Annotated in this window: 54 protein-coding genes and 2 tRNA genes (1 of these 56 running past the window's edge); 15 read left to right on the top strand and 41 right to left on the bottom strand. The window is 52.0% G+C overall.

Features of this window, described 5'->3' with window-relative positions; translation table 11 throughout:
* Window positions 1-275: 275 nt before the first annotated feature.
* From CSR02_RS07810 to spt, 4 genes are all read left to right on the top strand, one after another.
* The gene (locus tag CSR02_RS07810; protein WP_042787473.1) at window positions 276-1,406 is read left to right on the top strand and encodes a hypothetical protein; all 1,131 of its coding nucleotides are present in this window, start codon (window positions 276-278) and stop codon (window positions 1,404-1,406) included.
* Entirely contained in the window at window positions 1,406-3,172 is a 1,767-nt protein-coding gene (locus tag CSR02_RS07815) for a fatty acyl-AMP ligase (RefSeq protein ID WP_099541174.1), read from the top strand. Before CSR02_RS07810 ends, CSR02_RS07815 begins: the two co-directional genes overlap by 1 nt.
* A gap of 133 nt (window positions 3,173-3,305) precedes the next feature.
* A complete protein-coding gene (locus CSR02_RS07820; protein ID WP_003625320.1) occupies window positions 3,306-3,557 on the top strand; it encodes an acyl carrier protein in 252 nt (83 codons plus the stop codon).
* Window positions 3,558-3,563: 6 nt separating this feature from the next.
* Entirely contained in the window at window positions 3,564-4,778 is a 1,215-nt protein-coding gene (gene spt / locus CSR02_RS07825) for a serine palmitoyltransferase (protein WP_099541175.1), read from the top strand.
* Between the two features lie 7 nt (window positions 4,779-4,785).
* Here spt and CSR02_RS07830 read toward each other — a convergent pair whose 3' ends face one another.
* Window positions 4,786-5,739 carry a hypothetical protein gene (locus tag CSR02_RS07830; protein WP_099541176.1) on the bottom strand — a complete coding sequence of 318 codons (954 nt, stop codon included), beginning with the start codon at window positions 5,737-5,739 and terminating at the stop codon, window positions 4,786-4,788.
* A gap of 24 nt (window positions 5,740-5,763) precedes the next feature.
* Entirely contained in the window at window positions 5,764-6,744 is a 981-nt protein-coding gene (locus tag CSR02_RS07835; protein ID WP_099541177.1) for a diacylglycerol/lipid kinase family protein, read from the bottom strand.
* Between the two features lie 95 nt (window positions 6,745-6,839).
* Here CSR02_RS07835 and CSR02_RS07840 point away from each other — a divergent pair, with 95 nt between their 5' ends.
* Genes CSR02_RS07840 through CSR02_RS07860 form a run of 5 tightly spaced genes read left to right on the top strand, consistent with a single transcriptional unit; the run spans window position 6,840 to window position 11,653 of the window.
* Window positions 6,840-7,781: a metallophosphoesterase family protein gene (locus tag CSR02_RS07840; protein ID WP_183172617.1), complete on the top strand. Its 942-nt coding sequence runs from the start codon at window positions 6,840-6,842 to the stop codon at window positions 7,779-7,781.
* Entirely contained in the window at window positions 7,778-8,977 is a 1,200-nt protein-coding gene (locus tag CSR02_RS07845; RefSeq protein ID WP_099541179.1) for an LptF/LptG family permease, read from the top strand. Before CSR02_RS07840 ends, CSR02_RS07845 begins: the two co-directional genes overlap by 4 nt.
* Window positions 8,974-10,068: an LptF/LptG family permease gene (locus tag CSR02_RS07850; RefSeq protein WP_042787479.1), complete on the top strand. Its 1,095-nt coding sequence runs from the start codon at window positions 8,974-8,976 to the stop codon at window positions 10,066-10,068. Before CSR02_RS07845 ends, CSR02_RS07850 begins: the two co-directional genes overlap by 4 nt.
* Window positions 10,065-10,850, top strand: a complete 786-nt coding sequence (locus CSR02_RS07855) for a sterol desaturase family protein (RefSeq protein ID WP_042787480.1) — start codon at window positions 10,065-10,067, stop codon at window positions 10,848-10,850. Before CSR02_RS07850 ends, CSR02_RS07855 begins: the two co-directional genes overlap by 4 nt.
* Window positions 10,847-11,653 (top strand): nucleotidyltransferase family protein, encoded by an 807-nt coding sequence (locus CSR02_RS07860; RefSeq protein WP_099541180.1) that lies wholly within the window; start codon window positions 10,847-10,849, stop codon window positions 11,651-11,653. Before CSR02_RS07855 ends, CSR02_RS07860 begins: the two co-directional genes overlap by 4 nt.
* Window positions 11,654-11,667: 14 nt before the next feature.
* Here CSR02_RS07860 and CSR02_RS07865 read toward each other — a convergent pair whose 3' ends face one another.
* The gene (locus CSR02_RS07865) at window positions 11,668-12,366 is read right to left on the bottom strand and encodes an HAD hydrolase-like protein (RefSeq protein WP_099541181.1); all 699 of its coding nucleotides are present in this window, start codon (window positions 12,364-12,366) and stop codon (window positions 11,668-11,670) included.
* Window positions 12,367-12,448: 82 nt separating this feature from the next.
* Between CSR02_RS07865 and glmU the strand changes: the two genes are divergently transcribed.
* Both glmU and glmS read left to right on the top strand, forming a co-directional pair.
* Window positions 12,449-13,825 carry a bifunctional UDP-N-acetylglucosamine diphosphorylase/glucosamine-1-phosphate N-acetyltransferase GlmU gene (glmU, locus tag CSR02_RS07870; protein ID WP_099541182.1) on the top strand — a complete coding sequence of 459 codons (1,377 nt, stop codon included), beginning with the start codon at window positions 12,449-12,451 and terminating at the stop codon, window positions 13,823-13,825.
* The gene (gene glmS / locus CSR02_RS07875; protein ID WP_042787484.1) at window positions 13,825-15,648 is read left to right on the top strand and encodes a glutamine--fructose-6-phosphate transaminase (isomerizing); all 1,824 of its coding nucleotides are present in this window, start codon (window positions 13,825-13,827) and stop codon (window positions 15,646-15,648) included. Before glmU ends, glmS begins: the two co-directional genes overlap by 1 nt.
* Window positions 15,649-15,698: 50 nt before the next feature.
* Here the strand turns inward: glmS and CSR02_RS07880 are convergent, their stop codons facing one another.
* Both CSR02_RS07880 and CSR02_RS07885 read right to left on the bottom strand, forming a co-directional pair.
* The gene (locus CSR02_RS07880) at window positions 15,699-16,532 is read right to left on the bottom strand and encodes a DUF3108 domain-containing protein (protein ID WP_099541183.1); all 834 of its coding nucleotides are present in this window, start codon (window positions 16,530-16,532) and stop codon (window positions 15,699-15,701) included.
* Between the two features lie 22 nt (window positions 16,533-16,554).
* The gene (locus tag CSR02_RS07885; RefSeq protein ID WP_099541184.1) at window positions 16,555-17,352 is read right to left on the bottom strand and encodes an IclR family transcriptional regulator; all 798 of its coding nucleotides are present in this window, start codon (window positions 17,350-17,352) and stop codon (window positions 16,555-16,557) included.
* 280 nt (window positions 17,353-17,632) lie between these two features.
* Between CSR02_RS07885 and CSR02_RS07890 the strand changes: the two genes are divergently transcribed.
* Window positions 17,633-18,115: a glutathione peroxidase gene (locus tag CSR02_RS07890; RefSeq protein WP_099541185.1), complete on the top strand. Its 483-nt coding sequence runs from the start codon at window positions 17,633-17,635 to the stop codon at window positions 18,113-18,115.
* On the opposite strand, the gene CSR02_RS07895 is transcribed toward CSR02_RS07890, so the two are convergent.
* The 27 genes from CSR02_RS07895 to CSR02_RS08025 all read right to left on the bottom strand — a co-directional run bounded on the left by CSR02_RS07895 (window position 18,110) and on the right by CSR02_RS08025 (window position 46,538).
* Window positions 18,110-18,841: an ABC transporter ATP-binding protein gene (locus CSR02_RS07895; RefSeq protein ID WP_099541186.1), complete on the bottom strand. Its 732-nt coding sequence runs from the start codon at window positions 18,839-18,841 to the stop codon at window positions 18,110-18,112. The genes CSR02_RS07890 and CSR02_RS07895 overlap by 6 nt on opposite strands.
* Window positions 18,834-20,081 (bottom strand): lipoprotein-releasing ABC transporter permease subunit, encoded by a 1,248-nt coding sequence (locus tag CSR02_RS07900; RefSeq protein WP_042787488.1) that lies wholly within the window; start codon window positions 20,079-20,081, stop codon window positions 18,834-18,836. Before CSR02_RS07900 ends, CSR02_RS07895 begins: the two co-directional genes overlap by 8 nt.
* A gap of 5 nt (window positions 20,082-20,086) precedes the next feature.
* The gene (gene proS / locus CSR02_RS07905) at window positions 20,087-21,403 is read right to left on the bottom strand and encodes a proline--tRNA ligase (protein ID WP_003630515.1); all 1,317 of its coding nucleotides are present in this window, start codon (window positions 21,401-21,403) and stop codon (window positions 20,087-20,089) included.
* Window positions 21,404-21,549: 146 nt separating this feature from the next.
* Window positions 21,550-23,193 (bottom strand): ribonuclease J, encoded by a 1,644-nt coding sequence (locus tag CSR02_RS07910; RefSeq protein WP_042787490.1) that lies wholly within the window; start codon window positions 23,191-23,193, stop codon window positions 21,550-21,552.
* A gap of 9 nt (window positions 23,194-23,202) precedes the next feature.
* Window positions 23,203-24,012, bottom strand: a complete 810-nt coding sequence (locus CSR02_RS07915; RefSeq protein WP_099541187.1) for a type III pantothenate kinase — start codon at window positions 24,010-24,012, stop codon at window positions 23,203-23,205.
* Between the two features lie 4 nt (window positions 24,013-24,016).
* Window positions 24,017-24,760, bottom strand: a complete 744-nt coding sequence (locus CSR02_RS07920; RefSeq protein ID WP_099541188.1) for a biotin--[acetyl-CoA-carboxylase] ligase — start codon at window positions 24,758-24,760, stop codon at window positions 24,017-24,019.
* On the bottom strand, window positions 24,757-26,199 hold the full coding sequence (gene nuoN / locus CSR02_RS07925) for an NADH-quinone oxidoreductase subunit NuoN (protein WP_099541189.1): 1,443 nt from the start codon (window positions 26,197-26,199) through the stop codon (window positions 24,757-24,759). The genes CSR02_RS07920 and nuoN overlap by 4 nt, the downstream gene beginning before the upstream one ends.
* Before the next feature lie 72 nt (window positions 26,200-26,271).
* A complete protein-coding gene (nuoL, locus tag CSR02_RS07930; RefSeq protein ID WP_099541190.1) occupies window positions 26,272-28,212 on the bottom strand; it encodes an NADH-quinone oxidoreductase subunit L in 1,941 nt (646 codons plus the stop codon).
* Between the two features lie 6 nt (window positions 28,213-28,218).
* The gene (nuoK, locus tag CSR02_RS07935; protein WP_006116568.1) at window positions 28,219-28,542 is read right to left on the bottom strand and encodes an NADH-quinone oxidoreductase subunit NuoK; all 324 of its coding nucleotides are present in this window, start codon (window positions 28,540-28,542) and stop codon (window positions 28,219-28,221) included.
* Complete coding sequence (locus CSR02_RS07940; RefSeq protein ID WP_095045856.1) at window positions 28,539-29,270, bottom strand: NADH-quinone oxidoreductase subunit J; 732 nt, start codon at window positions 29,268-29,270, stop codon at window positions 28,539-28,541. The genes nuoK and CSR02_RS07940 overlap by 4 nt, the downstream gene beginning before the upstream one ends.
* 18 nt (window positions 29,271-29,288) lie before the next feature.
* Window positions 29,289-29,777 (bottom strand): NADH-quinone oxidoreductase subunit NuoI, encoded by a 489-nt coding sequence (gene nuoI, locus CSR02_RS07945; RefSeq protein WP_019088402.1) that lies wholly within the window; start codon window positions 29,775-29,777, stop codon window positions 29,289-29,291.
* Window positions 29,777-30,805, bottom strand: coding sequence for an NADH-quinone oxidoreductase subunit NuoH (nuoH, locus tag CSR02_RS07950; protein ID WP_042787498.1), 1,029 nt, complete (start codon window positions 30,803-30,805; stop codon window positions 29,777-29,779). Before nuoH ends, nuoI begins: the two co-directional genes overlap by 1 nt.
* A gap of 5 nt (window positions 30,806-30,810) precedes the next feature.
* Complete coding sequence (gene nuoG, locus CSR02_RS07955; protein WP_099541191.1) at window positions 30,811-32,889, bottom strand: NADH-quinone oxidoreductase subunit NuoG; 2,079 nt, start codon at window positions 32,887-32,889, stop codon at window positions 30,811-30,813.
* Between the two features lie 5 nt (window positions 32,890-32,894).
* Complete coding sequence (gene nuoF / locus CSR02_RS07960; RefSeq protein ID WP_099541192.1) at window positions 32,895-34,223, bottom strand: NADH-quinone oxidoreductase subunit NuoF; 1,329 nt, start codon at window positions 34,221-34,223, stop codon at window positions 32,895-32,897.
* Between the two features lie 11 nt (window positions 34,224-34,234).
* Window positions 34,235-34,876 carry a complex I 24 kDa subunit family protein gene (locus tag CSR02_RS07965; protein ID WP_099541193.1) on the bottom strand — a complete coding sequence of 214 codons (642 nt, stop codon included), beginning with the start codon at window positions 34,874-34,876 and terminating at the stop codon, window positions 34,235-34,237.
* A complete protein-coding gene (locus tag CSR02_RS07970; RefSeq protein ID WP_099541194.1) occupies window positions 34,873-36,153 on the bottom strand; it encodes an NADH-quinone oxidoreductase subunit D in 1,281 nt (426 codons plus the stop codon). The genes CSR02_RS07965 and CSR02_RS07970 overlap by 4 nt, the downstream gene beginning before the upstream one ends.
* Entirely contained in the window at window positions 36,153-36,812 is a 660-nt protein-coding gene (locus tag CSR02_RS07975) for an NADH-quinone oxidoreductase subunit C (protein ID WP_099541195.1), read from the bottom strand. Before CSR02_RS07975 ends, CSR02_RS07970 begins: the two co-directional genes overlap by 1 nt.
* Window positions 36,805-37,365 (bottom strand): NuoB/complex I 20 kDa subunit family protein, encoded by a 561-nt coding sequence (locus CSR02_RS07980; protein WP_006116559.1) that lies wholly within the window; start codon window positions 37,363-37,365, stop codon window positions 36,805-36,807. Before CSR02_RS07980 ends, CSR02_RS07975 begins: the two co-directional genes overlap by 8 nt.
* Window positions 37,366-37,383: 18 nt before the next feature.
* Window positions 37,384-37,749, bottom strand: coding sequence for an NADH-quinone oxidoreductase subunit A (gene ndhC, locus CSR02_RS07985; RefSeq protein ID WP_042787504.1), 366 nt, complete (start codon window positions 37,747-37,749; stop codon window positions 37,384-37,386).
* Window positions 37,750-37,981: 232 nt separating this feature from the next.
* Window positions 37,982-38,056 (bottom strand) — tRNA-Val (locus CSR02_RS07990).
* Window positions 38,057-38,142: 86 nt separating this feature from the next.
* Window positions 38,143-38,430 (bottom strand): HU family DNA-binding protein, encoded by a 288-nt coding sequence (locus tag CSR02_RS07995; protein WP_003624117.1) that lies wholly within the window; start codon window positions 38,428-38,430, stop codon window positions 38,143-38,145.
* 143 nt (window positions 38,431-38,573) lie between these two features.
* Complete coding sequence (gene lon / locus CSR02_RS08000) at window positions 38,574-41,096, bottom strand: endopeptidase La (protein WP_099541196.1); 2,523 nt, start codon at window positions 41,094-41,096, stop codon at window positions 38,574-38,576.
* 198 nt (window positions 41,097-41,294) lie between these two features.
* Window positions 41,295-42,560 carry an ATP-dependent Clp protease ATP-binding subunit ClpX gene (gene clpX / locus CSR02_RS08005; RefSeq protein WP_042787506.1) on the bottom strand — a complete coding sequence of 422 codons (1,266 nt, stop codon included), beginning with the start codon at window positions 42,558-42,560 and terminating at the stop codon, window positions 41,295-41,297.
* A gap of 120 nt (window positions 42,561-42,680) precedes the next feature.
* A complete protein-coding gene (locus CSR02_RS08010) occupies window positions 42,681-43,343 on the bottom strand; it encodes an ATP-dependent Clp protease proteolytic subunit (protein ID WP_019088390.1) in 663 nt (220 codons plus the stop codon).
* A 174-nt stretch (window positions 43,344-43,517) separates the two neighbouring features.
* A complete protein-coding gene (tig, locus tag CSR02_RS08015; protein WP_099541197.1) occupies window positions 43,518-44,852 on the bottom strand; it encodes a trigger factor in 1,335 nt (444 codons plus the stop codon).
* Window positions 44,853-44,940: 88 nt separating this feature from the next.
* A tRNA-Leu gene (locus tag CSR02_RS08020) sits at window positions 44,941-45,025 on the bottom strand.
* A gap of 37 nt (window positions 45,026-45,062) precedes the next feature.
* Complete coding sequence (locus tag CSR02_RS08025) at window positions 45,063-46,538, bottom strand: NAD(P)H-hydrate dehydratase (protein WP_099541198.1); 1,476 nt, start codon at window positions 46,536-46,538, stop codon at window positions 45,063-45,065.
* Between the two features lie 160 nt (window positions 46,539-46,698).
* Between CSR02_RS08025 and CSR02_RS08030 the strand changes: the two genes are divergently transcribed.
* The 3 genes from CSR02_RS08030 to CSR02_RS08040 all read left to right on the top strand — a co-directional run bounded on the left by CSR02_RS08030 (window position 46,699) and on the right by CSR02_RS08040 (window position 50,554).
* Window positions 46,699-47,154: a hypothetical protein gene (locus tag CSR02_RS08030; RefSeq protein WP_099541199.1), complete on the top strand. Its 456-nt coding sequence runs from the start codon at window positions 46,699-46,701 to the stop codon at window positions 47,152-47,154.
* A 182-nt stretch (window positions 47,155-47,336) separates the two neighbouring features.
* Window positions 47,337-49,247, top strand: coding sequence for a DEAD/DEAH box helicase (locus CSR02_RS08035; protein ID WP_099541227.1), 1,911 nt, complete (start codon window positions 47,337-47,339; stop codon window positions 49,245-49,247).
* 8 nt (window positions 49,248-49,255) lie between these two features.
* On the top strand, window positions 49,256-50,554 hold the full coding sequence (locus CSR02_RS08040) for a class I SAM-dependent RNA methyltransferase (RefSeq protein ID WP_099541229.1): 1,299 nt from the start codon (window positions 49,256-49,258) through the stop codon (window positions 50,552-50,554).
* Here CSR02_RS08040 and CSR02_RS08045 read toward each other — a convergent pair.
* From CSR02_RS08045 to CSR02_RS08085, 9 genes are all read right to left on the bottom strand, one after another.
* A complete protein-coding gene (locus tag CSR02_RS08045) occupies window positions 50,508-50,876 on the bottom strand; it encodes a HesB/IscA family protein (RefSeq protein ID WP_042787511.1) in 369 nt (122 codons plus the stop codon). The two genes, CSR02_RS08040 and CSR02_RS08045, sit on opposite strands and share 47 nt — an antisense overlap.
* A gap of 25 nt (window positions 50,877-50,901) precedes the next feature.
* Entirely contained in the window at window positions 50,902-51,390 is a 489-nt protein-coding gene (locus tag CSR02_RS08050; RefSeq protein ID WP_099541200.1) for an SUF system Fe-S cluster assembly protein, read from the bottom strand.
* The gene (gene sufU / locus CSR02_RS08055) at window positions 51,377-51,829 is read right to left on the bottom strand and encodes a Fe-S cluster assembly sulfur transfer protein SufU (protein WP_099541201.1); all 453 of its coding nucleotides are present in this window, start codon (window positions 51,827-51,829) and stop codon (window positions 51,377-51,379) included. Before sufU ends, CSR02_RS08050 begins: the two co-directional genes overlap by 14 nt.
* Window positions 51,826-53,073: an aminotransferase class V-fold PLP-dependent enzyme gene (locus CSR02_RS08060; protein ID WP_099541202.1), complete on the bottom strand. Its 1,248-nt coding sequence runs from the start codon at window positions 53,071-53,073 to the stop codon at window positions 51,826-51,828. Before CSR02_RS08060 ends, sufU begins: the two co-directional genes overlap by 4 nt.
* The gene (gene sufD / locus CSR02_RS08065) at window positions 53,073-54,335 is read right to left on the bottom strand and encodes a Fe-S cluster assembly protein SufD (protein ID WP_183172610.1); all 1,263 of its coding nucleotides are present in this window, start codon (window positions 54,333-54,335) and stop codon (window positions 53,073-53,075) included. The genes CSR02_RS08060 and sufD overlap by 1 nt, the downstream gene beginning before the upstream one ends.
* A 17-nt stretch (window positions 54,336-54,352) precedes the next feature.
* On the bottom strand, window positions 54,353-55,123 hold the full coding sequence (gene sufC, locus CSR02_RS08070) for a Fe-S cluster assembly ATPase SufC (RefSeq protein WP_042787515.1): 771 nt from the start codon (window positions 55,121-55,123) through the stop codon (window positions 54,353-54,355).
* Window positions 55,124-55,136: 13 nt separating this feature from the next.
* Window positions 55,137-56,627, bottom strand: a complete 1,491-nt coding sequence (gene sufB, locus CSR02_RS08075; RefSeq protein WP_003624092.1) for a Fe-S cluster assembly protein SufB — start codon at window positions 56,625-56,627, stop codon at window positions 55,137-55,139.
* Between the two features lie 3 nt (window positions 56,628-56,630).
* On the bottom strand, window positions 56,631-57,095 hold the full coding sequence (locus CSR02_RS08080) for an SUF system Fe-S cluster assembly regulator (RefSeq protein WP_042787517.1): 465 nt from the start codon (window positions 57,093-57,095) through the stop codon (window positions 56,631-56,633).
* A gap of 123 nt (window positions 57,096-57,218) precedes the next feature.
* On the bottom strand, window positions 57,219-57,671 hold the end of the coding sequence (locus tag CSR02_RS08085; protein ID WP_095045857.1) for a DUF445 domain-containing protein. It continues 912 nt past the right edge of the window; 453 of the gene's 1,365 nt are visible here — the last part of the coding sequence; its start codon lies off the right edge, out of view; the stop codon is at window positions 57,219-57,221.

A 57,671-nucleotide genomic window follows, 5' to 3' on the forward strand; every position in this document is an offset into this window, starting at 1 on the left:
CTTCTACACCCCACCCACTCATAACGTCAACACCCAATTTCAGAAAAAATACATACTTGCGAATTTTTTATCCTAAATGTGCTTACCGCCAGCTCACGAAAAATCCGGTAACCTCATATTTTCTACTCTGAGGCAGGGCTTGACTATCTGGGACACTAAACGATTTGTGCACAAGACAGTAACTTGCTGAGGCGGGACTGCCTTATGGGCAAACACATCAAGACGCTCATGCTGTGACAAAGGTTCCTATGTTAAACAAGGATGACATTTAACAGATGCGCATTCTCTTTCCCTACATCGCACAGCCGCACCAAACCTTGCATTCTTTGCCGATTGCAATGGAAATTGCGAGCCGTCACCCTGAAGCTGAAGTGCATCTTGCCTGCACCACACAAACGCATCTGGACTATGTGCGCTCACTGGCCGCGTATTATCCAGAATCGAAGGTGCAATTCAGTCTTCTTCACCTCCCTCAGTTCCTAAGACGTCAAACCGAACGCTATGGCCAGACCGCTTTTTTTCGTTTGGCGAGCCTATTTTTTAACAAGAATTATTTCTCTTCGTTTCAGGGGATTGTCGTTCCAGAACGCACTTCACTGTATCTGCGCAAGCTGGGTGTAAATAAGCCACGCCTTATATGGACGCGTCATGGTGCGGGAGATCGTGCCATTGGTTTTGCGCGCGATGTGAAGAAATTCGATTACGTGCTGATGGCTGGGCATAAGATAGAAGAACGGCTTCTGGCTCAAGGCGCTATCCGCCCCGGTTGTTACCATACGGGTGTTTACGCCAAATTCGATATGGTGCACCGGATGCGCCATCGGACATTACGTCTATTTAATAATAATCGTCCCACTATTCTTTATAATCCGCATTTCAATACACGCCTCTCATCCTGGCCTAAAATGGGCCTGAATGTGCTGACACATTTTGCCAACCAGGATCGTTACAACCTTATCTTTGCGCCCCATTACCGGCTGTTTGACAACAAAAAAGCCGAAGCTTTGCAGTTGGAGCGTGCCTTTGGCCATTATCCACACATGCTGGTAGATACCGGCAGCGCCCGCAGCATTGATATGACGTACACCTCCACTGCAGACATGTATCTGGGGGATGTTAGTTCGCAAGTTGCAGAATTTCTGGTAAAGCCGCGCGCTTGTATGTTTCTGAATGCGCACAATGTTGATTGGGAGGGTGATGAAAATTACCGCTTCTGGTCTTTAGGACCTGTGCTGGATACTATTGACACTCTGGGAGAAGACATTGAACAAGCCTTTTCGTCGCACAATACTTTCGTAAACCTGCAAAAAGATTATATACGCGACACGTTCGACCTTATTGGGAACGAACCGACTGCGCCGGTAGGGGCCGACGCAATTGTTGATTTTCTTCGAATGGCCAGCTGATGAATAGTATGAACCCTGCTTCTGCAATCTCTTTAGACGAAACCCTCCAACCGGTTTCTACCGCATCTGGCCAACCGCGCCGGTACGGAGATTTTGCAACTTTTCCTGAAGCGTTGGACTACGCCGCCCAAGGCGAAGCCGGGTTTAATGTTTATTCCGGCAAAGGTGTGCTTTTAGAAGCCCTACCTTATAAAGTATTGCGTCAGCAGGCTATTGATACCGCTTTGCGCCTTTTGGGTATGGGCCTGCAACCAGGAGACCGTGTTGCCATTGTTGCGGAAAGCGATGGTGACTTTGCCCGTATCTTTTTTGGCTGTCAGTATGCTGGCCTCGTTGCGGTTCCCCTCCCCTTACCTGTCGCGTTTGGCGGAAAAGATGCCTATCTGAAAACGCTGAGAGGCATGATTACAAGCGCACAGGCCAGTGCCGTGATCATTCCCCAGATTATTGAAGGCTGGACGGACGAAATTGTCACTGGGTTAGGCCTTGTTTTTGCTGGACCGCCAGCAGAACTGATGGCGCGCCCTGTACCTGATATGTCTCTGCCGGACATTAAGCCGGAAGACCTTTCCTACCTTCAGTTTTCTTCTGGCAGCACGCGTTTCCCCATGGGAGTGTGCGTCAGCCACAGTTCTGGCATGGCCAATGTATCTTCCATTGCCCGCAACGGATTGCAAGTTAGGGAAACGGGAGACCGCTGTGTTTCGTGGTTGCCCCTTTACCATGACATGGGTCTAGTTGGATTCTTTCTAACGCCTATGACCTGTCAGCTGAGCGTGGATCTGCTGCCTACGCGTGAATTCGCACGCCGCCCGCATGTATGGCTGGATTTAATCAGCCGCAATCGGGGCACAATCGCCTATAGCCCCTCGTTTGGATATGAACTCTGCGCGCGACGCCCTGCCTCGGAAGGGCTGGATCTTTCCTGCTGGCGTGTTGCTGGTATTGGTGGAGATATGATCCGCGCGCATATTCTGGATGAATTTGCGGCCCGTTTTGCCCCTGTCGGTTTTAGTCCAAAGGCGTTTGTCGCCAGCTATGGCATGGCAGAAGCTACTCTTGCCATTAGCTTTGCTCCGCTGGACACAGGCATAGAAACTGACACGGTTGATCTGCCTGCATTGGAAAGCACAGGAATTGCACGTCCGCCAGCCAGTCCGGAAACACCAAGCCGCACATTTGTTATCTGCGGAAAAGTTTTGCCCGGACATGAACTGGAAGTTCGGAATACTTACGGACGCGTTCTGAGCGATAGAGAAGTAGGCACCATTTACGTGCGCGGCCCCAGCTTGATGAGCGGCTACTTCCGCATGCCAGAAGAAAGCAGCAAAACGCTGGACCAAGATAACTGGCTGAATACCGGTGATCTTGGTTATATGCTGAATGGACAGATTGTTGTAACAGGCCGCGCCAAAGATCTGATTATCATTAATGGCCGCAATATCTGGCCGCAGGATCTGGAATGGTCTGCTGAAACGCATATCCCCGCCTTACGGAGCAGAGATGTGGCTGTTTTCTCGCTTGAAAAAGGTGATCACGAGGAAATCGTGGCCCTTATTCAGTGCCGCGCTTCTGCCGCAGAAACACGGGAAAAACTGAAAACCGAAGCCGCCAGCCTATTTCGTCGCCTTCATGGTGTAGAGGTTTCTGTTGTACTGGTGCCCCCACATGCGTTGCCTCAGACATCTTCTGGCAAACTGACCCGGGCCAAAGCACGCACAATGTATTTAAGCGGCGCCTTTGAGCAGCAGTCCGAAGTGGCCTGACCAGCCTACGGGATTTTATCGGCCCCTTATGTGGAGAAAGGCTGGTCAAACTGGCTTTTTTCACCCATAAGGCGGCACTGCTGGCAAAAAGCTCGGCATAAAACAAACGCCCTTAAGGGATGAAGGATCCGACATGAGCGAAACCGTTGAAAGCGTTTCCGCGCTGATCATCCAGAAGCTCCTCGCCAACCCCAAGGTTCCGCGTGACATTGATGGCAATTGCAAGATCATGGAAGATCTTGCATTTGATTCTTTGGCCGTCATGAATTTCGTTATGGAAGTTGAAGACAGCTTGGATGTATCTATCCCGCTCGACAAACTGGCTGATATCCGAACGATTAATGACCTTGCCGCTTGCATTGTCGCTCTGAAAAACAAAGGGTGAGCGTGGATGACATCACTATTTTCCAAATTTGAAGGTACGGCAGGCGCGCTGGGTTCCGTTGTGGCCGTAGGCGGTCGCAACCCTTTTGCTGTTGTTATTGAAAAACCTGTCTCTTCAACTGTTGGAATTATTGAAGGTCGGGAAACGCTTCTTTTTGGCACCAATAACTATTTGGGGCTTAGTCAATCCAAAAATGCCATTCAAGCAGCCCAGCAGGCTGCCGCGGCATGTGGCGTAGGCACAACGGGCTCACGCATTGCAAATGGCACACAATCCCTGCATCGACAGCTTGAAAAAGATATTGCCGCGTTTTTTGGTCGGCGTGATGCCATGGTTTTTTCCACGGGATATCAGGCTAACCTCGGCATTATTTCCACGCTGGCAGGTAAGGATGACCACCTGTTTCTGGATGCTGATAGCCACGCCAGTATCTATGATGGCAGCCGCCTGAGTGCAGCAGAAGTTATTCGCTTCCGCCATAATGATCCAGACAACCTTTATAAACGCCTTAAACGCATGGATGGCACGCCAGGCGCCAAATTAATTGTGGTTGAAGGCATTTATTCCATGACGGGTAATGTTGCCCCGATTGCAGAATTTGTTGCCGTTAAAAAAGAAACAGGCGCCTACCTGCTGGTAGATGAAGCCCATTCTTTTGGCGTGTTGGGTCAAAATGGGCGTGGTGCCGCTGAGGCTGATGGCGTGGAAGCTGATGTGGACTTTGTTGTCGGCACATTTTCCAAAAGCTTGGGCACAGTTGGTGGTTACTGCGTATCTGACCATCCTGAGCTGGAGTTTGTGCGCTTAAACTGCCGGCCCTATATGTTTACGGCATCGCTACCGCCGGAAGTTATTGCTGCCACAACGGCTGCCTTGAAAGATATGCAGGCACATCCTGAACTGCGTACGCAGCTTATGGCAAACGCGCAGCAACTACATGCAGGTTTTGTAGATATCGGGCTAAATGCCAGCAAACAGGCAACCCCAGTTATTGCCGTTACATTGGAAACAGCTGAAGAGGCTATTCCCATGTGGAACAGGCTTTTGGAACTTGGTGTTTATGTAAATCTCAGCCTTCCTCCGGCTACACCAGATTCTCGGCCGTTGCTCCGTTGTTCCGTAATGGCCACCCATACGCCCGAACAAATTGCGCAGGCTATTGCCATATTCAGGCAGGCTGCGGCAGAAGTGGGCGTAACCATCACACCCTCCGCTGCTTAAAAAAAAGTTATTTGCGCTTGAACGCCCCTTGCTGCCACAGCCGCCACACAATTGGCGGTGCTGCCAGTAAGGGGTGTTTTTCTGCAAAAGGAGAAAGTGGCACTTCTATGCCGCTATGGCGTTGAACTTTCCACACGGCATAACGTGCGCCGCCCGTAAAAGTATAAGCAGCTTTCAGCAAACGCATAATATTCAATGGTCTTCCACAAGCTGCCCGCAATGACCACTTCCGCATAGCGCGCAACTTTTGTGCATGTGAGATCTGAGGCGTGACAATCTGATCTTGCGAGCGATATGGAATATTCAGCATTTGCCAGCATGGTAGTAAAAGCTGCGCGTAACGCTGCGTATAGGCATCTACAATGCTTTGACCGCGACCTGCTTTTTCAACACGCAGTTCAACACGATAAGTATGGCGATATAACGCATTCCAGTAATCCAGAATGGCACCTGAATCTGGGCCAAGTTGTACAGCCCACCATGCGGCGGTCAATACAGCCCGCATGACACAAACATGTAATGCTGCGTAGGCTTCTTTATCCCGCGACCATATCAGCCGAACAGGTTGTGAAAAACGTGCCCAGACTGTGGTATCCAATGTTTGTGGCCGCGTAAGGGAACGAAACTGCGCAAGAGACAGAATGGCAACCTTAGCCCGCAGATGGTGCTTCCCTACCTTATATTCGTGGTATTCCACATTAGGTGGCAAAAGAGCATTTGCCAGACAGGCAAGCCTGCTTCTAGGCCAATCTGCCTGTTTTTCTACAATAATGTAAAAGTCCAGCAGAGTATCATCCTGAATCCCTCCCCGCAGGCCCGATCCATAAAACAACACGCCCAACGGTTGTGCATTTCCTAGCAGATAACGCACAAATTCCGTGACCAGAGGAGAAACCGGTGTATGTAATTCTTGCTCTATACGGGCAAAAATTTCTTTGCACTCTGGTTGAATACTCTTCATGTGCAGATTTTCCACCAGAATACTTTACATATGTACAAAAGAAACCACGGGGCCGGCAGATACAGTCAGGCAGCCATCTTCTCCCGGTGGAATCACCTCACCATCCAGAACAAAAGATTGATCTGTGTGCAGCACCAGCTTTGTGGCTGAGCCACTGTTATAGGCTGTATTCTGCTGCAACCATTGGGGGGCGTTGCCGCGCAACAAATTCCAGACAGCGCGCCCTAAATGCGGGGGAAAAGCCGCAACATCCAAATATTTGATGCCACGATCCACCTCCGATAAATTATGCCAGAAGGGCCAGACACCATGCGGCAACCTATGCAAGGCAGTGCATAAAAACAGAAAATGATTCTGTTCTGGCAATACCTCACCATCCCTCTCTATTGTAACTTTTGTGCCTTCCAGCCAAGCCCGCCTGTGTTTGGGGCTTAACAACTGCCACACAGTTACAAATAACGTCGCCATAACTGCGGCATCGTGAGAATAGTTCTTCAGGATTTTCGGGTCATGGGCAATTTCTATTCCGCGTCCAAAAGCCCCCAGACCACCAAAAAAACCTAAAGAGGCCGTATCTTTCTGCCCATCACGCGTCACCACCAAAGGTTGCCTGCGTCGCTCATCAGAAAAAAGACGTCCGGCAGAAAGGCGCGCATGCAAAATCTGCAATGCCTCAACACCGCGTTTGCCAAACCCAACATCCGTTGCAATCAGGTTGGTATTGCCCGATGGCAGCACAACAATCCGAGGCCACTGTTCTGGCGGGCAAGAAGACGTATAAAGCGCACTGAGCACATGCCCAACAGTGCCATCTCCCCCATCTACAACCAGGCAGCCTATCCGTTGCTGTAAAAGCGCATAAACCTGCTGCCTTAATGCCGCATGTGTTCTGGGTGAACAGAACAAAGGCCCCAGCATTTTGCCAGCAAGCTCCAGATACTTTGGATCTGCCTTCAAATTCCGTCGGCTACGAGGATTGTAAATCAGGGCAAAACGATCGGACATTCACCACTCTTGCCATACACAAACAAAAACACCGGCACCTTTTGCCCCGGCTACGGGCGATGGTATAAAGGCTGTTATGGCTCTTGTCACATACCGTGCGGCCATATCCCGTCATCGGAGATGTGTTTTTCTTGTCCTGCGTTCATATCGCCCACCTGTCTGACCCACATCTGCCTCTTGTCGGCTTACCTTCTTTTAGGGAAATCCTCTTCAAGCGCATTTTTAGCCTGCTGTCATGGCAACTTCGCCGCAAACATCTGCATAAATTATCTGCATTACATGCCGTTATGCAGGATATCCGCTGTTTTCACCCAGATATGGTGGCTCTTACGGGAGATCTGACCAATCTGGGATTGCTCAAAGAATTCCAGCAAGCCCGCCAATGGCTTTTGCAGCAGAACTTGCCCCCCACGCTGCTGGTGCCGGGCAACCATGATGCTCTGATAAAAGAAAACAGTGACACAAAACAGAAACTCTGGGCGGAATGGCTGCGTCATACTCCCCAGGATACACCATCGCTCCTTGTAAAAGATCATGTCGCTCTTATCGGATTAAATACGGCTGTTCCCACCCTTCCCTTTTTGGCGTCCGGCAAAGCAGGACATTCTCAGCTTATGCTTTTGGCAACGCTTTTACGCCGTACCCGCGCTATGGGATTATGCCGGATTGTGTTACTTCATCACCCTCCGGCACAAGGGATTGTAAGCCGGCGCAAGGGGCTGGATGATGTTGCCCCGCTTCAGGGCGTATTGCGTGCAGAAGGTGCTGAACTGGTGCTTTATGGGCATTCTCATCGTGCACAGATTACTACCATTCCGGGCACGGATATTCTGGCAGTTAGCAGTACATCCGCTTCCCACATTGCAGATGATCCTGCAAAAAATGCAGGGTGGAATGCCATTTCGGTGCAGAAGCAACCAGATACCTGGCAGATTACCATCCAGCATCGCAGCTTAATGCCAGATGGAAACCTGCAAGACAGCCAGATGAGGCGTGTGTGCAATGCACATCGCCTTTTGCCCATAACCTCGCTATGACAGCCCACATGCCAAATGTGCCTTTTCTGCGCCGGGTCGTTGCTTCGCTTCGTCCCGGTACATTAGACCGCTATCTCATCGCTCAGGTTATGCCACCTTTTCTGGTAGCCCTGTCTGTTGTGATGATTGCCCTGATTCTTGAGCGCCTTTTGGTGCTGTTTAATCTGCTGGCGGCTGGCAATAATCATATTGGCATATTTATCGGCCTTCTGGCTGCGTTGCTGCCCCATTATCTTGGGCTTGCCATTCCGGCTGCACTTTGCGTAGCGGTATTTACCGTTATCCGCCGCATGAGCCAGAATGAGGAAATTGATGCCATAAACAGCAGTGGCCTCTCACTGTTGCGCATTACCCGGCCTTATATTCAGTTAGGCGTTGTGCTGGGTATTCTGTCCTTTCTGCTCTACGGATTCATCCAGCCCCACGCACGATATGATTTCCGCTCGACCTTTTATATCGCCAGCCATACGGGGTGGGCGCCACGTTTGCAGCCGCGGATGTTTGCCAGTCCTTCCTCTCAGTTGACGATTGTTGCAGACAAGGTTTCCCAAAGCGGATCTGATCTGGAAAATGTTTTTATACGTGATCTCTCTGAACAGCAGGAACGCGATATTACCGCCCGCAACGGCCATATCCGTATTGGAGGAGATGGGGAAACCGTTCAGATTGATCTGACAAACGGTGTGATTGTAACAGATAAAGGCGATGGGGTTCCTAGTCTGGTCACTTTTGACCATTCCACGCGCTATCTCACTCATGCCGCGCATATTTCCCCTTTCCGCACACGCGGAGAGGATGAGCGGGAGTTGACATCTCCTGAACTGGTTGGCCGTCTGATCCGGCATGATCCTTCCATTTCACGCCCGCATATGCGGTCTGAAGTGCATTTTCGCATGGCGCGCAGCCTTACCGTGCCCTTTATTCCACTACTGGCTGCTTCTCTGGCGCTCATGCGTAAACGCCAGCGCAACAATGCTGGCCTGCCGCTGGCCTTTATTATTATGGTTGGGTTTGACCATACCATCCAGTTTGGGCACAGCATGGTCGCCACTAAAAAGGCCTCGCTCCTGCTTATCTGGGGGCCTGCGTTGGTTTTTATTATAGGGTGTACACTCCTGCTGCTTTACAAATCCGGTGCTTTTCAGGTGTTTAAAGCCTGGCGTTCCCGCTCATCTGCCCAAAAAGCCCTGCCATGAGCCAATCTTCAAGCATGCCCCGCCATGTTCTGCTCCGCTATCTTTCCACGGCGTTGTTAACGCGTGTTATTTTTTGCTGCGCTGTTCTTGTCGGGCTTCTTGAAATTCTGGCCCTGCTTGAACAAACAACCCCCATTCTGCAGCGGCATTTGGGTGTGCGGGGTATTCTAAGCTTTGCAGCCATGCGGGCGCCATTTTTGCTTGCAGGGGCCCTGCCATTAAGCGTGCTGATTGGTGCGCTGCTTATGCTCACCCAGATGACGCTGGCCAGCGAGATTGCCATCCTGCGTGCATGCGGCCTTTCCACCTTTGGGCTGTATAAATACCTTGTCCCTGCCACATTGGTCATTGGTTTTGCCGGAGTTGTGCTGGATGATCAGGTCACCCCGCGTTCCGAGCAAGCCTTGGCTGCATGGTGGAACCGCACAGACCCACACCCCGAAAACGGACATGCCTTCTGGTTTCATGATGGCAACCGCATTGCCCATATCGGCTATACGTCTGATGGGGGCAACATGCTCACAAAAATAGACATCTACATTCGGGATGGTTCCGGGCGCCTACAGCAGATTCTCCATGCGCAGTCGGCAGATTACACCCATACGCGTGGCTGGCTTTTGCACAATATTGATAGCATTACCGTTGAAGGCGAAAAAACCACACGTCTGCCCTCTGTGCAGAGCATGAGCTGGGATACCAACCTGCACCCGTGGGAGTTTATTCGTCTCTCTGCCGAAAATCCGCCACTTTCTTCCACAACCATTTTGGGCATGTTGCGTGGGCGTCTGCCCTCCCATACCAGCCCCGGTTTTCTGGAGGCAGGTCTGCTTGAACGTTTTTTGCGCCCGGCCTCTTTGCTCGTTCTTTTGTTGATCGCGTTGCCCGCAATCTATATTCCTCCACGGACAGGAACACGCAGTTGGGTGCCGGTATGGTGCATGGGCAGCGGGCTGTTGTTTATTATTGTGCAAGGTATGCTACGCGCAATGGGAAATGCGGGGTTGCTGCCACCGGCAATTGCGACCATACCCGCACTGATTATTTTCACACTGGGAGCCATTACCGTGCTTCTGAGGAATGAAACACGATGAGCGGAACACTCAATAACGCATCGCTTAAAACCGGGCGTAGCTTTGATCTGGGGAAAATGAACCTCAGACAGCTTTGGGTGGCGTATCTTACCTACCCTACCATCCTGCTCTATTTTGCACTGGTTATTGCCTCTGCGGCATTGGCTGCGTATTTTTTTGCGGGTTGGTGGCCAACGCTGGTTTCTCTGGTTGCTGTTGTTATTGTTTATCCTGTTGTGTGGTATCTGCTGCACCGCTACGTGCTGCATGGCCGTATCCTGTATAAAATGAAATGGACGGCTGCTCTGTGGAAGCGCATTCATTTTGACCACCATCAGGACCCGCATCTGCTGGATGTTCTGTTTGGTGCCCCCATTACAACTCTGCCCACAATCGGGGCCGTAACCATACCTATTGGGTATCTTATTGGCGGCATTGGGGCTGCAGCCACGGCCTTTGGCACGGGTGTTGCCATTACCTGCATTTACGAATTTTTCCATTGCATCCAGCATCTTAATTATAAGCCGCGCGCCAGTTGGATTCAGCGCATGAAAGCCCGCCATGTGCTGCACCATTTCCATGATGAAGATGGAAATTTTGGCATCACCAGCTTTGTAGTGGATCGGATGTTTGGCTCATATTATGTAGATGCCAAGGCACGCCGCCGTAGCCCCACGGTTTTCAACCTTGGCTATGATGTCAAGGAAGCCCAGCAATATCCGTGGGTGATGGATCTGACAGGTTCCCCTCCGCGTGATCGCCCCGATGGTGCACGTGCAACGGAGAACAGGAAAGCAGCATGAGCGCTTTCCCCCAAGGCATTACAGCCCTTATTCTGGCAGGCTCTCGCCCCGGCAAGCCAGACCCTGTTGCATTGGCAGGTGGTGTCTCACACAAGGCGCTTTTGCCAATTGGGGGTGTACCTATGCTGTTAAGGGTGATTGATGCCCTGCAACATGTGCCTCAAGTCACCCGCATTGCGGTATGTATTGAAAATCCGCAAATTATTGCCTTTCTTATTCCTGCCGGAATAGACATTATTCCAGCACGCCCCGAAGGCCCAAGCGCCAGCGTGTTAGCTGGCCTTGCACGTTATGGCACGCCTTTGCTGGTCACCACCGCAGACAACGCTTTGCTTCAGCCAAACTGGGTGCAGGAACTGCTGAGCCAAAGCCACCCACAAGCTGATCTGGCTGTGGCTGTGGCAACAGAAACCACAATAAAGCGCGATGTGCCTCATACACAGCGCACCTATATCCGGCTGGCTGATCTTGCTTTTTCTGGCTGCAATCTGTTCCTGTTCCGCACAGCCGTTTCTGCGCGCGTGGCAGACTTGTGGCGGCATGTGGAAAAAAACCGCAAACACCCTTTGCGGGTTGCCTGGCTTTTAGGACCAACCATTCTTCTACGTGCCCTGTGTGGTAAGCTCACGCGGCGGGCTCTTTATCAACGCATTTACCGTCTTACCAGCGCGAAAGTGGAACTGGTTCCACTTTCTGATGGACGGGCTGCTGTGGATGTAGACAAACCCGCTGATGTTGTTTTGGCAGAAGAACTTGCATCGGCTCTTCCCGCTTGTTCCCTTGCAAAAGCATCTGGCAAATAAGCTCTTTTCTGCATTCAGGAGGGCAACACAGCCTGCAACACAGATGGAATATCTACCATGCTGGCGGCTTGTCCATCTGCCTGCACAGCTAACGTGCTGGGGCCATATCCCCACGCGGCAAATACAAACTTCGCCCCAGCACCAGATGCAGCCCCGTAATCTGGAAACATATCCCCAACCATCACGCTGCGCTGAACCTCTGCACCAGCCTGTTTGATGGTTCCCAGCAGATGTGCGGGGTCTGGTTTATGTGCGGCAAAACTGTCTCCTCCCCCTATTGCAGCAAAAAGTGAGATCAGGCCAAAATCATCCAGAATACGTCGGGCCGCCACCTCCGGTTTGTTGGTGCAGACAGCCAACAGCCATCCGGCATCTTTCAGTTGTTCCAATGCCTGTTGCGTGCCGGGAAACAACCGTGAAAGCCGTGTAGCACGCGGCACATAAAGCGCCATAAAGCGCTGAATGGCCTCTGTTTCTGTAAATGGCATAGCATAAGGATGCGAGGTCAGAGCCGTCTGTTTTTTGCGTCCAGCCTCCAAAACACGCTTTACCAAAGCGGGCACACCATTACCGACCATGCCACGCACTTCAGCATCACTCAGAGTGGGAAGATGGCATATTTCCAGCAATTCCCGGCTACACGCAGCCAAATCCGGCACAGAATCAAGCAACGTGCCATCCATATCAAAAACAGCAAGACGGGCGTTAGGCATGCAGTTTTTCCTTATCACGTAAATATCTGAAAAATTTTATGATATTTGCACGTTTATTTTCACACGGGGAGACGTTTGACACATGCCGGAGCTTGGCTTACCGCATGTTCTTATGACGTCTCTTTCCGCACCACGTCCTGCCACGGCGGTTCTTCTGGCCGCCGGACTGGGCACCCGCATGAAATCCTCCCGCCCCAAAGCCATGCAATCTCTTGGTGGCCGACCAATGCTGGCGCATCTGATTGCCAGTGCAGCAGAGGTATTTGACAGGCTGGTTGTTGTAATCGGCCCGGATATGGAAGAAGTGGCCGAACTGGCCACCCCCTACCCGGTAGTAATACAGCAGGAACGCCTAGGCACAGCCCATGCCGCCCTACAAGCCGAGGCATGGTTTGGTGATGGCGATGTTGCTGTCCTTTATGCTGATAACCCGCTTATTTCAGCCGAAACACTCAACCGACTGCTAGAAGAACGCCGCAAACCTGATGTGGGTCTGGCACTGTTAAGCATGCGGCCCGCTGATCCTGCACGATACGGCCGTGTTGTGGCAGAAAATGGCAATGTGGAACGTATTGTGGAATGGGCAGATGCCACGCCCGAAGAACGCGCCATTGACCTGTGTAACGCCGGTGTATTGTGTGCCGATGCCGTAGATTTCCGCCGTTGGCTCCATAATGTGCGCAATGATAACGCTAAGGGCGAATATTATCTGACAGATGTGGTCGATCTGGCTGTTGCTGATAACGTGCAGGTGCGTGCGGTAGAAGCTGCGGAGGATGAACTGCGCGGCGTAAACTCTCGTGCCGAACTGGCGCAGGCAGAAGCGGCTTTGCAAACACGGCTACGCAATAAAGCCATGGAAAACGGGGTTACTCTGGTTGCCCCGGAAACCGTTTTCTTCAGTGCCGATACACAGATTGAACCTGATGTTCTGGTAGAACCCAACGTATTCTTTGGCCCTGGCGTGATCGTACAAAGTGGCGTGGTTATTCGTGCCTTTAGCCATCTTGTAGGATGTGAGGTGCAGGCCAATGCCGTAGTTGGTCCCTATGCCCGTATTCGGGAAGGCACAACTATTGGTGCCTGTGCTCATGTTGGCAATTTTGTTGAGCTTAAAGCCACAACACTTGGTGAAGGCGCAAAAGCCAATCATCTGACATATCTGGGCAATAGCCAGATTGGCAGCGGCAGCAACATTGGCGCGGGCACCATTACCTGTAACTACGATGGCGTATTCAAACACCCCACCACGATAGGAGAAAATGCCTTTATCGGCTCGGATTCCGTTCTTGTGGCGCCTGTTACCATTGGCAACAACACGCTTGTGGCCGCAGGCAGTGTGATTACGAAAAATGTACCAGATGACGCCTTGGCATTTGGCCGGGCACAGCAGGTCAACAAAGCGGAAATGGGCAGGCTTTTCAAAGAGCGTCTGCAAGCAAAAAAGGAAAACGGCTGATGTGTGGAATCTGCGGCGTTGTTGGCCGAAGGCATGCCACGCCTATTGTTTTTGAAGGCCTGCGCCGGCTGGAATATCGGGGGTATGATTCCGCAGGCATTGCCACGTTGGTAGATGGACGCGTTGAACGCCGCCGTGCGGCAGGTAAGCTGGATAACCTTGCAGCACTGCTTAAAAAGGAGCCTCTGCCCGGCACTACAGGTATTGGTCACACGCGCTGGGCAACACATGGGGCCCCCACGGCCTGTAATGCGCATCCACATGGCACCGAACGCGTGGCCATTGTGCACAATGGTATTATCGAAAACTTTGAAACCCTGCGCCGTGAACTGGAAGAAGCAGGGCAGGTTTTTGAAACAGAAACTGATAGTGAAACCATTGCGCTGCTGTTGGACTACCATCTGCAACAAGGATTGGAACCCAAGGAAGCAGCTCTGCGCACTTTACGTCGGCTAGAAGGCGCATACGCTGTAGCCATGATTTTTGCCGAGCATGAAGGGCTGATGATCGGCGCCTGCCATAGTGCCCCCTTGGCTGTAGGCTTTGGCGACGATGAAATGTTTCTGGGCTCCGACTCTTTGGCTCTGGCCCCGCTCACACGCCGCATCGCCTATATGGAAGATGGGGATTGTGTTGTGATCACGCGCAAAGGCGCTGAGTTCATGAACTTCAAGGGCGAACCCGTTGAACGCACCATTCAACAGACCGCTCTGGCAGCTGGTTCCATCGGTAAAGATGGTTACCGCCATTACATGGAAAAAGAACTACACGAACATCCGCTAGTGATCGGCCAGACCTTGCAGCGGATGGTGGATCCGGCTTCCCGGCGTGTGATTTTGCCTGATCTCCCTTTCAATCTGGCAGAAGTGCCGCGGGCCGTTATTACCGCCTGTGGATCTGCCTTTTTTGCCGGAATGATTGGCCGCTACTGGCTGGAAGAAATTGCCCGCCTGCCCGTTGATATAGATGTTGCCAGCGAGATGCGTTACCGCAACCCGCCGCTTACGGAAGGATCTGTAGGGTTACTTATTTCCCAATCCGGGGAAACGGCAGATACACTCGCGGCTCTGCGTAGCCTGCGCCAAAAAGCCATTCACATTGTTTCTGTGCTGAATGTGGAGCACAGCACTATGGCGCGGGAAAGCGATGTTGTGCTGGGCACCGTAGCTGGCCCGGAAATTTCTGTGGCATCTACCAAGGCTTTTACTGCCCAGTTAACCGTGCTGGCCTGTTTTGCCATTGCCACTGCGCGCGCACGCGGCAAACTGGACGTGTTGGCAGAAGAACATCTGGTGAGTGCCCTGCTGGACCTGCCCAGCCGCGCAGCAGAAGTGTTTAATCAGACAGATGCCATTCGTGCCATGGCGCAAGTTGTGGTGGAAGCGCGCGATGTTCTGTATCTGGGCCGTGGCAGCATGTTCCCTGTAGCCATGGAAGGTGCGCTCAAGCTAAAGGAAATTTCCTACATTCACGCAGAAGCCTATGCCGCTGGTGAAATGAAGCACGGACCTATTTCCCTTATTGACCGTACAGTACCTATTGTTGCCACTGCGCCATCAAACGCTTTGTTTGAAAAAACGCTTTCCAATCTACAAGAGGCCAAGGCTCGTGGTGGTCGGCTGCTTGTTTTTACGGATACCAAGGGAGCCGAGCGTGTTTCTGCCATTGCAGAACAAATGGTCGTTCTGCCCCACGTGCATGACTTTGTAGCCCCTATTCTGCAAACCATTCCGGTGCAGATGCTTGCCTACGAAGTTGCTGTTATGAAAGGCACTGATGTGGACCAGCCACGTAACCTGGCAAAATCTGTGACCGTGGAATAAATACAAAAAAAAGCCCCCTACCTACACAGGTAAGGGGCTTTTTTGTGCGTTTATGGCTGCTGTTGGGGTTTTCCTTCCAGCTCCACCATGATGTGCCCCATTTTGGGGCTATCTACCTCTATTCGTGTGGCTATCATGCCAAATTGTGGAATGTTCTCAAACCACACGCGCCCCTGCTGGGGTTTTCTGGCCTTACGATCTGCACTGGACAGTTTGAAGCCCTTGACCTGCTGCGCTACAAAATTACAGCGCAGGCCATCCTCACCCCAATCTTTTGAGGCGCCATTCGGCAAGGGCTGAATACCTTCTGTTTGCACCTGCAACGTGCTTAAGCGTACGCCATCAAACACTTTTACCTCACCCTCGCCGCACCCTTGTCCTTCCCGCACCTTGTGTAACAGCGCCATAAGAATGGCCACGTTATCTACGGCACCTTTGCGCTCATCTGGCAGAATCTGTTCCCTGTCACTTTCTACAGGCTCCATTGCCTGCACATCCGGTGTATCCTGCTTATAGACAATGGACAGATGACGGTTTTTTCCACGAGACCATCCGGCGCTATCATAACTTTCTGGCTCGGGCATGCCGCTATCATAAAAATGGCCTTGCGCGCGCAAATTGATATTGGTTTTCATAAAAAGCTGAAACAGGCCACCTGTCTTGCTTTGGGCTGCTACGCTGTATTGATCCCCGGTAAGGCGATACGCACCATTAATGGTCATAACATGCAGACCATGCGCATATACAAAATAGCGCACCACCGTTTGCGGTGCAGAAACGGCTTTGGCCAATGGCGTTATTCCTACACCTCCGGCGACAAGCCCCAGCCCTAAAGCACTAGCTTTTATAAAACGATGCTTAAATAGCAGATGCAAAAAAGACATCAGAACGTCCTTTGTGAAATCATCAGGAAAAATCCTGTCGTTCCCCACGATAACCCAAACGGATAGCAACAGCCTGCGCCAACCCCGCTGCCATATTGCCCAATTGTGCAACCGTGTAACGGCTTAACTCTGTTTGAGGCAGACTGATGCCAATACCTGCGATAGCCTGCCCGGAATGGTCTCTTACAGATGCTGCAAAACACCACAGCCCTTCATGCACCTGCTCATCATCCACGGCATATCCCCTGTCACGAATTTCTGCGATTTCTCGCACCAATGTCGTCACGGAACAAATGCCATTTGGTGTAAGGGGCTCTGGCCAGGTAGAAACTGGGTTTAGGGCCAGCCATTCTCTGAAAGATGTATCATCCATACCCGCCAGCATGGCATTGCCTGTGGCCGTAAATATGGCAGGCAAGCGCATACCTACCCGAAAAGATGCCCCAAGCACCGTGGCACTGTTGCGGCAGGCAACATACACCACCTCGGCACCTTCCAGCATTGTCAACGTCACCGTAAACGCATCCAGATCTGCTCGATTCTCCAGAACATGGTAGAATTCCGTTACCAGATCGCGCTTTTCCGTCACATCTCCAGCCCAGTCCAACAGGCGTGTTCCCAGCCTGTAGCCTTGCGATGCATTTTTTTCCAGCAGCCCCAACTCCACCATAACGGCCAAGAGACCATGCACCGTACTGCGCGGCAAATCGAGCTGCCGCGCGACATCTGCCGCTAAAGGGGGCCTGCTGGAGGCTTTCACCATATCAAGAATACGAACGGCCCGCCGTAATGCGGGAACCGTGTCCTGCGATTTGGACATGTTTTTTCTTATTTTCCTTGTTGACAGAGAGGCTCAATCTCTCCATTATTCCAAATACGGGATCGAGTTCAATATAATGAACAACAAAAATCAGAACCGATCTTGCCGCGCAGAAGACATAGTGGAAGCCTGAATAACAAGAACCCGAAAACGGGCAGCAGGCTTCCACTTCTTCATATGGGCATCAGGCGGCAAATAAATGCACCAAAATCTCGCACCCCTTTCTTTCCTGCGCTACAGATAAGCCTTTCCTGCACCATAGCAGCAAAAGGGCCATAACTTGACCTGTATATATGATTTTAAACTTCCCGCCCTAAATGGAAGCACCCTTGATCTGGGCACTTATCGGGGACAGCCTATTCTGATCGTAAATACGGCATCCAAATGTGGATTTACTCCACAATATGAAGGCCTGCAGGCTTTATGGACACAGTTCCAAAAAGCCGGTCTGGTTGTTATAGGCGTGCCAAGCAATGACTTTGGCGAACAGGAACCCGGCACCTCGGAAGAAATTTCTTCCTTCTGCCAAGTTAATTATGGGGTAACCTTCCCCATGGCCGCACGCAGCCCCGTAAAAGGACCTGATGCTATTCCGCTCTTTAAATGGCTGGATAATGAACTTGGTTTTCTGGCACGCCCCCGGTGGAACTTCTTTAAGTATCTCACCAATCGTCAGGGCATGCCGGTTACGTGGTTTAGCTGCCTGACGACACCGACATCAGCCCGTGTCAGGCATGCTGTGGAAAACGCTCTTAAATCATGACAACGCGCTGATGGAAGCAGGCAATGGATCACCGTTAAAATCAGCGGGAACCAGCCTGCCTTCCTGCATGGTCACCACTCTATCCATGCGTGGCAGCAGTTCACGGTTATGCGTAGCCACCATAACCGCCAGACCTTTTTGCCGGACAACATCCAGCAATTGGGAAAACACACTATCTGCCGTATGCACATCCAAATTACCGGTAGGTTCATCAGCCAGCAGAAGTGCCGGATCATTTGCCAGTGCACGCGCTATGGCAACACGCTGCTGTTCACCGCCTGAAAGCTTGCCCGGCAAATGGTTTACACGGTGTGCCAAGCCAAACATGTTCAAAAGCTCTTCAGCTTTACGGCGCGCCTGCGCCTTGCCCACACCCGCAATCATCTGCGGGAGTACCACGTTTTCCTTGGCGGTAAATTCGCCTAGAAGATGGTGAAACTGATAAACAAAACCAATCAGATCACGCCGCATAGCTGTGCGCCCGGCATCTGCCATGCCCGTGGTAACCTGGCCCGCAATAACAATCTCACCGGCATCTGGGGTATCCAGCAAGCCAGCCAGATGCAGCAGAGTGGATTTACCGGTGCCTGATGGTGCAACCAACCCAACAATTTCCCCCGCATGGAGGGAGAAATTGATATCCTGCAAAACCGGCAGAACACCTTCATCCCCACTGCGATAAGCTTTGCGCACATGCTTTAGGCTTAAAACTGGCTGATCATTCATGCCGCAAAGCCTCCACCGGATCTGTTTTAGCGGCACGCCAAGAAGGATAAAGCGTTGCCAGCAGGGAAAGCCCCAGCGCCATAACAATAACCTCAACAACCTGCCCCCACACCAGCTTTGCTGGCAGGTGCTCCAGATAATAAACCTCTGGGTTGAACAGATTGGTGCCCGTCAGTTTTTGCAGAAGTTGACGAATACGCTCAATATTCATGCAAAATACAACACCAAGTGCTGTGCCTGCCACGGTGCCTGCCACGCCCACAAAAGCACCACACATTAGAAAAATACGCATAATGGCGCCACGGCTGGCCCCTATGGTGCGCAGCACGGCAATATCGGCTGTTTTATCCTTCACCATCATGATGAGGGAGGAAATAACGTTAAAAGCCGCCACAAGGATAATAAGCGTAAGGATAAGGAACATCACATTCTGTTCCACCTGCACAGCACCAAACAGAGCATTGTTGGCGTTTGTCCAATCCAGCACGCGCAGGCCCGGATCTTCCACAGCGTTTTCAATGGCAAGGGTAACAGGGCGCACATGCTCTGCATCCTTGGTCATGACCTGAATCTGCGTGGCCTTGTTGGGCATCTGAAAGTAAATTTGCGCTGCGTGCATGGGCAAAAACACAACGCTGGAGTTATAGTCATTCACCCCTGCATCAAAAATAGCCACCACCCGATACCGGCGCACACGTGGCACGGTGCCAAACGCCGTGGCTGCTCCATCTGGTGAAACAAGGGTAAGCCCGGAGCCAATGCCCAAGCCTGCCCGTTCCGCCATTGTAACACCCACAACAATGGAATCATCCGGCCCAAAATCATCCAGAGAACCGGCAATAATGGAAGAACTGACGGCTTTAAGGTCTTTCAACCCCTGAGGGGTAAGACCATGCACCATGCCGCCAGAATTATAGGCCCCAGCGCTAAGAAGCACCTGCCCTTCCACCAAAGGTGTAGCGCTAACCACACCCGGAACAGACCGGACCTTACGCGTGACCTCTTCATACTGAGAGATGGTGCGACCCTGCCCATAAATGGTCAGATCCCCATTCAGTCCCAGAATGCGCCCCATAAGGTCGGCCTGAAAGCCATTCATGACAGCCATAACGATAATCAGCGTTGCCACACCAAGGGCAATGCCAACCAGCGAGAAAATGGCAATAACTGATACAAACCGTTCCCCTCGCCGCGCACGGAGGTAACGGCCCGCCACCGCCCGCTCAAAGGGTCCGAACATGCTGATCAGCCTGCCAGAACAAGAGCCAGCGCGTCATCCACGCTCACTTCATGGCGCTCACCGGTGGCTCGGCGCTTGAGTTCCACCTTGCCTTCCTTGGCTCCACGCGGGCCTACAACAATCTGCCACGGATGGCCCATAAGGTCTGCGTCCGCAAACTTTACGCCAGCGCGTTCTGCACGATCATCATACAGGAAAGCTTCTTCATTCGTGCTGTAGATACGCTCACAAATGGCATCGCACAGTTCATCACCGTTTTTCAGGTTCAGAATAACTGCACGGAATGGGGCAACGGCATCCGGCCAGATAATGCCGTTATCATCGTGGCAGGCTTCAATAATTGCACCGGCAAGGCGGGAAACCCCAATGCCGTAAGAGCCCATTTCTGGGTAAAGCTGGTTTCCGTCCGGGCCGCTTACGCTTACGTCCATGGAGCGGGTATATTTATCGCCAAAATAGAAGATATGCCCAACTTCTACACCGCGGCCTTCGCGCTGGCGTTCTGCTGGCACGGCTTGCCATCCGGCCTCATCGTGCATTTCATCCGTTGCGGCGTAAGGCGTTGTCACACGATTGAAGAAGGCTTCCAGCGCAACGGGGCTGTTGGTATCAACCGGTTCATCCAGCCAATCCTGCTCTTCCAGCGCGGCATCGTAAAACACGCCGCTTTCCCCTGTGGGGGCCAGAATCAGGAATTCATGGCTCAACTCACCCCCAATCGGCCCAGTATCGGCCCGCATGGGCACGGCCCGCACACCCAAACGCTGGAAGGTGCGCAGATAGGCCAGCAGCATGCGGCGATAGGTTGCCACGGCAGAATCATAATCCAGATCAAAGCTGTAAGCATCTTTCATCAGAAACTCACGGCCACGCATCACCCCAAAACGAGGGCGCATTTCATCACGGAATTTCCACTGGATATGATACAGAACCTGCGGCAGATCCTTGTAGGATTTTACGGTCTGACCAAACAGATCCGTAATCATTTCCTCATTGGTTGGCCCATAAAGCAGTTCGCGCTTATGACGGTCCTGAATACGCAGCATTTCCGGGCCGTAGGCATCATACCGGCCAGAACGCTTCCACAAATCGGCAGATTGCAAAGTTGGCATCAGCACTTCCTGCGCGCCTACCCGGTCCTGCTCTTCCCGCACGATCTGGCTGATATTGCGCAACACTTTCAGCCCCGCTGGCAGCCACGCATAAATGCCAGATGCCGTCTGGCGGATAAGCCCCGCCCGTAACATAAGCCGGTGCGAGACAATCTGGGCTTCTGCCGGATTTTCCTTGAGAGTGGGAAGAAAGCTGCGCGAAAGACGCATGGTGCATTCAGCCTTGTAAAAAAAAGCGACTTTTCCTGAATGAAAGCCGCTTTGGTGTAACCAATCAATCTCTGCTGTAAAACAGCGGCGGGATAAAGAAAAGCCTGACACTGCGGCATTTTCCTCACCCCACCTTCTGTCAGGTATCAGACACGCAGCACGTGAACATCCACCAGCGGGCGCTTTTGCAGCTTACGCCCCAATGCGCGACGTAGGGCCGTTTTAGCGGCCTCACGGAAGGAAACATCATCCCCGCGCAGTTCATCCGGAATAATGTCCAGCGCGTTAGCGAATTCTTCACGCACCCGCACGCTTTCCAGATCATCCGGATCAAGCAGGCCTGGCGCGCTCACCTTGGGCTCACCAATTACAAAGCCTTCTTCGTCCACCGCAAAACTGCCAATAACCATGCCGTTAAACAGCATCTTGCGGCGTGCGGCCAACACCCCTCCGTTCATGGGCAGCAAGCGGTTTCCATCCAGCGCCAAACGGCCTGTTGGGGCTGTATCCACCACTTCCAGCTTGCCCGGAGCAAGCCGGAGAATATCACCATCTTCCAGCAAAACCGGGGCAATACCCTTTTCCTGCGCCAACGCAGCTTGTGCTGTCAGATGTCGCCATTCACCATGCACTGGTACCACATGTTGTGGCTTGAGCAGTTCGTACATTTTCTGCACATCACCACCGGTTGCATGGCCAGATACATGCACAAAATGCTCACGGTCTGTAATAACCCGCACACCACGGCGTGAAAGATTATCCTGCACAGCCATAATGGCACGCTCGTTACCCGGAATCATACGGCTGGAATAAATAACCGTATCCCCCTCACCCAACGAGATATTGGGATGGATATCCATGGCGATACGTGACAGCGCAGAACGAGGTTCTCCCTGGCTGCCTGTAATGATCAGCAGAATCTGATCATCTGGCACATCATTCACGTCCTGCTCTGTGAGGAATGGCAGAACGCCAGACAGATAGCCACAATCCCGCGCAGCAGTATCCAGATTGCGCAGGGAACGCCCAACCAAAACCACCGTACGCCCAGCGGCTTGCGCCGCCATGGCAATGGTTTCAACACGCGCCACATTGGATGCAAAGCAGGTAACGGCAATCCGGCCTTTCAGGCTGGCCACCAGTTCCGTCATGCTACGACGCACTTCGGATTCTGAGCGGGACGGCCCTGGCTTCATCACATTGGTGCTGTCACACACCAGTGCCAGAACACCTTCACGGCCAATTTCGGCCAACCTATCCAGATCTGTTGCAGGGCCAACCAGCGGGTCTGGATCAAACTTCCAGTCCCCTGTATGCACCACAATGCCGGACGGCGTGCGCAAAACCATGGACTGCGCCTCTGGCACAGAATGTGTTACCGGCACAAACTCGATATCGAATGGCCCCACATCAAACCGTGCACCAGGCTGAATGACATGAATGGGCACATCCGTAATACGGGCTTCTGCCAGCTTGCGGCGCAGAACAGCAGCAGCAAAAGGTGTTAGATAAACCGGGCATTGCAGCATAGGCCACACATGGGCCACAGCCCCAATATGGTCTTCATGCGCATGCGTAATCACCAAGCCCGCCAGCTTGTCCTTGCGCTCCACAATAAAGCTTGGATCTGGCACCAGAATTTCGGCCTCTGGCGTATCGTTGCCACTAAACCCAATGCCACAATCTATCGCCAGCCACGTGTCACCCAACCGATAAAGGTTGAGGTTCATGCCAATCTCGCCCGTTCCGCCCAAAGGCAGAAAGGCCAGATCGCCGTTCTGTTCTGTCATGTCCGTGTTTTACCCTTCTGCAACATAATCCCGGTCCACTGTAAGTTTTGGCAGGGGGTTTCGCCCTGCCAGCAAACGCAACCCATTTAGGGTGAGCATTGAATCCACACATTCAAAAACAGACGTACCTTCCGAGAAGAGTGGAGCCAGACCGCCAGTTGCCAGCACCTTCATAGGGCCAACCTCCTTTCTGATCCTCTCAACAATCCCCTCAATCAAACCCACATAACCCCAGAACACGCCAGACCGCATGGCGGTAACCGTGTTGCGCCCAATGGCAGAATCCCCTACCGGCCGCCCTATCCCTATACGGGGCAGCCGTGCCGCCGCCTGATGTAACGCTTCAACCGACAAATTGATGCCAGGAGCAATAACACCACCGCAGTAGCTTCCATCCTTATCAACAACATCAAATGTTGTCGCCGTTCCAAAATCTATAACCGTAAGTGGTCCACCATACATATGGTGTGCGGCCAGACCATTCAACAGCCGATCTACCCCCACCTCATCCGGGTTATCCACCTTTATGGCAAATCCCCAGTCCAGGCGGGCAGATGCAAGAAGCGGCTCAACAGCAAACCACTGCCTGCATAACGTACGTAAATGATACAAAGCGGCCGGCACAACGGTACCAATAACGGCGCCATCAATATCATCGGCTACAATACCTTGAGTGCGCAAGAGCGCATTCAACCAAACTGCATATTCATCAGACGTGCGCTGAGGCTGCATGGTAATGCGCCATACACCCCGCCATATCTCACCATCATGCACCGCAAACACGACATTGGTGTTACCTGCATCAATAACAAGCAGCACCTCTTTATCCCCTTTCTTCCAGCAGGATATCTCCTGTCGTGATCGTTTTCATACCGGTTTCCGTATCCAGCAGCAGCCGACCATCTTGGGCCAAACCTGCAAATTTTCCCTGTTCATAAGTAGTTCGACTGCTAACGACAAGAGGTGTTCCCACAGGATGCGCTCTCTCAAGCCATGCCTGACGCAAAACACCAAATCCCTGTTGCTGCCAAATAGTGCACCACTCTGTCAGGCTGGAAAGAAGAAACCGCGCAACATTTTCTACGGGAGGCACTTGACCATATTGGCCAAGACAAGCCGCAAAGCGACCCGTTTGGTGTTGAGATGGCACCTGCGTAAGATTGGCACCAAAACCAATAACAAGGTGCGCTCCTTCACGCTCAATCAGAATGCCACCAACCTTTTGCCCATCCAGCAAAAGATCATTAGGCCATTTTATCATAAGGTGCCCCGCCACAGCAGGCACAGCGTGTAACATCCCTTCATAAAACGCCAAAGAGGCGGCAAAAGGCCACCCCCCCAGCATATCCTGTCCTGCCTGTTGTACATCCAACAGCACGGACAAAGCCAAACTTTTTCCTGCATCCACCCATTGACGGCCTCGGCTGCCTCGGCCCTGTGTCTGCCTGTAAGCTAAAACCGCAAGACCTGAAGCTGCCCCATGTCGCGCCTGTTCCAAACAGTAATCAGACGTGGACCCCAATTCTGCAAAGCATTCAAGCCGCCACGCCGCAGACTGATCTTTCATCCGCCCAAAGCGAGCGCTGCCTGATGCGCCCACACCATCAGCGGGCCCATTCCGGCAACAAACAAGGCTGTAGCCAAACCCATGCTGCCAGAAACAAACAGCAGGCTGGGCGCAGGACGATCCAGCACTTCTGCCAGCGTATCAAAATACATCACCTTCACGATCCGCAGATAATAATATGCACCAACTATGCTGGAGAGTGCGCCAATTACCACCAGTACGTAAAGGCCAGATTGCCAGGCTGCGGCAAAAACCAGAAATTTACCAAAAAAACCAGCCAAAGGCGGCGCACCTACCATACTGAACATGAAAAGCGCCAATACTGCTGCCATTGCCGGATCCGTACGCCCAAGGCCAGCCAGATCAGAAATACCTACAACCTCACGCCCCTTGCGGCGCATTGCCGTAATACAGGCAAATACACCTGCATTCATGACAAAATAAGCAGCCAGATAAATAAGCGTGGCCTGCACGCCTGCCAGAGATGCCGCTGCCAGCCCCATCATGGCGTATCCCATATGACCAATAGAGGAATAAGCCATCAACCGTTTGATATTGCTTTGGGGAATAGCCGCAAAAGCCCCATACACCATGGAAAGCACAGAAACGGTTTCAATCAGGATCTGCCAGCGGGGTGCCACTGTGCCAAATGGCCCGGCCATAACACGCAGGAACAGTGCAAAAGCCGCAAACTTGGGTGCCCCTGCCATATAGGCTGTAACCGGCGTGGGAGCACCCTGATAGACATCAGGTGTCCACATATGGAAAGGCACGGCAGAAAGTTTGAAGCACAGGCCTGTAACAATAAAGACAATGCCGACAATCAGCCCCATAGGCAGCGCACCGGATGCCTGAATGGCCGCCACAAGCCCCGTATATTCCATGGTGCCTGCATAACCATACACCAGCGAAATACCATAAAGCAGCAAACCAGAGGCCAAAGACCCAAGCACAAAATACTTAAGCCCTGCTTCTGATGAAAGCACGCTATCACGCTCCATCGCACATAAAATGTAAATGGACAGGGATGAAAGTTCCAATCCTACAAACAACGTCATCAAATTGGCGGAAGATGCCATGATCATCGCGCCCAATGTTGAAAACAGCATCAGCACGGGAGTTTCAAAAGGCAGGGTTGTTTTATCCCGTGTGCGGTAACTGAATGTCAGCACCACAGCAACAAGTGCTCCTGCCAAAATCAACATCTTCATGAAACGGGCAAAGCCATCATTCACAAAAGTGCCTGCATATCCCTCCCCAGTTGGAGAAAGAAGCACCAGAAAACCGCATACGGCAAATGCGGCAATGCTCAACATGGCGGAAGAGAAAAATCCTTCCCCTTTCCGCTGCAACACGCCAGCTACCAGAATAACAATACCCGACAACGCAAGCACAATTTCCGGCACTGCGATTGTCCAGTTAAAGCTGGTCATACTCATGGCACCATACCCCGCAATTGGGAGGAGAAAGAAAATGAAAAAACCGTTTTGTACATCATGGTCGCTTCTTCCTCAGCCACACAGTGCCACGGTTAACAGCACAACCAGACCGGCCAGCACCGTAAACGCGTAAATGGCGATAGACCCTGTTTGCAGCTTTACTGCTTGAGCTGCGCTTGTACGCGCCGCCTGCACCATGTCATGCGGCACGGCTTCCACCACGCCTTCTTCCCCATCTTTCCACAGAACACGTGCAATTGCCGCGTAAGGGCGCACAAAAATGGCATCATACAATTCATCAAAATACCATTTGTTCAGCAAGAAGCGATAAAGCGGCCCACACGCACGTGCCATATTGGCTGGCAAAGCCGGGCTGAGCACATAACACAGCACAGCCAGCGCAATACCTGCCAGACCAGCCAACGATGGCAGAATGGCAATAAGACCCGGCACATGCTCCAGATTTTCCATAATTGTATTATCTGGCGCGTTGAAAATCGCCCCTTCCCAGAAGGCAAACTGGTGCGTGCCAATATAAAACGGTGCCAACAGAATACCCGCCACAACAGCACCAAAAGCCAGCAGCACCAACGGCACACTCATCACCGCTGGGCTTTCATGCGCAGCATCCCGCGCATGGGCATCTGCTGCCTGACCGTGAAACACCAGGAAAATAAGACGCCAGCTATAAAAGGCCGTGATAAACGCGGTAATTGTCCCCAAGCTCCACGCATACATGCTTGCAGAAGAACCAGAGACCCATAGCGCGTTAAGGATGGCATCCTTGGACCAATAGCCTGCAAATGGAAACACACCAGCCAAAGCCAAGCTGCCAATCCACATAACTGTATAAGTCAGCGGTAGCTTTTTCCATAAACCACCCATTTTAAACATGTTCTGCTCATCATGCATGGCATGAATAACCGAACCTGCCCCAAGGAACAGAAGCGCTTTGAAAAAGGCATGTGTTGTCAGATGAAAAACCGAGGCCTGATACGCACCCACACCCACAGCGGCAAACATATAACCAAGCTGGGAACAGGTGGAATATGCAATAGTCCGTTTAATATCTGGCTGCACCATACCTACTGTTGCGGCAAAAAAGCAGGTGGTGGCACCAATAAGAATAATAAAATTACGTGTTGCAGGCGCAAATTCCAGCAATGGAGACATACGCGCCATAAGAAACACACCGGCTGTAACCATTGTCGCAGCATGGATCAGGGCAGATACTGGTGTTGGGCCTTCCATGGCATCTGGCAACCATGTGTGCAAGAACAACTGGGCCGATTTACCCATAGCCCCAATAAACAGCAGCAGGCAGATAACCTCCAGCATACGGAAGGAAATACCAAAGAGCGTGTAAGGCGTATTGAGAACCTGCGGAACTTGCGCAAAAATGGCATCGTACTGCACGGTATGGAACAGCACATAAATCAGCCCGATCCCAACCAGGAAGAACAGATCTGCCACACGATTGACCACAAAAGCCTTGATAGCCGCAGCTGTTGCGGATCGACGGTCATACCAGTAACCAATCAGCAGATAACTGGCGAGACCGACCCCTTCCCACCCGAAAAATAGCTGGATCAAATCATTGGAAGAAACCAGCATGAGCATGGCAAAAGTAAAAAGGGAGAGATAAGAAAAAAACCTGTATGTGGGCATGGTTTCGTGGCTCATGTAGCCAAGGCTGTAACAATGTACCAACAACGAAACCACCAACACCATTGCCACCATGGTGACGGATAGCGCATCAAACCTGAGCGTCCATGTGGCATCAAAACCACCCGCATGCACCCACTGGGCCAGCTGCACTGTAGAATGGCCAAAACTAGACAGCCACCCGCCCAGCAAAGCTCCTATGGCGCAAAGTGTGGCAATGCCCATGCACAAAAGGGTAACAGCCTTGGCCAGTGTATCGCCCATAAGGCGGCCACCAAGCCCGGCTACTGTTGCCCCCACAAGAGGGGTAAGAACAGCGGCAGAAAAGAGGTTAAGATCGGGCTGCATTGCCAATCATCCCTTCATCATCGTCACGTCTTCGACCTGAATGGACCCACGGTTACGGAAATACACCGTGACAATGGCCAGACCGATAGCAGCTTCTGCTGCGGCAATTGTAAGCACGAACAGAACCATGACCTGCCCGGACAGATCTCCATGTGCGGAAGAAAACGCAACAAGATTGAGATTAGCCGAAAGCAGAATGAGTTCCATGGACATCAGCAGGATGATAACGTTCTTGCGGTTTAGAAAAATCCCAAACACGCCCAGAACCAGCAGCGCCGCACTAACAAAAAGATAAGGCCCAATACCTATTGGAGCGATTGCGGATGTCATGGCCTGTTCTCCTCTTTTTCCGCCACAGCCTGATTGCCGGAACCATAGGAACCGGGAACTGCTGTTTCGTAATAGGAGCCTTTGGGCCGCAGGAAACCACCGCTTTCAAACACGTTTTCGCCAAGTGGCAGTTGCACAAGCTCCAGCGTTTCTTCAACTGTGCGTGCGTGTTGCTTATCTATGTTCTGCCGGCGGCCTGTAGCGCGTTCACGCAGGGTCAGAACAATGGCGCCCATCATGGCAACCAGCAGCACCAGCCCACACGCCTGAAACAGAAAAACATAGTGGGTGTAAATAACTGTTCCCAAAGCCTCGGTATTGGTAAGCTGCGGCACCGGGTTAAGTGGTGTAACAATATTGGCTGGTGCCATCTTCCAGTTGCTAAATGCCATAAGCAATTCCGCAAATAAAACACCACCTACACAGACACCCAAAGGTGCATGTTTTTGAAAACCATCGCGCAGACTACTGAAATCTATATCCAGCATCATCACAACAAACAGGAACAGAACAGCCACTGCCCCCACGTAAACAATAACCAGCAGCATGGCTAAAAACTCAGCCCCAGCCACCAGGAACAAACCCGCTGCGTTAAAAAACGCAAGAATAAGGAAAAGTACGGAATGCACCGGATTACGTGCGCTAATGACCATTACTGCTGAAAACAGCAGCACCGTTGCAAAAACGTAGAAAACAAGCTGTGCCATCATTGGCCAACCTCCTGCCATGTCATGGCCTGCATCTGCTCAGCGATACGGGGCATCTAATTCCAGACGCCGCGCAAGCAGCGCTTCCCACCTGTCTCCATTCGCTAAAAGCTTGTCCTTGTCGTACATCAGCTCCTCGCGCGTTTCGGTGGCAAATTCGTAGTTAGGGCCTTCAACAATGGCATCTACCGGGCAGGCTTCCTCGCACAGGCCGCAATAGATGCACTTTGTCATGTCAATGTCGTACCGCGTGGTGCGGCGTGATCCATCATCTCGTTCCTCAGCCTCAATAGTAATGGCTTCGGCAGGGCATGTCGCTTCACAAAGCTTGCAGGCAATACAACGTTCTTCCCCATTCGGGTAACGGCGCAATGCGTGCTCTCCACGAAAACGGGGCGATAACGGCCCTTTTTCATATGGATAGTTCAATGTCACTTTTGGGCGGAACATCATACGGAAAGTAGATGACATGCCTCCCACCAATTCCTTCAGCAGGAAAGAGCGCAGCGTATTACCCAAAGCACCCATCAGTTCACACCTCCCATATGGGGCAGCAGACCTGTTGCCATAAGAAAACCTGCCGTTCCAATCATCCATAAAAGAGAAAATGGCAGAAAAACTTTCCAGCCCAGCCGCATAAGCTGATCGTACCGATACCGCGGGAACGTGGCACGCACCCAGATAAAGACGAACAGACAAAACAGAATTTTAAAAATCAGCCACAAAGGCCCCGGCACCCAAGTTAGCGGGGCAATACCCAGTGGCGGCAACCATCCCCCCAGAAATAGAATGCTGACCATGGAGGACATAAGGATCATGTTTGCGTATTCACCCAAAAAGAACAGGCCAAACGCAAGAGAGGAATATTCAACAAAAAATCCTGCTACCAGCTCACTCTCCCCTTCGGGAAGATCGAATGGTGCACGGTTTGTTTCTGCCAGTGCCGATATAAAAAATACAATAAACATCGGAAACATTGGCAGACAGAACCAGACATGCCGTTGCGCCAGCACAATATCGTTCAGGTTCAGGCTGCCAACAGCCAGCAATACGGAAACAATGACCAAACCAATGGAAACTTCGTAAGAAACCATTTGCGCGGCAGAACGTAATCCACCAAGAAAAGCGTATTTGGAATTAGACGCCCACCCCGCAATAAGAATGCCGTAAACACCTAATGAAGAAATGGCCAGAAGGTAGAGAATACCCACATTGATATCGGCAACAGCCAAACCGTTACCTGTAGGAATAACCGCCCACGCCACCATGGCTAAAGAAAAGGTAAGAAACGGTGCAAATAGGAACAAAGCACGGTTGGCGCCTGCTGGAATGATTGTTTCCTTAACAATCATCTTGATAGCATCAGCAAAAGCCTGAAGCAGACCAAATGGACCATTTACGTTAGGCCCACGACGACGCTGCATGGCGGCCATCACCTTACGTTCCATTAACGTAAGATATGCAACAGCAATAAGCAGCGGCACCAGAACGGCTAGTGTTTCCAGCAGCATCAGAATAATCTGGCCAGCAAGGGTGTGGTAAAAAAACTGTCCCATTGGCCTTACTCCGCTGCTATTGCGCGAGGCACGCTATAAACTTTTGAACATTCCGCCATGGTCGGGCTGGCACGACTGATAGCATTTGTCTGGTAATAATCAGCAATCACAGATCTGAAAGGTGCGGACATAAAGCTTCTGTCCTCATCTTTTTTCTGTTGGGGCGCCATGACCTTAGGTGCCGGAAGCTTTGTAATATGCCCAACATGCGCAAAAACTGGATTGACGTCTGCCATGCGCGCACGCAGCTCCTCCAGCGTATTGTATGGCAGAGTATGGCCACACACCTCTGAAAAAGCCCGAATAATACGCCAATCTTCCCGCGCATCTCCTGGCGCAAACACAGCCCGGAAGGCACGTTGCACACGGCCAGCAGTATTTACATATGTGCCGGATTTTTCCGTATAGGCTGCCCCGGGCAAAATAATATCAGCACGCTTGGCTGCGGCATCACCATGATGTCCCTGATACACAACAAATGTTTCGGGCGAGATACGCTCAATGGGAAGTTCATCTGCTCCCATCAGCCATAAAATCTCTACCCCACCACGCAGCATGCTGGCCGTAGCGCATCCATGCGCACCGGGCACAAACCCTATATCCAGCGCACCCACGCGGGATACCGCCGTGTGTAAAACATTAAGCCCGTTCCAGCCTTCTGCAACAACGCCTGTTTTTTCAGCCAATTGTTTGCAAGCTGCATAAATAGCTGGGGCATCCTGACGCGTGAGAGCACTATGCCCAACAACAATCATGGGGCGGGATGCTTTTTGCAAAACCTCTGCAAAAGCATGTTCTCCTGCCTCAAGCTTATCCAGAACATCAGGGCCATCAGCCAGAATATCAACCTGATATGTAGGATCAGAAACAAACTGGCCGATACTGGCTATTGGAAAACCACCGCGCCCTGCATCCAAATACCGTTTGCGAATACGGGCGTTTAAAACAGGGGCCTCACGCCGTGGCTCTACCCCCACCAGCAACAAGGCATCAGCTTCATCTATTCCGGCAATATCGCTGTTAAACAGATAATTTGCGCGTGCACTCAGATCATACCATGCACCATCCTGCCGACAGTCCAGGTTTGATGAGCCAAGGCTATTTAAAAAATCCTTAAGTGCACACAGGCTTTCTACATCACATAGATCACCTGCAATAGCGCCAATTTTTTCTCCGGGCACGCCTTCTAACCTACGTGCCAGAGAAACAAATGCTTCCTGCCAAGTGGCGGGATGCAGTTTGCCATGTACACGCACCCAAGGCTGATCAAGCCGCCGCCGCTTAAGACCATCAACCGAAAAACGCCCCTTATCTGAGAGCCATTCTTCGTTCACTTCATCATTTACACGCGGCACAATACGCATGACTTCACCGCCACGCGCCTGAATTTGGATATTTGTGCCCAGCGCATCCATAACATCAATGCTGTCTGTTTTTTTGTATTCCCATGACCGTGCATGAAAAGCCGATGGCTTGGCCGTAAGTGCCCCAACTGGGCAAACATCTATAAGATTTCCGGAAAGTTCAGATGTCAGCGCTTTTTGGACATATGTAGTAATTTCAGCATTTTCACCACGTGAAACCATACCCAGTTCTGGAGTGCCGGCCACTTCCGTACTAAATCGCACACAACGCGTGCACTGGATACAACGTGTCATAACCGTTTTTACCAACGGTCCAAGATCTTTGTCCGTTACGGCACGCTTTTCTTCCTGATAGCGCGAAATGCCAGAACCATAGCCATAAGCCTGATCTTGCAGATCACACTCCCCGCCCTGATCGCAAATGGGGCAATCCAGCGGGTGGTTAATCAGCAAAAATTCCATAACAGCACGGCGTGCGCGGCGCACCACCTCTGTATCCGTAAAAATCTGCATCCCTTCAGAAATAGGAAAACCACAGGATGCAACAGGCTTGGGCGCACGTGCCACTTCTACCAGACACATGCGGCAGTTACCGGCAACAGATAACCGTTCATGATAACAAAAACGCGGTATTTCCTTTCCGGCAGCTTCACAGGCCTGCAAAGCGCTAAACCCTGCGGGTACATCTACCGGTGTACCGTCAACTATGACTTTCACCATCACTCTTACTCCGCTGCCACTGGCACACCGCCTACGGGCACCTGCACCAAACCTGTGCCACCATGTGCAGCCTTGTACTGTCGAATACGTGCTTCCATTTCTGGCCGAAAATGCCGGATCAAACCTTGAATAGGCCACGCAGCGGCATCACCCAGCGCACAGATTGTATGGCCCTCTACCTGCTTGGTAACTTGCTCCAGCAGATCAATTTCTTCTATTTCGGCTTTGCCCTGTACCATGCGGTTCATCATGCGCATCATCCACCCAGTACCTTCTCGGCAGGGTGTGCACTGGCCGCAGCTTTCATGCTTAAAGAATTTTGAAAAACGGGCGATAGCTTCAATAATGTCAGTGGATTTATCCATGACAATCATGCAGGCCGTACCTAAACCGGAACGTTCAGCACGCAAACTATCATAATCCATCAATACAGTTTCACAGATAGACTTGGGCAACACTGGCACAGAACAGCCACCAGGAATAACCGCCAAAAGGTTATCCCATCCGCCGCGCACGCCGCCGCCATGTTTTTCAATAATTTCTTTAAGCGGAACGCCCAGTTCTTCTTCAAACACACAGGGCGTATTCACATGGCCGGAAATAGCCATAAGTTTTGTGCCTGCATTATTGGGGCGGCCCAAACCAGAAAACCAAGCAGCCCCACGGCGCATAATGGTGGATGTAACAGCTATGCTTTCCACATTATTCACTGTGGTCGGGCAACCATATAACCCTGCCCCTGCGGGAAATGGAGGCTTCATGCGTGGCTGGCCTTTTTTACCTTCTAGGCTTTCCAGCAGAGCTGTTTCTTCCCCGCAAATATAGGCACCCGCTCCACGGTGAATACGAAAATCAAAATCCCAACCGCTGCCTGCTGCATTTTTTCCGAGCAGACCTGCCTCGTAAGCCTCATCTATTGCCGCCTGAAGGCGCTCGGCTTCTCTGCAAAACTCGCCACGGATGTAAATATAGGAAGCGTGCGCACCCATAGCGAAAGAGGCGATCATTGCACTCTCTATCAACTTATGAGGTTCATGCCGCATGACCTCCCGATCCTTACATGTGCCGGGTTCTGATTCATCCCCATTGATAACGAGATAATGTGGGCGACCATCAGACTTTTTGGGCATGAATGACCACTTTAGCCCGGTGGGAAAGCCCGCCCCACCTCGGCCACGTAAGCCAGAAGCCTTCATTTCTGCCACAACAGCATCCCGCCCTTTAGCAATAATGGCTGCTGTATTATCCCAGTCTCCCCGTTTGCGAGCTGCGGGTAAACGCCAATCATCCTGCCCATAAAGATTGGTGAAGATACGGTCTTTATCCTGAAGCATGGCCGTTTCTCCTATTTCTGATCCGAGGATGATGCCGATGTTTCCAGAAGGGTTTTTCTGCCCCCTTCTGGTGCTGAGCACATACGGTTGATAGCGGGCCCAGCTTCTGGCCTACGGCCTGCACGCAAATCTGCAATCAGTGCCTCTGTGCGCGGCCCATCCATATCTTCGTAGTAATCATCATCAACTTGCAGAATTGGTGCATTGGCACATGCGCCCAGGCATTCCACTTCTGTCAGGGTAAACAGGCCATCTGCACTGGTTTCACCAAAATGATGGATACCTGTAGCTTTACGGCATGCTTCTGTTACCGCATCCGAACCACGCAGCCAGCATGGTGTGGTTGTGCAAACCTGCAGATGATAGCGGCCAATCGGCTTGGTATTGAACATGGTGTAAAAGGAAGCCACTTCATACACCCGTATTGGCGCCATTTCTAACCTGCGGGCAATTTCATCCATTGCCACAAGGGGTATCCATGCGCTGCCAGTTACGCGGCCCATTTGGCGCTGCGCAATATATAAAAGCGGCATAACCGCACTTGCTTTGCGTTCTTCAGGGTATTTTTTAAGAACATTTACAATTTCTGCTTCAGATTCAGCATCAAAAGCAAAGTTATCCGGTTGTTCTGCCGGAGCCCAGGTGGTGTTCATCGGTCAACCTCCCCGAACACAAGATCAAGCGATCCGATAATGGCCACCATATCCGCCAACATGCCGCGACGAGACAATTCATCAATGGCCTGAAGATGTGCAAATCCTGTTGGACGAATTTTGCAGCGATACGGCCGGTTACTTCCATCAGCAACCAGATACACCCCAAACTCCCCTTTAGGACTTTCCACTGCTGTATAGGTGGCACCGGGGGGTACGTGATACCCTTCGCTAAACAACTTGAAGTGATGAATAAGCGCTTCCATGGAACGCTTCATTTCTGCACGCGGGGGCGGACTGAATTTAGGATCCTGCACCTTTACCGGTCCAGGGCGGATTTGATCCAGACATTGCTCAATAATCTTGACGCTTTCACGCATTTCCGCAACGCGCACCAAATAGCGATCGTAACAATCACCCTGTCGCGCTACCGGAACATTGAATTCAACCTTATGGTAGTTATCATAGGGCTGGTTACGCCGTAGATCCCACGGTACGCCAGAAGCACGCAAACAGGGGCCACTAAAGCCCCATGCCAACGCTTGCTCTGTTGTAAATACGCCAATACCGACTGTACGCTGTTTCCAGATACGGTTTTCCGTTAACAGCCCCTCAAGTTCATCAATCCATTTCGGGAACTCTTTAGCCCATACACCAATTTTATCTTCCAAACCTGCGGGAACATCGCGCGCAACCCCACCTGGTCGGAAATAATTGGCATGAAAGCGTGCGCCAGATGCCGCCTCGTAAAACTCCAGAAGTTTTTCGCGCTCTTCATATCCCCACAAAGCGGGCGTTACAGCACCGCAATCCAGCCCCATAGCTGTAAGATTGAGAATATGGTTAAGAATGCGCGTTATTTCGGCAAACATAACGCGCAACCACTTGGCGCGTTCTGGAATATCAATGCCCAGGAGCTTTTCCGTTGCCAGTGCAAAAGCTTGCTCCTCGCACATTGGAGAAACATAATCCAAGCGATCAAAATAGGGCAAAGCTTTCTGATAGGTTTTGTATTCTATCAGTTTTTCTGTACCACGATGCAAAAGCCCGATATGTGGCACCGCACGCGCTACGACCTCGCCTTCCATCTCCAGAACCAGGCGCAACACACCATGTGCAGAAGGATGCTGCGGCCCGAAATTTAGCGCGTGAGAATCAATTTCCACAATCTTTCGTGGTTCTTCTTCCGCTACCGTTTCAGGCACCAAGCTTTCCGGAATATCTGTACGGAGTACAGTATCTGCTGTTTCGATAAAGGTATTTTTCAATTCAGTCATCAGCCGGACCTCTTCATGCCCTGTCTGACCTCATGCGCTTTTTCGTCTCCCGGCAAGGTCAGTATGCCTTCCCACGGGGAAACAAAATCGAAATCCCGAAAATCCTGTGTCAGGGAAACAGGTTCTTTCACAACCTGCCTACGCTCCACATCGTAACGGACCTGTTCATAGCCCGTTAGCGGGAAGTCTTTGCGCAGAGGATGTCCTTCAAACCCGTTATCTGTAAGAATGCGCCGCATATCTGGTTGGCCAGAAAAAATCACACCAAACAAATCATAACACTCGCGCTCCCACCATGTGGCGCATGGCCACAGATGATGCACGGAAGGCACGGGAGCAACTTCATCTGTTTGCACAATCACCCGGATACGATGGTTATGTGTGACAGACAGCAGATTATAAACAACATCAAACCGTTGTGGCCGTTCGGGATAATCCACCCCGCACAAATCCATCAATTGTTCAAAGCGATATGAAGGATGATCGCGCAGCAATTCGAGAAAATTCAATAAGTGGTCACGTTGTATACGAACAACCAACTCACCTTTTTCTACTGCCGCATAAGAAACAGCAGGCAAAGTTGCCATAAAGGTAAAGGCCATGGCAGCCAGCCGCCCCTCAAGACGACCCTGCCGAGGATTTACTGGAAGTTCAGCCACGGAGAATGGTCCCTGTCCGACGTATTTTTTTCTGAAGCAGCATGATGCCGTAGATCAAAGCTTCTGCTGTAGGTGGGCAGCCCGGCACATACACATCCACAGGCACAATACGGTCACACCCCCGCACCACAGAATAGGAATAGTGATAATAACCACCCCCATTGGCACAGGAGCCCATAGAAATAACCCAGCGTGGTTCTGCCATTTGTTCGTATAACCGCCGCAACACTGGAGCCATTTTGTTGGTGAGGGTACCAGCAACAATCATGACATCTGATTGGCGTGGAGAACCACGCGGAATAATGCCCATTCGGTCCAGATCGTAGCGTGGCATGTAAGCGTGAATCATCTCCACAGCACAACATGCCAAACCAAAGGACATCGGCCACAAACTTCCTGTGCGCCCCCAGTTCACCAGCTTATCCAGATTGGCAACAACAAAACCTTTTTCGGCCAAAACCCCTGTAATGCCGCGTACAACAGCATCCTGTTCTGGGCCTGGCGGAAGCGCTTCGCGGTTCCATAACACCGCATCCTGCTGGTTGGCTGTCATGGTTGTATCTCCCTCACCTCAATCCCAATCCAGCGCGCCCTTGCGCCATTCGTATAAAAAGCCAATGCCCAGCACGGCTAGAAATCCAAGCATGGAAAGAAAACCAAACAGCCCAATGCGCCCAAGACTGATGGCCCATGGGAACAGAAATGCCACTTCCAGATCAAAAATGATGAACAGGATGGCAACCAGATAAAAGCGCACATCAAACCGGCGGCGTGCATCATCAAATGCTTCAAAACCGCATTCATAAGCTGACAGTTTTTCGGAATAAGGTTTTTGGTGGCCGCTTAGCAGCGCCATACCCAACATGGCTGCGGCAATAATAACCGACATGCCGCCAAACACGAGAACTGGCGCGTAATCACCAAGAACAGACTGCATGGTGTGGTTCCTGCACATGTTAAAGCCGCAGTGGCTTTTTGTTTCATGTGGCAACCCTAGCCTCAACCTTATGCGCACGCATATGCACGAACGCGTTGGGTGTGGGGCACTTTCTTGTGAAGGCCAAATTTTTGAAGAGAATTTTGCGATCAGAGAAAAGTCTGATCAAAAACACACACAGGCAGCAATGGAACTTAATCCATTGTGCATGTGGGTTACCATTTGGGGAAAATGGTGGGCAATGACGGGATCGAACCGCCGACCATCTCGGTGTAAACGAGACGCTCTACCGCTGAGCTAATTGCCCGCGCCCTATGTGCCATAAACAGAAAAGGCCGACAACCCCTTTTTTTGAGATTGTCGGCCTTTTTCAGAAAAAAGTTTCTGACGGAATTAACCGCTGACAGCATCCTTCAGCGCCTTGCCCGGCTTGAAGCGGACAGAGGTAGAAGCAGGAATATCAATTTCTTCACCCGTACGTGGGTTGCGGCCTTTGGCAGCCTTACGGGTTGCGGTCACAAACGTGCCAAAACCCACCAAACGCACTTCCTGCTTTGTGGACAGGGCCTTTTCGATCGCACCAAACACGGCATCGACCACTTCACCGGCTTTTGCCTTGGGCAGATCAACAGCCTCAGCCACAGCTGAGACGAGTTCCTGCTTGTTGAGCGGCTTCTCCATCCTTACGCCTTTCTATTTCTTATATCTGTCCGGAACGGCGGGCGGGCTTTTCGTCCGCCTGTCCGCTACCTGAACGCACTATGAAGCCGTTTTCCGCTACGTCAACCAAGCAAACGCAACTTCCTCGCCTCCTACCCCTCTATTCAGTGAGGTAACACCGGAAGAGCGGATTCTCCACCACCCGCAGGTAGCGGATCTGGCACATCTTCCCACTCAATCGGCTTAGGCTGGCGCACAAGTGCACGCGCCAGAACTTCATCCACATGAGAGACTGGAACGATTTCCAGTTTCTTCTTCACGTTTTCAGGGATTTCCGTAAGGTCCTTCTCATTTTCCTTGGGAATGAACACTGTACGAATACCCGCCCGCAGGGCTGCAAGCAGCTTTTCCTTCAGGCCACCAATGGGCAGCACACGTCCACGCAACGTGATTTCACCCGTCATGGCCACATCCCGACGGATAGGAATACCAGTCAGAACGCTTACCAAGGATGTGACCATAGCCACACCGGCAGAAGGGCCATCTTTGGGAGTCGCACCTTCTGGCACATGCACATGGAAACTGCGCTTGTCGAACAGGGTTGGCACAATGCCAAAGCTGGTTGCCCGACTCCGCACAAAGGAGAACGCAGCAGAGATGCTCTCCTTCATCACGTCACCCAGCTTACCGGTTTCAACAATACCGCCCTTGCCCGGCACCATAACACTTTCAATGGTTAGGATTTCCCCGCCCACTTCTGTCCATGCCAGACCGGTTACAACGCCCACCATATCTTCTGCTTCGGTTTCCCCATAGCTGAAGCGCCGCACGCCGGCATATTTCTCCAGATTTTTGGGCGTAACAGAAACTTTTTTGGCTTTACCGGTGACAATTTCCTTCACGGCCTTACGGGCAAGCCATGCAAGCTCACGTTCCAGATTACGTACACCAGCCTCACGCGTGTAATAGCGAATCAGATCCCGCACTGCGTCATCCGTAATCGACCATTCACCCGGCTTGAGGTTATGGGCCTGTATCTGTTTGGAAATCAGATGGCGTTTGGCAATTTCCACCTTTTCATCTTCCGTATAACCGGACAGACGAATGATCTCCATACGGTCCAGCAACGGCTGCGGCATGTTCAGGCTGTTAGCCGTTGTCACGAACATGACATCAGACAGATCGTAATCTACTTCCAGATAATGGTCTGCAAATGTGCTGTTCTGCTCCGGATCCAACACTTCCAGCAGGGCAGATGCCGGATCTCCACGCCAGTCGGACCCCAGCTTGTCAATTTCGTCCAGCAGGAACAGAGGATTCGAAACTTTTGCTTTCTTCATCCCCTGAATGATCTTGCCAGGCATGGAACCGATATACGTGCGCCGATGGCCACGAATTTCGGCTTCATCCCGCACGCCACCCAGTGACATACGCACATAATGCCGCCCAGTTGCCTTGGCGATAGAACGTGCCAGCGATGTTTTACCAACACCCGGCGGCCCCACCAGGCACAAAATCGGCCCCTTCAACTTCTGGGATCGGCTTTGAACAGCCAGATATTCCAGAATACGTTCTTTAACTTTTTCCAAGCCGTAGTGATCTGTATCCAGAATTTTTTCTGCTTCTGTCAGATCATGCTTAACCTTGGTCCGCTTTTTCCACGGAATACTCAGCAGCCAATCCAGATAATTCCGCACAACTGTAGATTCGGCAGACATCATGCTCATGCCGCGCAGCTTTTTCAGCTCCGCTATAGCTTTTTCGTGTGCTTCCTTGGAAAGTTTGGTTTTGGCAATCCGCTCTTCCAGCTCGGATGTTTCATCCTTGCCGTCTTCACCTTCACCCAATTCTTTCTGAATCGCTTTAAGCTGTTCGTTCAGATAGTACTCGCGCTGCGTTTTTTCCATCTGGCGTTTAACGCGGTTGCGAATTTTCTTTTCAACCTGAAGAACATCAATCTCTGCCTCAATATGCGCAAAAACCTTTTCCAGTTGCGCCATCACTGTGGGCGCTTCCAGAATTTCCTGCTTTTCCGCAATCTTGAGGTTCAAATGGCTGGTCACAGTATCTGCCAGCTTTGCCAGATCACTGATCTGGTTCAGAGACACCAGAACCTCGGACGCAATCTTCTTGTTGAGCTTCATATACTGCTCAAACTGAGACACGATGGAACGCCCAAGCGCTTCGGCTTCCGGCCCTTCCGCCGGTTGCTCTGGCATATCCTCAATATCAGCCTCGAAGTGCCCTTCCACTTCGTGCAAGGTTTTGACGCGAACGCGCTTCACCCCCTCCACAAGCACCTTTACGGTGCCATCCGGCAGTTTCAGTAACTGCAAAATGGTTGAAAGCGTGCCAACCCGATAAATATCATCGGCCGATGGATCATCCTGCGCAGCGTCCTTCTGAGCAACCAGCAAGATATGACGGTCATCTTTTGTGACCGTTTCCAACGCTTTTACGGATTTTTCACGCCCAACAAACAAAGGCACGATCATGTGTGGAAACACGACAATATCGCGCAGCGGCAACACGGCGACATGTACCGGAGCCTTGGCTTCCTGAACTTCCGGCTCTGCTGCGGTTTCTACAACTGTCGTGGTTTGAGGCGTGGCTTCTGCAGCCACTTCCGGTTTGGTTTTTGTTGCAGCCCGACGTCTGCGTTTCACTGGTTTTTCGTTATCAGCCATGATGATGACCTCCTGACAAGGACGATCCGGAAACGGCACCCGCCTTGCGGCATACCTTATTCCGTACAAGAGCCAACGCGGTGAAAGCTCCTTTGTCCATCCTTATGTCGTTATTCACAGCGTTTTACACAATGGGACAGTGACAAAAACAGCGCTGGAGCAAGTGCCGCCAGCGCTGTTTTGTGAATATTGCCCAACTCAAGCAGACTGTTCTGCCGGGATTTCTTTCTTTTTCCCGTAGACATAGACCGGACTGGCCTTGCCTTCCGCGACATCCCGGTTAACCACCACTTCCTCTACATTTTCGAGGCCTGGCAGATCGAACATGGTCGACATCAGGATACTTTCCAGAATGGAACGCAACCCACGGGCACCTGTCTTACGCACAATAGCGCGATCTGCGATGGCCTTGAGCGCATCGTCCGTAAAGTCGAGCTGCACATCTTCCATCTGGAACAGCCGCTGATACTGCTTCACCAACGCATTTTTAGGTTCAGTCAGAATCTTGATAAGCGCAGCTTCATCCAGATCACCCAACGTGGCAATAACCGGCAGACGCCCGATGAATTCCGGAATCAGACCAAACTTCATCAGATCTTCCGGTTCCACGTCGTGCAGGATTTCACCTGTCTTGCGTTCATCTGGAGCGCGCACATCGGCGCCGAACCCAATGTTGGTTCCCTTACCGCGAGCAGAAATAATCTTGTCCAACCCGGCAAAAGCACCACCACAGATAAACAGCATGTTGGTGGTATCTACCTGCAGAAACTCCTGCTGCGGATGCTTGCGGCCACCCTGCGGAGGAACAGATGCAACTGTGCCTTCCATCAGTTTCAGCAGTGCCTGCTGCACCCCTTCCCCACTTACATCACGCGTAATGGAAGGATTATCTGACTTTTTGGAAATCTTGTCGATTTCATCAATATACACAATGCCACGCTGTGCGCGTTCTACATTGTAGTCAGATGCCTGCAACAGCTTGAGAATGATGTTTTCAACATCTTCCCCCACATACCCTGCTTCTGTCAGGGTTGTGGCATCCGCCATTGTAAAAGGCACATCCAGAATACGTGCCAGTGTCTGGGCCAGCAGGGTTTTACCAGAACCTGTGGGGCCAATAAGCAGAATGTTGGATTTTGCAATCTCAACATCACCAGCTTTGGCAACCTGTGTCAGGCGCTTGTAATGGTTATGCACAGCCACAGACAAAACCTTTTTGGCTTCGGCCTGCCCGATCACATAATCATCCAGCACCTTGCAGATTTCCCGCGGCGTTGGCACACCCTCACGCGATTTGACAAGGGAAGTCTTGTTCTCCTCACGGATGATATCCATGCAGAGTTCAACACATTCGTCACAAATGAACACCGTGGGGCCAGCAATCAGCTTGCGAACCTCATGTTGTGACTTTCCACAGAACGAGCAGTAAAGCGTGTTCTTGGAATCACCGGACTTCGTATTCATCAGCCCACTCCCTCGATCATCCCAGGCCCCATCGCACCGAGAGCCGAGTCCCAGAACGTGTGTGCCTGCCTTACAGCAGGCGCCTTCCCTATTGTAACAGGAAGATTACTGTACGCCAGATTAAGGATGACTTTTATCCTTCTTGCCTGTTTCTGTCGCCTTATGGTGGCTGATCACCTCATCCACAATCCCGAAAGACTGAGCTTCATGGGCAGACATATACGTGTCACGCTCCAGCTTCTGCTCAATTTCCTCCAACGTGCGACCTGTATGTTCACGGTAGATTTCATTCAGCTTCTGACGAATGATCAAAATTTCACGCGCCTGAATTTCGATATCACTTGCCTGCCCCTGCGCACCACCAGAAGGCTGATGCACCATAACGCGTGCATTCGGCAACGCGAAACGACGCCCCTTTTCACCCCCAGCCAGTAGCAAAGACCCCATAGAGGCTGCCTGCCCAATGCACACTGTGCTTACAGGGCTACGGATGTACTGCATGGTATCATAAATTGCCAAACCGGCAGAAACCACACCACCCGGACTGTTGATGTAAAAAGAGATTTCCTTATTAGGATTCACGCTTTCCAAATACAGAAGCTGTGCAGAAATCAAGGATGCAACCTGATCGTACACGGGACCAGTCAGGAAGATGATCCGCTCTTGAAGCAGGCGGGAATAGATATCAAACGCCCGCTCACCACGAGAGGTCTGTTCGACCACCATCGGCACCAGCGCATTGCTGAAAATCTCAACGGGATCACGATCCCTCATACCACTCATTCCCGTATAAAAAACTGAATCAGCCTTTCTTGCCTTCCTGCGCAACCACAAAAAAGCTCAGGCACTCTGCTTCAAGATAGAGATAAAGTGGAAAGATGCCACCCCGGAAAAGAAAAACATGCCCAAAAAGAATGTCCCGCCAGTTCACACTGGCGGGACACGGCCTTTTTCTTATTAGATATTCGCTGGTGGAATATCTGAAAGTTCCTCTGGTGTGACCTCTTTATCCGTCACTTTGGCCAATTCTATCAGGTAATCAACAACCTTATTTTCAAAGATTGGCCCCCTGAGAGATTCTGCCGCCTGCGGATTCTTCTGGAAGAATTCGAACACCTGCTTTTCCTGCCCCGGGTAGCGCATGGCTTCTGCCCGCACTGCACGGCCCAGCTCATCTGGTGTCACCGTAATATTGTTCTTACGGCCAATTTCAGCCAGAAGCAGACCCAACTTTACGCGACGTTCCGCAATTTTGCGGTAATCAGCGCGCAGGGTTTCTTCATCTTTATTCTTGTCTTCGTCATCAAGCTGACCGGTTTTACGGTCTTCTTCAACACGTGCCCAGATCTGGTTGAATTCTGCATCCACCATGCCTTCTGGCGCGGTGAAATCCGTTTTCTTTGCCAGCTCATCCAGCAGCTCACGCTTGATACGCAGACGGGAAAGCTGATCGTATTCGCCTTCAATCTGCTTACGAATCAGATCTTTCAGCTGATCAAGGCTTTCAAAGCCCATCTTCTTGGCCAACTCATCATCAATCGGCGCATCAACTGGCTTCTTGATCTGCTTGGCTTTGATATCGAAGGTGGCTTCCTTGCCTGCCAGCTCGGTTGCGCCGTAATCTTCGGGGAAAGTTACCGTAATAACTTTTTCTTCACCCGGCTTCATACCTTCAATCTGCTCAGCAAAGCCCGGAATAAAGCCTTCGCCGCCGATTTCAACGTTCACATCTTCAGCAGAACCGCCTTCGAAAGGCACACCATCGCGCTTGCCAACGAAATCGATCGCAACCACATCACCTTTAGCGACGGGGCGAACTTCTTCCACCACTTCAAAGGTGCGACCGCGCTTGGCGATATCTTCCAGCACCTTGTTGATGGCTTCATCGCTCACATTTGCCTTCAGGCGTGTCAGCGTCAGGTCGGACAGATCCGGCACAGCAATTTCTGGCAGAATTTCTGCTTCAACCGTAAATTCCAGATCTTTTCCATCATCGGTCTGACCGGAAACCAGATCTACCTTGGGCTGACCAGCAGGGCGGATGCCACGTTCATCAAAAACAGTACGCAGCGCATCAGATACCGTCTGTTCCAGAACTTCTGCCCATACGCTTTCGCCGTAACGCTGCTTAGCCAAGGAAACAGGCACCTTACCAGGGCGGAAGCCCGGCAGGTTCAGGTTTGCTGCAACTTCCTTCAGCCGCGCATCACGCTTGCTGGCAATTTCCGCCGCTGGAACTGTTACGGTAAAACCACGCTTCAGCCCTTCGGAAAGGGTCTCGGTAACCTGCATCGGTCAGGCCTTCCTTTCGGTACAAAACTCAAACACCCGCTACGCAAAGGCCGTCGCGGACCAGGACGGGAGCATGACAAAAATAAATTGGTACGGGTGGAGGGACTTGAACCCCCACGACTTGCGTCACCAGAACCTAAATCTGGCGTGTCTACCAATTCCACCACACCCGCGCATAATGCTCACCGTCACGAGTTGGGTGGACTTAACTCAAACCTGCGCCCTCGGCAAGATGCCCATGTCAGAGTTCACCCTCTCTTTCTGCATATGTGCTGCTTTTTCTCGTGCAGCACCCAAATGAAGGTCCAAATCCTCTGCCACAGGCCACGGACCAGCCTGCTGCCCTGCCTCTCCATGCAGCCACACACCGGCACATGCAGCCTCCCACACAGGCATACCTGCGGCCAACAAAGCCGCAATCACACCTGAAAGTGTATCCCCCGAACCAGCGGTCCCTAAGGCTGCGGTAGCATGATTATTGATTGCCAGCCGCCCATCTGGCGCTGCAATCATGGTGGAAGCACCTTTAAGAACTACAACAACCCCAAGCTGCCGGGCGGCCTGCCTGACATGTTCTGGCGGATTGCTGCCTACTGGCCCAAATACCCGGGTAAACTCGCCAATATGCGGCGTAATAACCGCTACACCCTTAAGCTTTTCAGGGTCACCGGCCGAAGCACTTAAAGCCCCGGCATCTGCCAGCACAATTTTTCCCGTTGCCAGCAAAACGGGAAGCGCGGATTGCACTTCTGCTTCTGTCAAACCGGGGCCACAAACCCATACATGGCGGCGTTTATCTTCCAAAAGTGTCGGTAACGATGCGTCATCTATAATAAGGCCGGGAGCCCCCAACCTATAGGCCGCAGCACCTGCCCCGGCAGCTATACGCACCAGCCCTGCTCCCGCTGCGCGTGCTCCCCCGGCACATAAACGTGTTGCTCCTGGCATGGATTCGCCCGCACAGATACTCACGACTCCGCGCGTATATTTATGGCTCTCCGGCCCAGGAATCGGCAAATGCCACAAACCGGGTTCATTCCGCCATGTGGTGGGGGAAACCTGATCAAGCGCGGTTTGCGGAATTCCAATATCTGCCAGAATCAGACGCCCAAAAAGCTCCCTACCCGGATACAGCAGATGCCCTGGCTTAAATCGGCAAAAAGTGACCGTCATGGCTGCCTGTGGGGCATACCCACGCACCAAGCCTGTCGCACCATCCACACCTGATGGCATATCAACCGCAACAATTCGTCGCGCTGCTTGCAAAACTTCAGCAGACAGACCGGAAACATCCCGGCTCAACCCTGCACCAAATACGGCATCTACTACCAGATCAGCACGCGCGGCTTCTTGCGCTGAAAAAGGAACACGCACGCCATGGAAACGGGATGAAGCTTCTGCAGCAGCGCCTCCCGGTTTGGGGGCGACCATTTCCGCCACAGCAACAGGCCAACCTGCTTCATCAAGATGCCGTGCAACCACATATCCATCTCCCCCGTTATTGCCGGGGCCACACAGCACAAGAACACGTGCGGGCTTTTCATACCGAAAAATAGCGCGGGCCACTGCACGGCCTGCATTTTCCATCAACACGGAAACAGGCACACTCTGTGCTGAAATATAATCAATTTTCCCCATTTCATCAGGAGAATAAACGCTCAGAAGAGAAGGATATATTGTTGCCATACTAGGCCTCCGCACACAGAGCAGTCGATGATGTGTGCAAATATAGCCCCTTGCGCAGCGTCCGTCCCCTTGGCAATCAGGCAGCAGACAAGCGTTGGACGATTACCCCTTCCCGCCCCGCGCCTTCGTTTTCCTGCATTAACGCCAAGCGGAGTTCAGCATGCCCCATTCCATTCTCTGGAGCCTTGTTCTCACCCTCCACCTTGTCAGTATTATTCTGTGGATTGGTGGTGGGGCTTATGCCGTTATTATCTTGCGCCCCAGCTTGCGCCTGCTGGATACAACACAGCGTAACTCCGTACATTTACAAACATTAGCCCGCTTTTTTAAGGTTTTAACGCACGTTATTCCAACTGCGCTGATTACCGGCTGGCTGCTGATTATCCATGAAGGCGGCTTTGCCAATGCTCCATGGACAACCAACCTCATGCAGTTGCTGGGCATTATCATGGCCGTGCTGTTTGTTATGATGTACACAGGCCCGTATCAAAAAGCTCGGCGCTCCATCCGCCCACAACCTTCTGTATTCGACTCCATTCGCTCCCGCGTGCTGCTTATTGTGGCGCTGGGTATACTGGCTGTACTTTCTGCCTGTCTTGGCCATCCTTTTGCCTAAGAAACAGCACAACATGTTGGCAAAAACTTGATTTCATGGCCAAACAGCTTTATCGGAACAAACGCCTGACCGGGTACAAGACATGAATCGGTGCCTCAGCCATTTTGTTTGAGGCACCCCGCATACGGGCAGGCTCTTCAGCCAGTGCTGACAACAGACAGACCTACGGTTCCGAGAGCAGATTGACAGCTAAAACGCCCGCCTCCCCCCGCAAGACAACAACACGTAGCCGCAAAAAAACGGCTGCCCCTGCCCCTGTGAGCACAGAAAATGCCACAGAAGATACGGGCACACCAACCGAAGTACCTGCTGAAGAAGCGGTTGCTAGCAAGGCAAAACCTGCCCCAAAAAAGCGTGTTGTAAGACGACGGAAGCCAAAAGCTGAAAAGGTGGAAAAAGCTGAAGAACCAGCTGCAACGGCGCCGCAAGAGGTAAAAGCAACACCAGAAGCTGAAGCTCCCTCTCCAACAGAAGCCACGGTTTCTGCTGTTGAAGTTGTTGAGCAAGCTCCTGAAGTTGCGCCAGAGCCTACGGCTGAAACGCAATCTGCTCCAGAGGCCCAGACCGAAGAAACTGTTGCCCCAGAGCCAATATCTCCTGAAAAACCTGCCGAAATCACGGTAGAAGCTGCAGAAGATACAGACTCCGTCACATTTGCTGATCTGGAACTGTCCGAGCCCATTCTGCGTGCCATTTCGGACATGGGTTATACGCACCCTACCCCTATTCAGGCACAGGCCATTCCAGCCATTTTGATGGCGCGGGATGTTATGGGTGTTGCCCAAACCGGAACAGGCAAAACAGCTTCCTTCACCCTCCCGATGCTGGAGATTTTGTCCGATTCGCGGGCACGGGCACGCATGCCGCGTTCCCTTATTCTGGAACCCACGCGTGAACTGGCGTTACAGGTTGCAGAAAACTTTGTGAATTATGGCAAATACCTCAAACTCAATCATGCGCTTCTGATTGGCGGCGAAAGCATGGCCGATCAGAAAGAGGTGTTGAACCGCGGTGTGGATGTATTGATTGCCACCCCTGGCCGTTTGCTTGATCTGTTTGAACGTGGTGGCCTGCTGTTGAATCACACCAGTATTCTGGTGATTGATGAAGCCGACCGGATGCTGGATATGGGCTTTATTCCCGATATTGAAAAAATTGTCGGGCTGTTGCCACCTAACCGACAGACATTGCTGTTTTCTGCCACCATGGCGCCCACCATCCGTAAACTGGCAGATGCATTTTTGCATTCTCCCAAGGAAATTACGGTTGCGCGGCAATCTTCTGTGGCCACAACCATTACAACCGGCATTGTGGTAGTGGATGAATACAGCAAGCGTGAAACATTGCGCCAGTTGCTGAAAGACCCGGCACTGCAAAACGCCATTGTTTTCTGTAACCGCAAGCGTGATGTAGATATTCTGACCAAATCGCTTGTTAAACATGGTTTTTCTGCTGCAGCGTTACATGGTGACCTCCCGCAGTCTGTGCGCTTTTCCACGCTTGAAAAATTCAAGAATGATGAATTGAAAGTACTTGTGTGCTCAGATGTAGCAGCACGCGGTATTGATATTGGCGGTCTTTCCCACGTCTTCAATTTTGACCTTCCCTTCCATGCAGAAGACTATGTACACCGCATTGGTCGTACTGGTCGCGCCGGGCGTGAAGGTCATGCCTACAGCATTGCCACCCCGTATGATAAAGCGCTGGCCGAAGCTATTGAAAAGCTGACAGGCAAAGAAATTCCGCGCATGACGCTGGAAGGCGTAAAGCAGCTTGAATGGTCGGATGAAAAACGGCCACCAGCAGGGCGCGCACGTAAGGCACGCACTCCTCAGCGCGAGCGCGAAAATACCACCCAAATGCGCGAACAACCGCAGGATGCCAAACCTCAGCAGGCACCGCGCCCGGAACGGCAACCAACACGGAATACACGCTACTCGCGGGATGAGATCCCACCAGCACCTGGCGGAGACGTGCAAGGCTTTGGCGATATGGTGCCCGCCTTTATGCTTCTGCCGCGCCGGAGTTCTGTAAGACCTGCTTCACCAGGAACAGACACTGCTGCTGAATGTGCCGCAGACGCACAATCCTGAACATATCAGTGACTGAAACCTACGATACAGATGTTCTCTATCTGGCAACGCAAGGCGATGGGGCCGTGCTTACGCCAGATGGGAACAAGGCTTATATTCCACAAACACTTGCAGGTGAGCGTGTTCGTCTGACTAAAAATGCAGACGGAAAATGGCAACTTGCTCAAGTTCTTCAACCTTCGCCAAATAGGCAAACACCACCTTGCACCTTGTTTGAACGCTGCGGTGGCTGCACGCTGCAACATATAAAACCCGCTACCATTTTACAGTGGAAAAAAGCGACAGTTCAGCATGCTTTACAAAAAGCCGGGTTTACCAACCTTCCAGCATGTTCTGCCCAGCAGGTGCAACAGCATACGCGCCGCAGGGCAGATCTGGCTGTAAGGCGCCAGCCTGATGGCATTATCATCGGGCTACACGCACGGAACAGCTCTACCGTTACAGATCTTACTTCCTGCATTGTGCTGCACCCAGACATTATGAAGGCTCTGTCCGCTTTTCGGGCGACACTTCGTAGTCTGAACGCCATTCGGCGCGAAGCAAATTTGCATATCAATTTACTGGATTCCGGGCTGGATGTTCTGCTGCAAACAGACGGCCCCCTTACAGCGCCAGATCGTGTCCGTCTGGCACAATTGGCTACAGACCAGCACATTCCCCGCATAAGCTGGCAACTGATCAAAGATACAGGGTTGCCTGAAGTGGCGGCGCAATCGGGTTCTGTTTATCAGACAATTGCCTCTCACCAAATTACCCCACCACCAGGCACGTTTTTGCAGGCAACAGGTGAGAGTGAAATCTATATTCAGGAAGCAGTTATCAAAAGCTTGCCCGCCAAGCTCAACCGGCGTGATATTATCACCGAGCTTTATGCGGGCTGTGGCACGTTTACATTCCCGTTGGCAGAACGCGCCCGCGTAAATGCCTATGAAGGCTATGCACCCGCCTTGGATGCTCTGAAAAAAGCATCGGGCGGCACGCGTATTAATGCTTTTTGCCGAGATCTGAACCATCAGCCTGTGCTGGCCAAGGAAATCGCAGCTTCAGCTGTAGTGGTGCTAGACCCACCACATGCAGGAGCCAAGCTGCAAATGCGCCAGATTGCACAAGGGCAACCAACCCATATTATTTATGTAAGCTGTAACCCTGCCGCCTTGGCGCAGGATGCAAGCCTGCTGGCCAAGGCTGGGTATACGGTGGAAAATGTAACCGTGGTTGACCAGTTTTTATGGTCTACTGAAATTGAAGCTGTTTGCAGCTTTAAACGTGAAAGCTCTCGCCGCAACCGCAACGGCCTTTCTCGTTAGGGTTGGAAAACACAAAACCGGCTTCCAGATCACCTTCCTGATAATCCATTTCAGATCCAATCAGGTAAAGCGTGGCCTTACGGTCCACCAACAGGGTGATGCCGTGGTCTTTTACCACCTCATCCCCCGCGCCCGGTGCATCTACAAACTGCATGTCATACGCTTTGCCGGAGCAGCCTTTGGTGCTTACAGAAATGCGTAGCAACTGGCCCGCATGTGCTGTGGCATACAAGTGCTGCAACCGGTCTGCCGCAGCCTGAGACACCCTCATAAGCGGTGGAAGCTCCCGCTTTGTGGGAGCAGCAGCCGTTTTCTGAGACATTTTATACCCTCACCTTGTTTTCGGTTCAGAACATGTTCAGCGCAAGACGGGCTTCATCACTCATACGCGACATATCCCACGGCGGATCCCACACCACTTCTACTTCGGCAGATTTCACGCCGGGCACTTTTTCTACTGCTTCCTTCACCTGCACAGGCAGTTCCTGCGCACTGGGGCAGTTTGGGGCTGTCAGCGTCATTTCAATGCGCACGCGGCCATCATCATACAGATCAATTGCATAAATCAGGCCGAGTTCGTAAATGTTTACCGGAATTTCCGGGTCATGCACTGTGGCAATCGCCTCAATCACCGCATCTTCCGAAACAGCACCGGCAGCCTGTGGCTTGGCAGGTTGCTCTGCCCCTTCATCCGGTGTCCAGCTTTCCACTTTTCCGGCTTCATTTCCGGTAGGCGCATGATCAGCATGCAGCACATCGGCAGAAGCCTCTGCTGTGTTAGCTTCCTTTTCTACCTCTGGCAGAACGGGAGCATGCACGTCTTCAGACGTCGGCATGAGAAAGCGCCTCCTTTAACGCAATCCAAGGCAATTCGGCACATCGGATCCGTGCCTTGTGAGACCGCAAAGGCTGGAAAACCTCCAGCGGCCCTAATGAAGTATCCGCCGTTGCTGTAGAAGACCCTTCCCCCACCAGCATGGCAGAAAATCGACCAGACAGACTGACAGCTTGCGCAACATCCAGACCAGAAACCTGCTGTGCCATTAAATCGGCTGCTGCTGCGCAAATGGCGCATCCCCGCGTGGTATGGCGCACACTTTGGATATGGGTTGCATCCAACGCAATATCCACTCGTGTTTTATCCCCACACATGGGATTTTTGCCTTCGCCCTGTACCGAGGGGGCTTCCAACTTGCCCGCATATTGTGGTGCGCGTGCACGCTCCACAATTACACGGTCATACAGGGCATCGGAATCCAGTCCGGTTTGTGTCACACAAAAAATTCCCGAATACGTACCAATGTATCGGCAAGCACATCTATTTCTTCCTGCAAGGTATAAATACCAAAGCTGGCACGTGCTGTAGCTGTTAAACCCAAACGGCGCATAAGCGGTTCTGCACAATGATGACCCGCACGCACGGCAATGCCATTGCGATCCAACAAAGTAGCAATATCGTGCGGGTGCACATCTGCCATGGTGAAGGAAATAACGCCCCCACGCTTTTTGGGGTGCCCAACTACATTTAGCCCCGGAACAGTCGCCAAACGTTCCAACGCATAGGTGGTCAAAGCCTGTTCATGCGCAGCAATGGCATCAAAACCAAACTTTTCCACCCATTCAATGGCGGCACCCAAACCAATAGCCTCTACAATGGCGGGTGTGCCGGCCTCAAACTTATGTGGCACATTAGCCCATGTGGATTTCTCGAATGTCACGGTGGAGATCATGTCTCCCCCACCCATGAACGGCGGCATATCTTCCAACAGGGCACGCCGCGCCCACAAAACGCCAATGCCGGTTGGGCCATACAGTTTATGCCCGGTAAAGGTGTAAAAGTCTGCCCCCAGAGCCTGTACATCTGTCCGATGATGCACCACAGCCTGGCTGCCATCAAACAGCACCAGCGCACCAGTAGCATGCGCCATATCGGCAATCTGGCGCGCAGGCGTAATGGTGCCCAAAACGTTGGACATATGGGTAATAGCAACAAGCGCCACTTTGCCATCAGACAAAAGCTGGCCAAACGCTTCCATATCCAGATCACCGGCATCGGTAATCGGGGCTATGCGCAGTTCAATGCCCATACGGTCACGCAGCATCTGCCACGGCACCAGATTGGCGTGATGTTCCATTTCGGAAATAACCACGGCCTGCCCCGGTGTCAGCAGAGAGCCAAAGGAATACGCAACCAGATTGATGGCTTCTGTGCTGTTACGGGTGAAAACAATTTCTTCCCGCGAAGGTGCGTTCAGAAAGCCCGCAACTTGATCCCTCACAGCTTCGTAAGCCTCGGTCGCACGTTCACTCAGCCAATACAGGCCGCGATGAATATTGGCATACTGATGGTGCATAGTGTGCACCATGGCATTGATAACGGCATCCGGCTTTTGGGCCGAAGCAGCGCTATCCAAAAACACCAGCGGGCGATCGTGCACTTTTTCCGACAGAATAGGAAACTGCTTACGAATAGCAGTCAGATCTAGCCCGGATGTGTCTGTCATAGAAGGATGAGACATTACGCGGCCTTCCTTTCAGCAGAAAAATGGATTGCCAGCATGGCGCGGCAGTATTCCTGCGCCGTTTCATCTTCAATCAGAGAAAGAGCTTCATCCAGAAACGCTGCAATTAGGATATGGCGGGCCTGTGCCTCTGGCACACCACGGCTGCGCATATAAAACAGTTGATCATCATCCAGCGCACCCACGGTTGCCCCGTGGCTGCAACGCACGTCATCCGCGTAGATTTCAAGCTCAGGCTTGGCATCAATTTCTGCGTTTTCAGAAAGCAGAAGCGCCTGATTCATCTGATAGCCATCAGTTTTCTGGGCAACCTGCTCAACCAGCACCTTGCCTTGGAAAACACCTCGTGCATGACCATCCAGCACATTCCGCACTGTCTGGCGGGAAATGCAGTCCGAAGCAGCATGGGTGATGACGCTGGTAATATCCCCTACCTGATGGTTAGCAAGGTTTTGCGCACCATTTACATGCAACTGAGCATGTGGCGCATTCAACCGTGCATGCACTTCATGCCGAGACAACAGGCTACCCAAACCAAGGGCAAAGCTATTGTAAACACCATGCCCTGCGACTTGCACATAGGTTGTTGCCAACGCTATGGCCTGCATACCTTCGGTCTGCAAAGTGGTATGATACAGTTTGGCGCTTTCCCCCACCGTTACTTCCGTAACCGGATTATGGAAATACGGCCCAACGCCAGCACTGAGTGACAACAGGCAGAGACGCGCTCCTTCTTCCAGCACTACGCTATGGCGTGGATGGAAGGAAATGGCCGTATCACCCGCAACACCCAAGGAAATCAGCAGCATACGCCCTGCATCCACGCCTTTGGCAACGTGCAGTATGGCACCATCTTCCACCAAAGCCGTGTTCAGCGCGACCAGCGGATCTCTGTCCGGGCTAGCCTGTACATCTACTGTCAGGCTCTTTTGGCTGAAAAAGGAAACATCCATACCTTCTGGCAGAAGGCTAAGGTCTTTTACAAACCGGCCATTTACAAACACAATGCGCGGCAGAGTCTGCACAGCATCATGCTGGCTAAGCAGGTTATCCAGCAGGCTTTTTGCCTGTGCAGCATCATATTGCGCTGGTGGGGCCTGAAATTCCTGTGCCGACAACGGGCGCAGGCTGGTATATTTCCATGCCTCTACATGCCTGTCTGGCAGGCCGGTTCTGAGCAGTGCGCCAATGGCTGCTTGCCGCTCTGCCCCCTCAACATCGTTCAGGCGTTGCGCGAACGAAGACAGAGGGCCGCTCATATCTTTGCTGATCGCGTTCACGCCGCCTCCGCCAGAAATTTGGTGTAACCTTCCTGATCAATCTTCTTGGCCAGTTCCGGCCCACCAGAAAGAATGATCCGCCCTTTGGCCATAACGTGAATGCGGTCTGGCACCAGATAATCCAGCAGCTTCTGGTGATGCGTAATCACCAGAGCAGAGAAATCTGGTGAGCGCAGACGGTTCACCCCTTCCGCCACAATACGCAGGGCATCCACGTCCAACCCACTATCGGTTTCATCCAGAATGGCGAAGGATGGCTGAAGAAGTGTCATCTGCAACACTTCATTGCGCTTCTTTTCACCGCCAGAGAAACCGACATTGACATTACGCTTGAGCATATCCGGCGCCATGGAGAGAGACTTGGCGGCCTCACGCGCCATTTTCAGGAACGCAACAGCATCCAGTTCTTCCAGCCCACGGGCGCGACGCACGGCATTTACTGCCGTACGCAGGAAGTTGGCGTTATTGACACCCGGCAACTCGATAGGAGACTGGAAGGCCAGAAACAGGCCAGCCGCAGCGCGTTCTTCCGGCTCCATAGCCAGCAGATCCTGCCCCTTGAAGGTGACAGAGCCAGCCGTGACTTCATAATCCTCACGCCCGGCTAGAACATAGGAAAGGGTGGATTTGCCGCACCCGTTTGGCCCCATAATAGCATGCACTTCACCCGGTGGGATGGTGAGATCCACACCGCGGAGGATCTGCTTTTCCTGCCCATCGGCATCAATCCGGGCGCACAGACCGGAAATTTCCAAAAACTGGCTCATGTTCTGTACTCCCTTAACCCACGCTGCCTTCTAGGCTGATCTGCAACAGTTTCTGTGCCTCTACGGCAAATTCCATTGGCAGTTCCTTAAGAACATCCCGGCAGAAACCGTTTACAATCAGCCCAACCGCGTCTTCTTCAGACAGGCCACGCTGGCGACAATAAAAAAGCTGATCTTCTGAAATCTTGGATGTTGTGGCTTCGTGTTCAATACGCGCTGCCATGTTCCGGCTTTCGATATACGGCACAGTATGCGCACCGCATTCATCACCAATCAGCAAACTATCGCACTGGGTAAAGTTACGTGCGCCAGAAGCCTTGGGCTGCACACGCACCAAACCGCGATATGTACTGTCTGACCGCCCTGCACTGATGGTTTTGGCAATGATGGTGGAACGGGTATTGCGCCCGATATGGATCATCTTCGTGCCTGTATCCGCCTGCTGGCAGTTGTTGGTAACAGCCACGGAATAGAATTCACCCACAGATCCATCACCCTGCAGAATGCAGGATGGATACTTCCATGTAATGGCAGAACCTGTTTCTACCTGTGTCCAAGAGATTTTGGAACGTGCCCCACGGCATGCGCCACGCTTGGTCACAAAGTTGTAGATACCGCCACGCCCTTCCGAATCACCGGGGTACCAGTTCTGCACGGTGGAGTATTTGATGGAGGCATCTTCCATCGCCACCAGTTCCACCACAGCAGCATGAAGCTGGTTTTCATCCCGCATGGGGGCGGTGCAACCTTCAAGATAGGAAACAGAAGCCCCATCTTCCACCACAATCAGAGTGCGCTCAAACTGCCCAGTATTACGCGCATTGATACGAAAATAGGTGGAAAGTTCCATCGGGCACCGCACCCCTTTGGGCACGTACACAAAGGAACCATCGGTAAACACGGCAGAGTTCAGTGCGGCATAGAAGTTATCTGCCACCGGCACCACACTGCCGAGATATTTGCGCACCAGCTCCGGATGTTCCTGCACGGCTTCAGAAATCGGGCAGAAGATCACGCCCGCTTCTTCCAGCGTTTTGCGGAAGGTGGTGACAACGGAAACACTGTCAAACACCGCATCCACGGCAACTGGCGGACGTGCTGTTTCACCTTCTGGCAACTCCACACCTGCCAGCAAAGCCTGCTCATGCAGGGGAATACCCAGTTTTTCGTAGGTTTTCAGAAGTTCCGGATCAACCTCATCCAGAGATTTCGGACCTTCTTTCTTGCGCGGAGCGGCATAGTAATGCGCATCCTGATAATCAATCGGCGGGTAGGAAACCTTGGCCCACGTGGGTTCCTTCATGGACTGCCATTTGCGGAACGCTGTCAGCCGCCATTCCAAAAGCCATTCTGGCTCATTCTTGCGCGCTGAAATCAGGCGCACGATGTCCTCATTCAACCCTTTCGGGGCGAGATCCATCTGAATATCGGTTTCAAAACCCCACTTGTAAGTGGACTGGCCGAGCTTTTCGACCGCTTCACGCGTTTCAGTAACTGCCGGCATGGTTCAGATCCCCTCACGTGGCATAGCAGCGCCGGGCTGCGCATTGGATCGCGGCATGTTTGAAAAACACGATGCTTTACTGCGCATGCTTTCCAAGGAAATACCCTCCAACGTAGTGCGTATGGCCTGATTGATCGTATCCCAACTGCCACACAAACCGCATGACACGCCGGTATCACACTCTCCGCCATCTACACAGGCTGTTAGCGCAATCTTGCCATCCACGGCTGTAATAACACTGGCAACAGAAATATCCGCCAACGGTCTGGCTAGGCGGTATCCGCCCTTTGCTCCCCGCTGGGAAAGCACAAACCCATGCGCGGACAAGACCTTGAGAACCTTGGCGACCGTTGGCTCTGGCACTCCGGTAATAGCCGCAAGGGTTGGAGACGTGACAACTCCTTCCTGTTCACCCAGTTTCACCAAAATGACGATTGCATAATCCGCCAGGCGGGAAAGTTTCAGCATTATCTGCCCTTGACCCAATTAAAGACCTGAGCGGTCCTGTTTCGGATACATGGCGATACACCGCTCTTGCGTCAACCCAAAACAAGCGGGCAACACCATCCCGCGCAAACGTGATCAACAGCCCTACTGGGCGTTCAGCCCAAATAGAAGGCGTAATACGGCAAACAGCAGCGCCCCAACGCCAAACCCGACAAGTGTGCCATTAAACCGGATAAACTGCAGATCCTTGCCGACCCGCAACTCAAGTTTTTCAGCTATTTCCACGGCATTCCAGCCAGAAACAACACGGGCAATAAATTCTGCCATGCGTTCCCGCATGAAGGGAAGCATCTTCAGAACCGTGCGGTTTACGCTATCCATAATCCTCTGCCGCATGGTCTGGTCATAGCGCATCTGGGCAGCCATGCGTTCAAGTGCATCCTGCACCACCGAGGCTATGCGACCCTCCGGGTCTTCCACATCGGCTTCCACCATACGGCGGAAACGCTGCCAGATATCTCCCCACCAGCCCACAACACTTTCATGAGACAGCACCCCCATAATGGTTTGGGAAAACTCTTTCCCCTTTTCCGGGTC

Source organism: Acetobacter pomorum, assembly GCF_002738225.1.
GTDB classification, from domain to species: Bacteria; Pseudomonadota; Alphaproteobacteria; order Acetobacterales; family Acetobacteraceae; genus Acetobacter; species Acetobacter pomorum.

Excerpts from the sequence above, each read along its gene's own strand:
- CSR02_RS08050 (WP_099541200.1), bottom strand. The coding sequence starts at position 51,390 with ATGCCGACGTCTGAAGACGTGCATGCTCCCGTTCTGCCAGAGGTAGAA.
- CSR02_RS07970 (WP_099541194.1), bottom strand. The coding sequence starts at position 36,153 with ATGACTGAATTGAAAAATACCTTTATCGAAACAGCAGATACTGTACTC.
- nuoL (WP_099541190.1), bottom strand. The coding sequence starts at position 28,212 with ATGCAGCCCGATCTTAACCTCTTTTCTGCCGCTGTTCTTACCCCTCTT.
- CSR02_RS08060 (WP_099541202.1), bottom strand. The coding sequence starts at position 53,073 with ATGTCTCATCCTTCTATGACAGACACATCCGGGCTAGATCTGACTGCT.
- tig (WP_099541197.1), bottom strand. The coding sequence starts at position 44,852 with ATGCAGGTTACCGAGACCCTTTCCGAAGGGCTGAAGCGTGGTTTTACC.
- CSR02_RS07880 (WP_099541183.1), bottom strand. The coding sequence starts at position 16,532 with ATGTCTTTTTTGCATCTGCTATTTAAGCATCGTTTTATAAAAGCTAGT.
- CSR02_RS07940 (WP_095045856.1), bottom strand. The coding sequence starts at position 29,270 with ATGGCAGGAGGTTGGCCAATGATGGCACAGCTTGTTTTCTACGTTTTT.
- ndhC (WP_042787504.1), bottom strand. The coding sequence starts at position 37,749 with ATGCAGTCTGTTCTTGGTGATTACGCGCCAGTTCTCGTGTTTGGCGGC.
- CSR02_RS08080 (WP_042787517.1), bottom strand. The coding sequence starts at position 57,095 with ATGCTGAAACTTTCCCGCCTGGCGGATTATGCAATCGTCATTTTGGTG.
- CSR02_RS08010 (WP_019088390.1), bottom strand. The coding sequence starts at position 43,343 with ATGAGTGGTATGAGGGATCGTGATCCCGTTGAGATTTTCAGCAATGCG.
- CSR02_RS07845 (WP_099541179.1), top strand. The coding sequence starts at position 7,778 with ATGACAGCCCACATGCCAAATGTGCCTTTTCTGCGCCGGGTCGTTGCT.
- nuoK (WP_006116568.1), bottom strand. The coding sequence starts at position 28,542 with ATGACATCCGCAATCGCTCCAATAGGTATTGGGCCTTATCTTTTTGTT.
- CSR02_RS07860 (WP_099541180.1), top strand. The coding sequence starts at position 10,847 with ATGAGCGCTTTCCCCCAAGGCATTACAGCCCTTATTCTGGCAGGCTCT.
- CSR02_RS08030 (WP_099541199.1), top strand. The coding sequence starts at position 46,699 with ATGCCCCATTCCATTCTCTGGAGCCTTGTTCTCACCCTCCACCTTGTC.
- CSR02_RS07865 (WP_099541181.1), bottom strand. The coding sequence starts at position 12,366 with ATGCCTAACGCCCGTCTTGCTGTTTTTGATATGGATGGCACGTTGCTT.
- CSR02_RS07855 (WP_042787480.1), top strand. The coding sequence starts at position 10,065 with ATGAGCGGAACACTCAATAACGCATCGCTTAAAACCGGGCGTAGCTTT.
- nuoN (WP_099541189.1), bottom strand. The coding sequence starts at position 26,199 with ATGAGTATGACCAGCTTTAACTGGACAATCGCAGTGCCGGAAATTGTG.
- clpX (WP_042787506.1), bottom strand. The coding sequence starts at position 42,560 with ATGAATACGAAGTCCGGTGATTCCAAGAACACGCTTTACTGCTCGTTC.
- sufD (WP_183172610.1), bottom strand. The coding sequence starts at position 54,335 with ATGAGCGGCCCTCTGTCTTCGTTCGCGCAACGCCTGAACGATGTTGAG.
- CSR02_RS08045 (WP_042787511.1), bottom strand. The coding sequence starts at position 50,876 with ATGTCTCAGAAAACGGCTGCTGCTCCCACAAAGCGGGAGCTTCCACCG.
- CSR02_RS07850 (WP_042787479.1), top strand. The coding sequence starts at position 8,974 with ATGAGCCAATCTTCAAGCATGCCCCGCCATGTTCTGCTCCGCTATCTT.
- proS (WP_003630515.1), bottom strand. The coding sequence starts at position 21,403 with ATGCGTCTTTCGCGCAGCTTTCTTCCCACTCTCAAGGAAAATCCGGCA.
- CSR02_RS07995 (WP_003624117.1), bottom strand. The coding sequence starts at position 38,430 with ATGGAGAAGCCGCTCAACAAGCAGGAACTCGTCTCAGCTGTGGCTGAG.
- CSR02_RS07830 (WP_099541176.1), bottom strand. The coding sequence starts at position 5,739 with ATGAAGAGTATTCAACCAGAGTGCAAAGAAATTTTTGCCCGTATAGAG.
- spt (WP_099541175.1), top strand. The coding sequence starts at position 3,564 with ATGACATCACTATTTTCCAAATTTGAAGGTACGGCAGGCGCGCTGGGT.
- lon (WP_099541196.1), bottom strand. The coding sequence starts at position 41,096 with ATGGCTGATAACGAAAAACCAGTGAAACGCAGACGTCGGGCTGCAACA.
- CSR02_RS07895 (WP_099541186.1), bottom strand. The coding sequence starts at position 18,841 with ATGAATGATCAGCCAGTTTTAAGCCTAAAGCATGTGCGCAAAGCTTAT.
- nuoH (WP_042787498.1), bottom strand. The coding sequence starts at position 30,805 with ATGGGACAGTTTTTTTACCACACCCTTGCTGGCCAGATTATTCTGATG.
- nuoG (WP_099541191.1), bottom strand. The coding sequence starts at position 32,889 with ATGGTGAAAGTCATAGTTGACGGTACACCGGTAGATGTACCCGCAGGG.
- sufB (WP_003624092.1), bottom strand. The coding sequence starts at position 56,627 with ATGCCGGCAGTTACTGAAACGCGTGAAGCGGTCGAAAAGCTCGGCCAG.
- CSR02_RS07910 (WP_042787490.1), bottom strand. The coding sequence starts at position 23,193 with ATGACAGAACAGAACGGCGATCTGGCCTTTCTGCCTTTGGGCGGAACG.
- CSR02_RS07885 (WP_099541184.1), bottom strand. The coding sequence starts at position 17,352 with ATGTCCAAATCGCAGGACACGGTTCCCGCATTACGGCGGGCCGTTCGT.
- glmU (WP_099541182.1), top strand. The coding sequence starts at position 12,449 with ATGCCGGAGCTTGGCTTACCGCATGTTCTTATGACGTCTCTTTCCGCA.
- nuoF (WP_099541192.1), bottom strand. The coding sequence starts at position 34,223 with ATGCTTCAGGATAAAGACCGTATCTTCACCAATCTTTATGGGCAGGAT.
- CSR02_RS07820 (WP_003625320.1), top strand. The coding sequence starts at position 3,306 with ATGAGCGAAACCGTTGAAAGCGTTTCCGCGCTGATCATCCAGAAGCTC.
- glmS (WP_042787484.1), top strand. The coding sequence starts at position 13,825 with ATGTGTGGAATCTGCGGCGTTGTTGGCCGAAGGCATGCCACGCCTATT.
- CSR02_RS07810 (WP_042787473.1), top strand. The coding sequence starts at position 276 with ATGCGCATTCTCTTTCCCTACATCGCACAGCCGCACCAAACCTTGCAT.
- CSR02_RS07900 (WP_042787488.1), bottom strand. The coding sequence starts at position 20,081 with ATGTTCGGACCCTTTGAGCGGGCGGTGGCGGGCCGTTACCTCCGTGCG.
- CSR02_RS07965 (WP_099541193.1), bottom strand. The coding sequence starts at position 34,876 with ATGAACACCACCTGGGCTCCGGCAGAACAACCGGATAACTTTGCTTTT.
- CSR02_RS07920 (WP_099541188.1), bottom strand. The coding sequence starts at position 24,760 with ATGAAAGATCAGTCTGCGGCGTGGCGGCTTGAATGCTTTGCAGAATTG.
- nuoI (WP_019088402.1), bottom strand. The coding sequence starts at position 29,777 with ATGGGTGCTTTGGGTAATACGCTGCGCTCTTTCCTGCTGAAGGAATTG.
- CSR02_RS08025 (WP_099541198.1), bottom strand. The coding sequence starts at position 46,538 with ATGGCAACAATATATCCTTCTCTTCTGAGCGTTTATTCTCCTGATGAA.
- sufC (WP_042787515.1), bottom strand. The coding sequence starts at position 55,123 with ATGAGCCAGTTTTTGGAAATTTCCGGTCTGTGCGCCCGGATTGATGCC.
- CSR02_RS07815 (WP_099541174.1), top strand. The coding sequence starts at position 1,406 with ATGAATAGTATGAACCCTGCTTCTGCAATCTCTTTAGACGAAACCCTC.
- CSR02_RS07835 (WP_099541177.1), bottom strand. The coding sequence starts at position 6,744 with ATGTCCGATCGTTTTGCCCTGATTTACAATCCTCGTAGCCGACGGAAT.
- CSR02_RS07980 (WP_006116559.1), bottom strand. The coding sequence starts at position 37,365 with ATGACAGCCAACCAGCAGGATGCGGTGTTATGGAACCGCGAAGCGCTT.